Below are 56,209 nucleotides of genomic sequence, written 5' to 3'. Positions count from 1 at the left end.
TCAGGTCTCCTACCACCTCGACGACCAGGACCGCGTGCACAAGGTCACCGACACCAACCTGGCCACCGTCACCTACGACTACACACACGCAGGTCCTGGCCAAGGGAGCGGAGCAGATTCCCCGCCCTTCTGGGTCACCACCGTTGCTCTGACGTCATCGTCGGAGCGACATTTCTCATGTCAAGGGCGTGCAGCGGTAGAGGGTCACCAGCGCCGGCGCGTGCCCGTGCACCGCGCCGTAGGGATGGCCTCCCGCAGACGGGTCCCGGACGTACCCGGGCTGGCGAGCCCGCCTGAAGTCCTGGAGTCGACGGCGCACCGTAACCTTGGGACGAGGCCTCGCCCAACGGTGAGCGCAAGTCGATGGAGATGTACGACCCTCCGGTCCGGCTTCTGTCAGTGTGCGGGGTGACGCCCTGGCCCGAACGCACCTCACCCGAGTTTTGCCGGACCGCCCCCAACTGGGGATTTGACGTGTGCGTTGTCCGCGCTGGGCCCGACCGCGCTCATGCTTTGTCGGATCCCGCCGGCCAGCAGGCTTCGCTGGAAATCCTGCTGGTGTACTGGGCTCAGTGATCGTTATGCATGATCGATCCCACGAGGTTGCCGCAGGTGTGGATCGCGGCCGCCAGGGCGTCGGTCACCAGGTCCGCTCGCATGTGTTCGGCAATCGGCCAACCGGCCAGACGCCGCGATGAGAGGTCGATGACGGTAGAACTTTTCGCCCTCGACGGGCAGGTAGACACCTCAGACGCGTAACTCGTCAAGCTGCGGAGGCGGGCCTGCCAGGTAAGCGGTGTGTTCATCGAACAGACGGTGCTTTGCAGGCTGTGGTTAAGCTCGCCGATCATGCGGTTGAAGCGGTTGCCCTGGGCGGCTGCGTGCCAGTCTCCGTAGTCGTCGCGGCGCCGGTGGTAGTGGGCTTTGCGCCGGGGGCGCGGTGATGGCGGCGAAGGCCCGGATGTATCCGGCGTGGTCGAGGACGATCGTTCTTGACCATCGGCGGATGATGCTGGACTCTTCCCGGGGCTCCGGTAAACGGGCGAGGCGCCGGAGTGTGCCTTCACGGCGCCGGAAAACGCTTGCGGTCGTCTCCGATCTCGGCGAGCAGCCGCGCCGCATGGGATGCCGAGGCCGGGAGGCTGAGGGTGATCTCAGTGTCCGGGTGCTGAGGGAAGGTCTCTTCTGCAGCCTCGGCCAGGTGGTCGGCTGCGGTGCATGCGGCTTCCAGTTGGACCAGGAGGACGCAAGTGTCGCCGCTGGAGTCATCAAGGCACCAGGCGTTGCCCAGGCAGTCAATCGATCCTCATCCGCTCGGTCTTGAGCTCTGTGCTGTCGCAGCGGGCCCGGCAGAGCGTCGCGGGATACTGTCTCATTCGTCTGCGATGGGCATTCCGATGAGCGCCGGCAGAGAGGGATCTGGGTGATGGGGCGCATGGGATGTGTGAGATCGAGTTCGTCAGCAGCCAGGCGAGGCTGGCCGGCTCCCTGGCAGTGCCGCGGGAGCGGGTGCCGGCTGCGCGGGTGTGGTGCTGGTGGGAGGATCCGGGCCGTCCGACCGGACAACGACTCGTTCTTCCCGCCGCTGCGCCACCACCTGCTGGACGCCGGGTTCGCAGTGCTCTCCTACGACAAGCGGGCGTCGGCGGGTCCTCCGGTGACTGGCGCGATGGGACGCTGTCCGATCTGGCGACTGACGCGAAGAACGCGGTGCGCTTCCTTCAATCCCAGCCGGGAGTGCGGCCTGACGCGGTGGGGCTCTTGGGCCACAGCGAAGGCGGCTGGGTGGCGCTTCGTGCGGCGGCCGCTCTGGACGACATGGCCTGGGTCGTCACCACCAGTTGTCCGGGAGTCAGCCCGGCCGTGCAGGAACGCTACGCTCTGGCCAACCACCTGCGAGTGATGCATCTGGACAGCCAGGCCGACGCTGATCACACTCTGGACCTCTACGACCGCCTCATCGAGGCAGGACGAAGCGACGCGGACTTCGCGACGGCGATGCAGATCGTAGATGCGGCCGGCAGGCCGCCCGGACTGGCGTACTACTGGAGCGACCTCGATGAACGCATGTGGGGGTTCCTCAAACGCAAGCAGGACCACGATCCAACCGCCGACCTCCTCGGCCTGCGCTGCCCTCATCTGGTGTTCCTCGGCGGCGCCGATCCGCTCGTCCCGGTCGCCGAGACTCTCGACGTGCTCGGTGCGGTCGCTTGCCGTGCGGCGCGTTCGCCTGACGCGACGCTAACTGTGGAAGTGCTCCCAGGCGCAGACCACCGGTTGCGGCTGCCCGACGCCACTGCGCCGGAACCCACGTACTTCGAATCACTCACCAGTTGGCTCCAGCGACACTGAAACCTGCTCCTGCTTGGCATAGCGTGCGCCCAGTCGGACGAGGTCAGCGTGAACGCCGCCGGTCTTGCCGAGGTAACAGGCCTCCCCGACTTCACTGTGCACGCGCGCCATCAGCGCCTGCGCCCCTGTTCGGAGCGATCAGGGTGGAACTCTGCGGCCGCCTCGACGGCGCCTTCGCCCACGGCGCCTTCTTCTTCGAACACAGCAACGTCCTGCTCGCCGGCCTCAAAGGCTTCGGTCCCAGAGGCTGCCAGCCAAGACGATCCCACAGGGTGAGGTCTTCCCGGTGAGAGCATCGGGGTTCGTAGGCACGCCCTCAACTCTCCCGTTTCCTGGTGGAGGAACGATGCTCGCCGTTAATGGGGTCGCCAGCTCTCTGGTCTTGTCACCGTGCGCATCACCGGAGTGCCGGTGGCCGGTGTAGCACGGTGGCACCTCGTGGCGCGGCGTGTCACCGGGCGGGAAGCCACCTCCAAGCCGTGCGCGGCAGGCCCCCTGGCTGGCTCCGCATCCAGCCGTGCGAACCCGCCTCCAGCTGGGCGAACTGCTTCTGGCTCAACCCGGCAGCGACGGCGGCCCCTGGGACCGCAGTACCTGCGGACCGCCCTCGTCCCAGATCCGCAACCATCTCCGCACGGGGCGGACGCCGGCCCGCAGGTCCTTGGCGATCGATGAGCTGCCCCGCCCCGGGCGAACCACTCGCCCGCCGTGAGTCGCAACTTCGCGCGCAGATGATGCCGTTCGGCGGTCAGTCCGCCGCCTTGTGGATCCGCATGCCCCGGTGATACCCGGGCGAGCGACGAGCCGTCAGCCCCCCCCCGTTACCCTTTTCGTGGCTCCGCAATGGGGCCTCCGGCCTTCGGGTTCGGCCCCCCTTGTTGTTCATGATCCGGGGGGTGGTGTCACCGGGCCCGGAGGCATCGACGGACCGCTGATGAGGGGCTTGAGCACCGGCTTCACCCAGGCCGGAAGAGCTCTCCGTAACGTGGATGTGGCAGCTCGGTGCCCTGGCAAGGCCGGACGAAAGCGTGATGGAGGGGCCTGCACGTGATCGACATCAGCACTATCGACGTCTTCCTCGGCCTGGACGTCGGCAAGGGCGAACACCACGCCACCGCCGTCACCCCGGCCGGCAAGAAAGCGTTCGACAAGCGCCTGCCCAACACCGAGCCCAAGCTCCGCGAACTGTTCGCGAAACTTCAGGCCAAGCACGGAACGGTGCTGGTCGTGGTCGACCAGCCGGCCTCGATCGGGGCCCTGCCGCTGGCGGTCGCCCGGGACATGGGCTGCCCGGTCGCCTATCTGCCGGGCCTGACGATGCGGCGGATCGCCGACCTCTACCCCGGCGAGGCGAAGACCGACGCGCGGGACGCGTTCATCATCGCCGACGCTGCCCGGGCGATGCCGCACACGCTGCGGGCGATCGACGGCCAGGACGAGACGATCGCCGAGCTGGAGATGATCGTCGGCTTCGACGACGATCTGGCCGGCGAGGCCACCCGGGTCGCCAACCGGCTCCACGGCCTGCTGACCCAGATCCATCCGTCGCTGGAACGAGTCCTGGGACCGCGGTTGCAGCACCCGGCCGTCCTCACGCTGCTGGAACGGTTCGGGTCACCGGCCCAGATCCGCAAGGCCGGACGGCGCCGCCTGGTCACGCTGCTACGGCCGAAGGCCCCGAGGATGGCCGAGCGTCTGGTCGAGGACATCTTCACCGCTCTAGACGAGCAGACGGTGGTGGTGCCCGGCACCGAGGCGGCCGCACTGATCGTCCCAAGCCTGGCCGGCTCCCTGACCGGCGTCCTTGACCAGAGGAAACTGCTGGGAGGGCAGATCGAGGAACTCCTGGAGGCCCACCCTCTTTCCAAGGTCCTGAGGTCGATGCCGGGAGTCGGCGTCAGGACCGGAGCCCGCATCCTGATCGAGGTCGGCGACGGCAGCACCTTCCCGACCGCCGGCCACCTCGCCGCCTACGCCGGACTCGCCCCGGCGACCCACAGCTCGGGCTCCTCGATCCGCGGCGAACAGCCTTCCAGGAGAGGAAACAAGCAGCTCAAACGGGCCTTCTTCCTCTCCGCGTTCGCCGCCCTGAGCGACCCGCCATCCCGGATCTACTACGACAAGAAGATCGCTCAGGGAAAACATCACACCCAGGCCCTGCTCTGCCTCGCCAGACGCCGGGCCGACGTGCTGTTCGCGATGCTCCGCGACGGCACCTTCTACGAACCGCAGCCGTCGGCCGCAGTCACCTGACCTGCGGGTCTGCGAGAAGAACGACTCGATCGGCCTCAACATCGAAGCCGAGCACCGGATGGCCCTCGTCGCCTTCCGGGTCCATCAGCACCGGCTTGCCCAGCCGCCGCCCGATCTCACGGAGGAAGCTGCAGAACGCGTCAAGTCGATCCTGGCCCTGCAACTCCCGCAGGTCGACGTCGAAGTCGACTTCATCGTCGGCATGAAAACGGAAGATCGCCAACACCTCGGCAGAGGGCCAGACCCGCAGGTCGGGGCACTCTGCATCCGCCGGGCGGGACAGCACGGCCTCCGCCCGAGGCACCGGAAGCACCGTCTCCCCGTCGGAGTACTGGCACTTCCATCCATTCTCCGCGACAAGATCGAGGACCGCCTGCCAGTCCTCCACCGAGGCATCCGGGACACGCACGTCCGGCAACGACCCCATCAAGTCCGGGTCGAAGAAGGAACTCACGTCATCCCACAGCAGATCAGCCACCCGACCATGCTGCCCGGCTCGCCAACCCGACGCACCCCCGTTTCCCTTGACCAAAGAGATAGGGCCCCCGACACCACGAGTACAACCTCAGCAACCGACCGGAACCATGGCGTCGGTAAGGATGATTCCCAGCGTGCGCTCCATGCCGTGGGCGCCCGTGTCGGTCAGGTCCACCGCTCGGGGGCTGCGCCCCCACCGCACCCAGTCCAGCGCGAACAGGCGGGCTGTCAGCACGGCTCCGAGGCCGCCCGCGAGGTGGTGCTGGTGCTCGCTCCAGTCCACGCAGTAGCGGATCGCGGGCCGGCGTGGCGGCAGCCGCTCCGTGTGGATGCCGAGTTCGGCCAGTGCCGTGCGCCCGGTGCGGGTAAGGCGGTACTGGGCGTCGTGGCCGTAGGAGGCGGGCCGGTCGCGCACGGACTCGTCGGGCCGGTGGATGCCGTCGTGTCCGGTGAGGATGCCGCGTTCCAGCAGACCGCGCATGAGCGCCACGCCGAGACGGCCTGCGAGGTGGTCGTAGCAGCTGCGGCCACGACGGAGGGCAATGGCGCGGTTGCTCTGCTTGAGCGAGGTAATGGCCAGTGGCGGGGCGATCAGCGCAAGGCATTCCAGGGCCGCGCTCACGTCCGGGCCGGCGAGCCGGTAGAAGCGGTGCCTGCCCCGTTGCTCCACGGTGAGCAGTGCGCCCTCGACGAGCTTGGCCAGGTGTGCGCTGGCGGTGGCGGCACCGATGCCGGCCTCGGCGGCCAGGGCGTTCGCCGGAAGGGCGCGGCCGTCGGCCAGACACTTGAGAATTCGGGCGCGCGAGGGTCGGCGATGAGGGCGGCGGCCCGTGCGATGTCGGTTTGGTGCTTGAGCGGCTCTCCCGAGGACTCAAGCCCCGCGGTACCGGTCGTCGAGTGTGCGCGGTCGCGGTCGGTGTTCGGCATGGGAAGACCGTAGAACGACGACACTTCGTCGGGCAACGAAGTATTCGGAGCCGATGCTCTTGCCATGACTACCGCGGCGATGAACAACACAACCGTCGAAAGCCCTCCCGCCCGCCCCCTGTCACGTCCGGCCTGGGCCGGCGGGGCGGGCTCGACACGGCACACGACCACGCGCCTCTCGCTCTGGCGCCTCTCGTCGCTCTCAGTCTCGGATACTTTCTGGTGATGCTGGACGTCACGGTCGTGAACGTCGCGCTCCCCGACATCCGGGCCTCACTGGGCGCGGGGCCTTCCGCGCTCCAGTGGATCGTCGACGGGTACAGCACCGTTTTCGCGGCACTGCTGCTGTTCGGCGGAGGGGCCGCCGACCGGTTCGGACACCGTCGTGTGTTCCTCACCGGCCTCATCCTGTTCAGCGGGGCTTCGGTCTTCTGCGGACTCGCCGGATCGGCGGTCCTGCTGATCGTGGGAAGGCTCGGCCAGGGAGCCGGAGCGGCGCTGCTCGTTCCCGCTTCGCTCGCGCTGCTGCAGGCCACCTTCCCCGACCGTGCGACCAGGGCCCGAGCGATCGCTGTCTGGGGGGCTGTCGCGTCGGTCGCCTTCGGTGCCGGTCCCGCTGTCGGAGGCATCCTGGTCGCCGGCTCGGACTGGCGCGCCGTGTTCTGGCTGAACCTGCCACTTGGCGGCCTCGCCGTGCTGCTGACGCTGCGCCATCTGCCGTCTTCCGCGGTGCGTCCCAGAACACGGAAGGCGGATCCGGTGAGCCAGGTTCTCGCCGTCGTCGGTCTCGTCGCGGTGACTGGAGCCCTCAACGAGGCGGGCACACGGGGCTGGACGTCGCCGCTGGTCCTCTCCGCCTTGGCGGTCGGGGCGGTGGCCCTGGTGTCCTTCGTCCTGACGGCACGGGCTCTGGAAGCACGTATGGGGGGTAGGCGCGCCCCGCTGCTACGGCCGTCCATGTTCCGGTCCCGCTCCTTCACCTCGGCCACCGTGATCGGGATGCTGATCAGCCTCGGCTACTACGGCATGCTCTTCCTCGCCACGCTCTACTTCCAGCAGGAACGCCACCTCAACGTCCTGGAGACCGGCCTGGCCCTGCTGCCGTCCGTGTGCATGGGACTGATCGCCGCCCCCCTGTTCCACCGCGTCGCGCCCCGAACCGGCCCGTACGTCCCGATGGCCGCCGGCCTCGTTCTCGGCGCCGCGGGATTCGCCGGCTGGATGTTCACCGGGCCCGCGACTCCCTACCCGGTTCTGCTCTTCGCGCTCATCGCGACCGGGATGGGCCAGACCATGACCGCCCTCGCCGCCACCGCCGCCGTCGTCGAGACCGCGGCCGCCTCCGACGCCGGCGTCGCCACCGCCGTCTTCAACGTCGCCCGGCAGGTCGGCAGCACCATGGGCGTAGCACTCTTCGGAACGTTCACCGCCACGGCGCACCACTTCAACTCCGGTCTGCGCCTGTCGGCCGGTATTGCCGCAGCCGCGTTCACGCTCGGCGCGCTGCTTGCCCTGCGGGTCAGGTCGGCCGCTCCCGCACTTACGGGCCCGACCTCCTGACCACACATCCCTGACCCATGGGCCGCGCCGCCGTCCGTGAAGCCGCGCACCCCACCCCGGTCGCGGTCCATGGTCGCCGGCCCGTCATCACCCAAAGAGCCCGCCCGCTATCGGCTTCGGCCGTGAGGAGACACCATCATGACGACATCGAACCGACGCCCCGAGATCCTCCGCTACACCGCCTTCTCCGCCGACCCCGCAGGCGGAAACCCCGCCGGCGTCGTCCTGGACGCCACCGGCCTGACCGATGCCGAGCAGCTCGCGATCGCCGCGGAGCTGGGATACAGCGAGACGGCCTTCTTGACGGCCCCGCCGGCCGAACTCGCAGGCCGGGAAGGGGCCTACACCATCCGCTACTTCTCCCCGCGCGCCGAGGTCTCCTTCTGCGGGCACGCCACCATAGCCGCCGCCATCGCACACGCGGAACGTCACGGACCCGGCGACCTGCTGCTCGCCACTCCGGCCGGCACCGTCCCGGTGACGGTGACCGGCGCTCCGGACGGCACTGTGCACGCGACCCTGACCAGCGTCGAACCGGCGGTCCACGCGGTGGCGGAGGGCAATGTCGACGAAGCGCTCCAGGCGCTCGGCTGGTCCCGGACCGACCTGGATCCGGAGTTTCCGCCCCGGATCGGGTACGCGGGGGCTCGCCATCTGATCCTGGCCGTGCGCACCCGTACCCGGCTGGCCGACCTGGCCTACGACTTCGAGCGCCTCAAGGACTTCATGACCGGTCTGGACCTCACCACCGTGCAGCTCGTGTGGCGTGAGTCCGCAACGGTCTTCCACGTCCGCGACCCCTTCCCCGTGGGCGGGGTGGTCGAGGACCCGGCAACCGGCGCCGCAGCCGCCGCATTCGGTGCCTACGCCCGCGAGCTGGGGCTCGTACCCGAGGAGACGGTTCTCCACCTCCACCAGGGCACGGACATGGGCCGTCCCGGCGAGCTCCGAGTGGAGCTGTACGCCGGGGACCCGCGGGTACGCGTCAGCGGCACGGGAGCCCGTATTCCTGAGCCCGGCACGATGCGTGAGACGGCTCCACACGCCGGCAGTGCAGTGTGACACAGGGCGCTGCCCGGTACGTCTCCGGGGAGCTGTGAGGACTCAAACCGTCTGCCGGCAGCACGCGCTGCCGGCAGGCGGAGAGGCTCAGTGGTCGTTGATGAAGTTCACCGCGTAGGAGCCCCGGCCGCCCGCACCCTCGAAGGTGAGGCCTATGTTGCTGTACTCGTGCAGGTTGTACTTCCCGCCCTGGCTGGACCGGTGCGTGACACACGTTCCCTTATCGGTCGGAGACGGTGGCCTTGTAGTGACTGGTGTTCAGGTCCCAGTCGTCGACCTTGACGAAAGCCGCGTGGCCGTTCGCCGACGTGTCGCAGACGGAGATGATGTCCCCGTACGCCAGGCCGATCTCCACGGGCAGCTCGGTGGCCAGCACCAGCTGAGACGGGGCCGTGTCGGCCACGGCGGCCGGAGTCAGGACAGCCCCGTGACTTTTTGGGTGCCGCGTGTGCGGCGGATACGGTGCGCGGCATCTGCGCGAGCGGTTGCCGCATCTGCGGAATTGTCCGCCGCCACCCCTAGATGCTGCGCACCCGTGTCACGGCCGGTGACCTGAGGACCCAGCTGCGGTGAGGTAGGCAACTGCACTGGTTCGGAAGGCGTCGGCGCGCGGCGCGGCCCGCTCACCCAGTTGAGCTGCCTCGATCCACCGTGCTGGAGGAAGTGGAAGCCGCCTGCGATCCGCGATGACCACCAGCTGCTGGAATAGATCATTACCGCGCCCGGGACCTTGTCCCGGCGCTGAAACTACGATGGAGCGGTGGTGCGGCTTGCGCGTCGCTCAAGTGTGCCGGACTGGTCGGGGGCCTTGTGGAGCGGTACGAGATCGAGACCTTCCTGGCTCTGGCGGAGGAACTGCACTTCGCTCGGACCGCCGAACGGCTGCGTGTCTCGCCGGGGCGGGTCAGTCAGACGGTGAAGGCGCTGGAGCGACGGGTGGGTGGGCCTCTGTTCGAGCGCACCAGCCGTCGCGTCGCCCTGACCCCCGTCGGCCGGCAGCTACGGGATGATCTGTTGCCGGCCTACGAGCGGATGTTGCGGGCGGTCGCGGATGCGGCGGCGGCCTACACAGACATCAGTGACACCGTATGGGTGGGGTTTACCGCGCCGTGGAGCGGTGAACTCCTCATCCGGGCCGGTGACACCCTCTCTACCCGCTACCCCCACTGCACGGTCGAGTTGTTGGACGTCACGTACAACGCCGCGATCGCCGCGCTGCGGGAGAAGCGAGTCGATCTGCTGGTCGCCGAGCCGCCGGTCGAGGAGTCCGATGTCGTCGTGGGCCCGGTGCTGTTCTCCGAGCGCCGCGCGCTGGTGGTCCCCGCCGGACACCCGCTGGCACGGCGCCGGACGGTGTCGCTGGAGGACCTCACTGTGCTGCCCCTGGTGACGGCCTCCGGGGTGTCGAAGACGTTCCACGAAGCCCTCTTCCCCTCCCGTACGCCGGACGGGAAACCGATCGAGCGCGGGCCGACAGCGGGCGGCTGGCAGGGGGTGCTGTCCCTGGTCGGAGCCGGCAAAGGGGCCACTGTGGCCACCGTCGCCGCCGGTAGGTACTACGTGCGGCCGGACATCGCGTACGTACCGATCGACGGTGCCGCGCCCATCGAGTACGCGCTGATGTGGCGGGACGGAGACCTCGCACCAGGACTGCGGGTGCTCATAGAGATCGCTGCAGGGCTCGCGCCGAGAGCCGCTCGAACTTCATGTGATTGCCGAGGCGCCGGCGCGAACCGTTCGCGGCAGTGTCAGCGTTGCAGCGGCCCTGACCAGTAGGCCGGCCACCGCGGTCAGCATGCTCCATGCGTATCCCGTGAGACACGAGTGCGCCCCGCGCTTCGGCAGCCGAAGCAACGAACAGGGGCAGGGGTGCATACGGACCGCCCAACCACCCGACAGAACCACGACACACAAAAACTGAGACATAGAACCAGAAACGCAGGCCAGTGCTGCCGAGTGCCTGGCGGATGGGCGCCGCGAAGGCCGGCTGGTGGAGGGGCGGACCATCTCCTCCGAGCACTCTCTCACGGAGGCGACCCTTGCCAGTCTCCTCGCCTCCCGTTCAGGCAGGCGAGGGTGACGGTGGTGCCGGCCGGAAAGGGCACGGCGAAGGCGAGACGGCCGGTGAGGGAGCGGGCACCGGAGGAAGTTGTGGAGGGTATGGGGAGCACGGTCTCGGTGGCGGCCTTGCCGGGAGTGGTCAGCAACCACAGGACAACCGGTGTCCCTTGCCCGAGTCGGACCGTTGGGCACGACGTTCGCCGCCACGCAGGACAGGTGTGCTCACGCCACAACAGCCGCCGAAGCGCTGTGCAGGAGAAAGAGCGCAAGAAGGGCGAAGGTGGTCGCGGTGACCAGGTTGACAGCTGTCGCCGTCCGTCGTCCCTGCGCGAGCCCCCGACCCAGTCGGCCGGCGCACAGGCCGAGCAGGCTGTCCCAGACGAGCCCCGCGATGAGGAAGACCAGTCCCAGGACGAGGAGCTGAACCCACAATGGGCCGTTCGCAGCGGTCGTGAAGCGAGGCAGGAAGGCTGCGAAGAACAGCACGGTCTTCGGATTGAGCACATTGGTGAGCGCGGCTCGGCGCAGGACCCGGCCTGCGGAGAGTGTGCCACCGGCCGCGGCCGGTGGCGTCCGGGCCGACCGCACCGTGGTCAGCGCCAGCCAGCCGAGGTAGAGACCGCCGGCCAGTTCCACCCCGTGCTGAGCGGCGGGGATCGAGCGGAGGAGGACGGCGAGTCCGAGTGCGGCTGCCGTCACATGCGCGACCATGCCCAGGGCCATCCCCAGGGCCGAAAGCAGTCCGGCTCGCGGGCCGCGTTCCAGTGCCACGGCCACGATGTACGCGGAGTCGGGCCCAGGAGCGATGGTGATGATCGCGACCGCGGCGAGATAGGCCGGCAGAAGCGTGAGGTCGGGCATTTTTGCCTCCCTGCTCGGACACCCTGAACGCTCGTAACGTCCTTTACGCGCCTAGCACGTTACTGAAGGCTTGAGACCTTCGCAACGCCCAATGTCGTTTTAACGCGTTACACTTGGGGCATGGCAGTCACCTTCACCGAGCTTCCCGTGGAAGAGTTGACCAAGTTCGTCAACGCGTGGGGCACGCTGCCATGTGAAGCGGCGGGCCGGTGCGATCCTCCGCCGCGGTCCGAAGGTCTCGCCGCATACCTAGACCTGCTTCCGAACGCCGACGCGCAGCTGACGCCAGGGGCGCTCACCAGGGTTGCGAACCGCCTGCACGCCATTTTTTCTGCGGAGAGCAGCGAGGCGGCCGCGCAGCAGTTGACGGATCTGCTCCTCGGCACCGGAGTCTGCCCCGCCCTGGAAGTCGCGGCCGATGGCTCGCCGAAGGCCGTGTGGCGCGTCAACGACCCCGACGAGGTGCTCGTCGCGGCCTCGGGTCTCGCCCTGCGCGAGTACGCGGCCGCCCACGGCTTTCATCGCATCGGTATCTGCACGGGTGATCATTGCGTTGACGTCTACGTCGACCGGTCCCCCGGTGGCCGGCGCAGGTTCTGCTCAGTGACCTGCCAAAACCGCACACGTGTCGCAGCGTTCCGCAGACGCAGAGCAGCTGCCGCCGACTGAAAGCCGGGCCGGCGCCACGGGCCGAACACGAACGGGGCGCGCCACGCACGTTGTCGGTGTGTCGTGCGAACTGAACCCGCCGTCTTATCCAGACATCTCACGGCGGCAGGACGTCGAGTCAGGACAACGGGTGCGAGCTCACTGTTCGATTTCATGAGGGCCTACCGGTGGCCATCAGAGAGTGTCCTTGGTGCGGCCTCGGGCGAAGTCCCATGGGGCGGGTGCACTGGCGGCCGCGTATTCTCCTGCGATGCCGAAGACGCTCCCGCGTCCCGGGCATTCCGCCTGGTCGAACAGGTGCTTTAGCCCCCAGGCGAGCCGTTGCTGGCCATCCCGTACGGCCGTCTCGTGCAACATTTCGCAGATCGAGGAGTAGCAGCCGTAGTCGCCGATTGCGGTCGTCACCGGTGCGTCGCAGTGCGGACAAGCGACAGTGACGAAGAAATCGGTGAAGTCGTCCCGGGCCTCGAACCACAAAGGCTGGCCGCCAAACGCGAGTATGGTCCGCAACCGGCTCAGATACATGTCGCCGGTCAGGCCCGACTGCAGCCGGGCGGCGGCCAGGGCGCGAAGCTCGGCCAGGCCGCCGCACGGCGCGCGACTTCTCCCGCTACTCCTTCTCCACCACCTGGGGGCCTGCGACGGAGGCGGCTCTGACGGACAACGGCTCGGGTGCCGGCTTCTCCGTCTTCTTCACCCCGGCCCGTGTGCTCGTCCGCGGCTTCGACCACGAGTCGGAGATGAGCCCGTGCGGCACGGACGACGAACAGGTCCGGCCCGGTGACATCGACGAGGTGCCCGCCGCGCTGCGCCCACTCCTGGACGACCCGGCCTTCGTCGACGAGGGCCTCGGCGCCCCTCGGGTCACCGCCTGCCTGTGGTGGGAGACCGGCGGCAGCGCCTGGCGCACCGGCTCGGACATCGAGTTCCCCCGGGCAGCCCGGAACCGGACGGCTCCGGGCACCTCTTCCGCCTCCTCACCGACCGCTCCCCCGAGGCCGTCCATGCGCACTTCGAGGAGGACTACGGGCGGCCGCGCCTGCCCCTTCGCTCGTAGAGGCACCGGGGCGCGCGGCAGGGACAAGGGCATCTTCGCAAGGCAGAGACTGGGCCGCCGACGACAACGACCATCGCGGCGGCCATGGCGTAGCCGGCGGCCGCCCCTTCGAATACATGCCCGCGTGCCAGAATCATGCGTTCTCCTCGGTCGATCCGTCAGCCAACGCGCTGACAGCAATCGCTTGCAGTTCTACGGCGGACCGGCGGGCGATCCCCTGGCCCGAACTGACTGCGCAGCGATCCAGGCGCCCCGGCTCTGAGCAGCCCAAGGCGCCCGGGCCGGGTGGTCAGCGGATGTAGACCTCGATGCTGGTGCTGGACGGCAGGTGGAGGGCGTCACCGGCGAATGACGCGGTGTAGGTGATGTAGCCGTGGGCGGTGGCGCGGTCGGTGAGGGCGAAGGTCTCGTCCGCGGCAAGGGTGGTGGGCGGGAGCGTCACCGGCTTCGTGGCACCCGGGTCCAGGCGGGTGAGGGTGACGGTAGTACCGGCCGAGAAGGGCAGGTCGGAGGCGAGACGGCCGGTGAGGGAGCGAGTGCCGGAGGGGGTCGTGGAGGGTATGTGCAGTACGGTCTCGGTGGCGGCCTTGCCGGGAGTGGTCAGCACCCGCAGGACGACCGGTGCGCCCTGGCGTGTTTCCCGGGTGACGGCGAAGAGGCGGCGGTTGTCCGGCGCCCAGGCGAGACCGGCGGGCAGCAGCAGCGGAGAGGAGTCACCGGAGGCGAACTCGAAGACGCCGTGCGAGGCGCGGGCGCCCGGCTTGAACATGAAGACGTCCGAGCCGTGACTGCTGTCCACCCCTGCCGCGACCGTCCCGTCGGCGGCGACGGCTACGGCGTTGGGGTAGGCGGCGGCCGGGTAGCGGCCCGCGTCGGTGAGGTCGGAGGTGCGGAGCAGTTGGTGGTAGTAGGGGCTGCCGCTGGCCACGATGATGCTCTTGCCGTCGGCGGTGAAGGCCAGGTCCCGGGTGGCACCGGAGTCGGGCAGCCGTCGTTCGGCCGTGCGGCGGGCAGTGGCTGTGTGTACGTCGTAGACGGCGAAGGTGGCGGGGCTGACATCCCGCTCACCGGCGACCAGGACGCCGGGGGCGGCCGCGGAGGTGGCCAGTGCGGGTGCGGAGTACCAGGAGTCGCCGGTGGCCTGGCCCAGGGTGACGACGGGGTGTGCGGTGGTGAGGTCGACCGAGCCGATGTCGCCGGCGCCCTCGGCACCGTAGCCGAACCACAGGTGCTTACCGCTGACCGCGAGGGTGCGGGGGCGGTGCCGGCCCCCGTGGCATACCTCGCGAGGACCTTGTGGGTGGTGGTGCTGACGGCCGCGACGGTGTCCGCGCCGGGCAGGGCCGCGTAGAGGGTGGCGGCGTCCTGTGACAGGGCCAGCTGTGCCGCCCCGGACAGGCCGGTCACCTGCTTCAGCACCGTGCCGTCGAAATCGGTGACGACGACCGCGCCGCGGGTGGGGTCGCTGAAGAAGAGGCGGCTGTGGACGCCGTCGACGACCATGTCCGAGTAGTCGTCGAACGGCAGGACGCTGGAGGCGGCGTGGGGCTGAGCGGCAGTGGCTCGGTGGGCGGTCGCGGTGTGGGCACCGGATGGGGTGGCAGTGGCGGCAGCCACCGGCGTCAGCAAGGCGAGGGTGAGGCCGGCGGTGCCCCAGAGACGCGCGGCGGCGCGGGCACGCACCCGGGTGACCGTAGAGGTTTCAACCTTGGCGTCGTTGCTGGGGCCGAGTCTGTGCCGACGTGAGAGCACTGGTTCTCCTCCGATGAGTGCGCGGTGTCCGGCCCGTCGCGTACGGGCCGGGGGGAACGCCGTCCGCGGCACCTTGGCCCGCGGTGGCGACGCGCCGTCCTCCTACCCCCGTCGACTCCGTTGATGACAGCCACTTCAGAGCATCTATTACTCAAGTAGCAGTGTGCTCGCGGCAGTTCGCGACGCGGCTTCAGCCGGTCACTGAGTTCGCAGGCGTGGAGCCTTCGGGCGGGCAGTCCTGTTCCGGCGCTGAGGTGCCGGTCGGCTGTGCCGGGGCCGCCGTGGTTCGTGAAGCGTCCCGCCCGAACGGGGCGGGACGCTTCGTGCGTACCCGGCCGGGTACGCGGATGACTCAGGAGATCGCCCTGTAGATGTTCCAGTTGTCGCCGATCTGCACCCGCGGGCTGATCGAGCCCGTGCCGGTGGAGGTGTAGCGGTACAGGTCACCGTAGCCGTTGACGCCGATCAGGTCTGCCTTGCCGTCACCGTTGAGGTCGCCCGGCGCGGCGAACTTGTTGTAGATGTCGAACCCCGTGCCGATCACCTTGCGGGCCTTGAGCGGTACGGAGCCGTTGCCCGTGCCCTCGTACAGGTAGAGGGTGCCGTTTTTGGCGACGGCCACAACGTCGGCGATCCCGTCACCGCTGAGGTCTCCGCCGCCGACGATCTTGGTGTACGTGTCGTACCCGTACCCGACCTTGGCCTTGGGCGCGAACGCAGTGCCGAGACCGTTGCCCTCGTACAGATACAGGTCGCCCTTGGCGTCGCGTGCGAGCAGGTCGGCCTTGCCGTCTCCGCTCAGGTCGCCCGGAGCGGTCAGGTTGTCGTAGGCGTCCCAGCCGCGGCCGATGAAGTTGCCGCCGACCCACAACTGGCCCTGGTAGACATGGACCTGGGCGGGCTCGCCATCGTTGCTGAACGACCCGGCGTACAGGGTCGTTCCTATGTCCGCGCCGCTGGGCTCGCCGTCCGGTGAGTGGGTGGAGCGCTTGGCCAGCTCGCCGTTGTTCTTGAACTGGTACCACCAGAACAGGCCGGCATTGGTGATGGCCAGCAGTTCGTGCTTGCCGTAGTCCGGATTGCCGCCCGCGCCGGCGAACAGGACCGCCTCCTCCCACCCTGTCTTGTCGAAGACGCGTGGTGCGAACGTCCCGGCCCCCGTCGACCGGTAGGAGTACGTGTCGCCGTTCTCCTTGCGGGCCATGAAGTCGGCGTGACCGTCGCCGTCCGTGTCACCGACGGCGACGAGCTGGTTGTAGACGTCGTATCCGTAACCCACTTGTTCGCGGGCCTTGAACGGCTTCGCAAGGTCACCGGTGCCCGCGTAGAAGTACAGGTCGCCTCGGGGGTGCGGGCGACGACGTCGCCGAACCCGTCGCCGTTGGCGTCGTCCAGTCCCACGATCTGGTCGTAGACGTCCCAGCCGTAGCCGATCTTGACCCCGGGCTCGTACGGCGCGTCGACCGTACCCGTGGCCGTGTACGCGTAGACGTCACCGGAGGGCGTACGGGCGATCAGGTCGCCGCGGCGGCCGTCACCGTTCAGGTCGCCGGGTGCGGAGACTTTGTTGTACTTCTGCCAGCCGTTGCCGGACCACAGGACCTCCCCCGTGGTGTCGGTTCTCTCGCCCGCGCTCTCGTAGAGCGCCAGCGTGCCCGAAGCGGAGAGGGTCAGGATCTCGTCCTCGCCGTTCCCGTCGAGGTCCCCCGGTGTGAGCAGCTCCTTGGGCCTCTCGGACCGGTCCTGGCTGCGGATCGCGTACCCGCCCGAGGAGTTCCAACGGCTGTGGGTGGCGCGCAGCTCACCCTTGACGTCCCGGTACAGGAGGTCGCCGATGCCGTCGCCGTCGACATCCAGACGCGGCCTCATTCCGGTGGCCGCGTCTGAGGACTCGGCCGTGCCCCGGCCTCCGGACGGGCCGTCGGCCGAGGCCGGGCTCGCCATCAGCATGCCGGCGGAGAGAACGAGCGCTGTGCAGGCCGCGATCCGTGCCGCACGCTTCGAGCGCGCGGCTCTCAACTGGACAGGCCTTGATGAAATCAAAACTCCCCCACGGGTTTGTCATGTGTTTGCTCTGCATCCGTGAGACCTACGCCAAAGCTCCCCGGATGGGGTCGGTTCCAGCCGATCAAAGGAAACGTTTCAGCCATCACGCGATGCGAGCCCGCCTGGGCGTCCGGTCCGGCAACAACGGCTCGATCTGCCCCCATGCACGCCGCTTCAGGGCGCACTCAGAACCACCCGGCTCGGTGGGCCCGGCTTCGCCCAGCGGCCATCAACCGCACGCACGCGCCCGTCAACCACACGCTGCTGCGCGACGGGATGCACCAGACGACCGTGCAACGGGGCGTGGCCCCGTACCGGCCCAACTCGCTCGACGGCGGTAGCCCGTTCACCGCAGGTGCGGATACCGGTGCCTACATCGAGGTGCCCGTCGAGGTCCCGGCGGCCCGGAAGGTGCGGGACGCGGCGGCCTCGTTCGACGACCACCTCCGCCAGGCCCGGCTCTTCTGGCTGAGCATGACGCCCATCGAGCGGGAGCACATCACCGCCGCGTACGCCTTCGAGCTCCGGCCAGCGAGCCGGACAACCATGCCACCGGCAGATTCCGCGGTGGGCTGACCACGAAGATCCACCTCGCGGCCGACGGCACTGCCGGTCCTGGCCTTCCACCTCACCGCCGGATGGGCAGTGACGCGCCTTCGCCGACACAGGGCCGTACCCGTCCTTCACCACGCCTCAACATGAGGTTGGAAAAGGTTGGAGAAGCTCGGCGCCCGTCCACTTGCCCTCAACCGCGGTTGAAGTGATGGGGTGCTCGCGACCTTTCGACCGAGGGAAGCGAGTAGCCGATATGGATGCCGTCACAGAGGCGATGACCTCTTCTCCTTCGCCGCAGCGTCCATCGCCCTTGACGCTCCCGGCGGTACTGACAGGTGTCGTCCTGGTCGCCATGTCCATCTCCGGGACTGCGGTGGCGCTGCCCAGCATGGGCCGGGAACTGGATGCCTCCGGCTCGGCCCTGAACTGGGTCGTGGCCGGATACAACCTGGCCTTCGCGGCGATGACTCTCGTGGCTGGTTCGACTGCGGACCAGGTGGGGCGACGCCGAACATTCGTCGCCTCGGCGGTCGTCTTCTCCTGCGGGTTCCTGATTACCGCGGTGAGTCCCTCGGTCCTCTTCACCGACGTGTCGCGCATCGTCTCCGGGGCGGGCGGCGCCGGCATCATGGCCGCCGGAGGCGCGGTCCTCGCCGCCTCATACGAAGGAACCTCACGCAATCGCGCCTTCGCGCTCATGGGCACCATGGCGGGAGTCGGCATCGCAGTCGGCCCCACCCTGTCCGGCCTGCTGGTCTCCGCGACGGGCTGGCGTGGGAGTTTCGTGGTATTCGCTGCCCTGGGCATGCTGATCACAGTGGGTGCGACCCGGATGCACGAGTCCCGGGCCGCCACCGCACGAGCCGACTGGGCCGGCAGTTTCCTTTTCGTCGCCGCTCTCTGTCTCCTCATGTTCGCCCTGCTGGAGGCACCGTCCCTGGGCTGGACCGATGGCGCCGTTGTCGCTACGGCCATTGCAGGGGTCGCAGTGCTCGCCGTCTTCGGAGTTGTGCAGCGGCGCAGCAGCCACCCCGTCCTTGAGCCGGCGCTGCTCACCAACCGCGGCTTCATCGGATGGAGCCTGGCCACCTTGACGACTTCGGTCGGGTTTCTCGGCCTTCTGGTCTTCCTGCCGACTTATCTCCAGGTGGCCGCGCGTCTCACCCCGGCGGTGACAGGCGCCGCGATGCTGCTGCTTACTGCCCCCGTCCTGGTCACGCCATTGGCCGCGGTGGCACTGGTCAACAAGGGAGTCCCAGCACGTCGGCTGATCGTGCTCGCACTCGTGATGGTCACCCTCGGAAATCTCTGTCTCGTCACACTCAGCCCGGACAACACGATGCTGGGCGCTACCGGCCCGCTCCTGGCCATAGGGACCGGTATGGGCATTTCCTTCGGGATCGCCGACGGACAGGCGATGCGGCTCGTACCGGCCGAGTCCGTCGGTCTGGCTGCCGGCTTCCTCAATACGCTGCGCGGAACTGCTGAGACCATGGTCATCGCCGCGTTCGGGGCCGCGCTAGTCGGGTTCGTCGGCAACCGCCTGGGCAGCGACCAGCGAGCGGCATCGGTGAGCGCCGGGCAACTCTCCGACACCCACCGACACGTCGAACTCACCGCCCTCACCTGGTCGTGGTGCATGACGCAACTAGGCATCGGGCTGCTCTGCCTGCTCCTGACCGTGACGGTTGTGGTACTCATCCGCCACCATGGCCAGCGTCGCCAGGACGTCTGAATCCGGCACGCGAACGTCAGGAGACCGATGTGCTCGTCGACCCGAACGACCTTCTCACCATCGGTGACGTGGCCCGGCGCACCGGCGTATCCGCGTCCGCCCTGCACTTCTACGAACGCAAAGGGCTGATCTTCTCCGACCGGGACAGCACCAACCAACGTCGCTATCCCCGCCATATGCTCCGCCGCATCTCGCTGATCGTCGTGGCCAAGCGCCTCGGCATTCGGCTCAGCGACGTAGCAGCGGTCTTCAGCACACTCCCCAGCCACCACGCGCCCACGCGCAAGGACTGGCAACGCCTCTCCTTGGCGTGGAAGCAACAACTGGAAGAGAGACGTCGGGCGATCGAATCTCTCGAGGCCGAACTGACCGGATGCATCGGGTGCGGCTGTCTGTCCATGAAGGCGTGCCTCCTCCTCAACCCCGACGACGCACTCAGCCCGCAAGGACCTGGGCCCGTACGCCTCCACATCGCATTGCACCGGACTGATGAAAGCGACCAATTGCCGATCGTCGTCGTCAAGTGCAACCGGAGTAACGTGCGGCTGGGAAAGCAGCGGTCAGGGACGCGTGCCGGGGTGCTCCTCAACGCCAAAAGCGGCTCGGAAGTCCGTCGGACGGTCCCTGGACGAGCTGGACGCGATTCGGGTCGAGTGACATCGGCTGGGCAGGTCGGGTGCCGTTTCACTCCGTGGAGAACCGTGACAGACCACCGCGGCTTCTGGCACCACCGCTCGACGTACGCGAAACAGCAGGCGACCCGACCGCAGACCATCGGCTACTCGCTCGTCGACTCACCGGTCGGACTCCTCGCCTGGATCCTCGACAAGTTCGCCGAATGGACGGACACCGGCGACAGCCCGTTCGAAACGGTCTCCATCGACCGAATCCTTGACGACGTCACCCTGTACTGGCTGACGCGGACCGGCGCGTCGGCAGCCCGCATCTACTACGAGAGCCACGGCGGCGTCAACGCCCTCGACCCCGACCTCCGCGTCGACGTCCCGTCAGCCATCACCATCTACCCCAGCGACATCGAGAAGTGCCCACGGCCCTGGGCACAGCAGCGGTACCAGCAGATCGTCCGATGGACGACTCCCGAAGCCGGCGGCCATTTCCCGTCGCTGGAAGTGCCCGAATACTTCGTCAAAGACCTGCGAGCAGGCATGAGGGGCGGTACTGACCGCCAACGGCCGATGAGCATGCAAACGAACCCCTGAACGGGTCCACGGGCTTAGGACGCTGTTCGGATCACTGCCCGCCGTAGATTGGGTCGAGCACGCCCGGGCGGGGCCGAGGTCATCCCTGCACAGGAGCCGGGCCTCGCTGCATCCACCGATCTGGCGGAGCGGACCGCGTCTCGCCGTACCGGCAGCGGGACGGTACGGCGGGACACAATCCGTAGTGGTGCGGGATCAGGCGTGGTTGCGTCGGCGGCGCATGGCGGTGAAGCCCACGGGGCCGGCCCCCGCGGCGACGAGGCCGGCAGCAAGCGTCGCTGGTGCCGAGAGGTCGCTGCTTCCCGTCTCGGCGCGCTGTGCGGTCATGCCGGAGGCCGGCGAAGTGGTGGTGCCAGTACTCGTCGAGGTGGTGCCGGCGCCCGTCGAGGCGGAGGTGGACGGGGATACGTTGGTGGAGGTGGTTGCCGCCTTCTGCACGGTGACGGTGGTCTTAGGGCCGCAGGTGGTGGTGCCCCTGAACGGGATCGAGCCCACGTTGACGATCGCGCAGGGGGACAGCTCGGTCTTCCCGGCCGGGGCGTCCTTGCGGTAGGTGACGCGGACGTCGACGGTCGCGGTGCCGTGCGCGGCGAGGGAGGCGTCCTTGCCGATGACGTCGTAGCCGTAGATGTCGGGTTCGGCGGCGGCGGTGACCGGCTTCAGTGTCGTCCACGCGCCGGAGCGCCGTACCTGGACGGTGGTGGAGCGGTTGGTGAACAGGACGTCGGTGACGTCTTCGTACGCGGAGGAGGTCGGGGTGTCGACGGTGGCCTTGAAGGTGATCGGCGCCCCGCCCGCGGTGGCGGGCACGTTGATCAGGCGGGTGGTCAGCCCGTTCACCCCCACGAAGTCGAAGTCCGTGGCGTTGGCGGCGCCGGAGGCCCCGTAGGAGATCATCGTCGTCAGCTTCAGGTGGTCGGTGCCGCCATTGCTCGCCCCGTTGTGCGGGGTACCCATGGGAAGGCCGAGGCGCATCTGCACGGTCTGCGACTTTCCGGCGGCCAGGGCGAGCTGTTCGGGCAGTTCGCCGCCGTAGACAGTGCCGTCGATGATGCTCAACGGCACCTTCTTCCACGTCGATCCGTCCAGCTGGTACTCCAGGCTCAGCGCGTTGTCCGGCAGGACGGTGCCGCCGTCGATGCGGTAGATCAGGCGGGCCGAGGAGGCGTCGGACGTACCGGTGTTGGAGGCGGTGGTGGTGAAAGCGACCGGCAGACCGCCCAGCCCGATCTCTGCCGGAGCCTGGGTCGCCACGGCCAGCTCGGGCGGGGCCGTGTCGGCCAGGGCGGCGGGGGCCAGGGCGGCCCCGGTGACGGTCAGCAGCAGCCCGGCCGCCGAAGCGACCAGGGACGAACGCACAGTACGCACAACAGTGTTCAAGACATTTCCCCTGTGATGTGTGGGCGACGCGGCCGAGTACCGCGTAACGCCGGCGGCGGGTGGATCAGCCCGCCGTCTCACACAGTGAGAAAGCCCGCCCCGGCACCGGGTTGTGACCTCGCATGTCCTGGTTCTGTGACAGCGTTCAGGGCGTCGCGGAAATACCGACCTCGCAGCACAACGATGTCTGATCGCCGCCAGCAAGGTCCTGCTGCGGTACGCATGCTTGCGGCATGACGATGTCATCCACTACGGATTCAGTAGCAGTTCTCACCGGCATGTACGCGGCTGAGGCGGAGTACCTGGCGGCGGGAGGTCCTGGCGAAGCTTCGTTCGACCTGCTCGCCCCCTTCTTCGCGCCGGATATCGAGCTGCATCAAGCAGACGCTCTGCCCTACGGAGGCACTTGGCGCGGGCACAAGGGCATGACGCGGTTCTTCCTCAGGATGGGAGAGGTGTGGGAGTCGTTCGACATGGTGGAGCAGGAGTTCCTTGCCACCGGCGAGACTGTGGTCGTGCTCACACAGATCCGTGCCCGCGCTCGCGCGACCGGCCAGGAACTCAGCTTTCCGCTTCTGCAGGCCATCACGGTCAAGGACGGGCAGATTACTGAGGTCCGTCCGTTCTACTGGGACACCCGGGCTATCGCCGATGCCTGCGCCATGCCGACATCGACAGACTGAGGTCCATGGCGAGAGCCACTGCGCACGCCAGCAGGAGGCCGAGGGTGTCGACGCCGACATGGCGTTTGCGGGCCGCGATCTTCTTGCCCGCGTCGATGCCCTGGCTGACCGCGGGTACGTCGCGGACGTTTTGATGCTCTGCGCGTCCAGCACGCACGCGCTCGGCTCGCCGTCGCGGCCCTCCGCCTCCCTGACCGGGCGGTGAAGGAGCGGCCGCCCGAGCACGACCTGCGGCGACGGTGGCGTCCTCGCCGCTCTCGCCGCGGCCTTCCCGCGCTGCTACGACGGAGGCGTTCAGGGCCGCCATCAGGTCAATGACCTTGCCGGACTCCCGCCCCGCCGCCCTCGGCCCGCTCCTTACCCTCGGACTTCGCCTCGATCAGCTCCTCCAGGGCGTCGCGGTAGCGGTCCCGGAACTGGGCGATGTCGTCGGTGGTCATGGACTCGACAAGCTGGACGGCCTGCTCGATCTGCGACTCGTCCACCTCCACCGGCTTCGGCGCGAGGGACTCGGAGCCGCGGACCTCCTCGGGCCAATGCACGCGTGCAGCACAATGGCGCCTTACTTCACCTGCAGCAGTCCCAGCCGCTCACGTCCGAGCCACGCGAATTTCGCGATGGCGTTGTTCTGTGATGCCGCTGGTCGGGGTGGTCAGATGTGCCAGGTGCGGATGCGTGCGGCTACCTGGTAGACGTCGCATTTACCGTCGCGGATGTCGCGGACGGAGCGCAGCTGACCTGAGCGAGCGCGAGGAGCAGCTTGTCCGACAGTGACAGAAGCTCGGGACCGGTGGGTCGACGCGGCGGCCTTGGAGACCCAGTTCGCGGACATCGTCGGCAGCCATAGCCCCTCGCCCCAAAAGGAGTCCCTCGCGGACCTCATGCCGCCTCACCGGGTACTGAGTGCGGGTGGGGAGGGCAGCTAGCTAGGCGCGGTGTCGAAGCCCACGAGCCTCGCATGATTCGAACGAGAGGCCCTAACTGCCGCCGAGACGATTCACATTCACATGCGGAAGAAAGCGTTCATACATGTGAAGGCACCCGTCGGGCAGACGTCTGCAATAGGGACCGGCCAGTACCGGTCCATCGTGCAGTGCGCCCAGGGGGGATGATGACCGAAGACCTGCGAAGTGCGGTGGACGGAAGGCCGGATGAGCCGGTCGACTGGGAGTCCGAGCGCCGCTGGAACGACCGGGCTTGGGTGCAGGTGGGGCTCATCGTGCTCATCACTTCCGGGGTGGCCATCGCCCTGAACGTCGCACTGAGCGTCACACTCGGGCATCCGAACAACGGGGGAATCGGTGGCGGCCTCGGTGCGGTGATCGCCTCGTGGTGGAACGGCAGGCGTGTGCGTCGACAGATTGCCGAAGAGACCGGACTGAGCCCGTGGCAGGTGCCGATCGTCGGTCGGTGGCTGCGCCAGGGTCACATTCCCCGCGATCCGCAGGCCCGAAAGGCCATGGCCGCGCTCGTGCGGAAACAGCAGCGTGCACTGACGAAGGGCAGGCGCTGGGTGCTGCCCGCCATGATGGCCGCCTTCGCCGCCGGCGGCGTCGTGTCCTTGGTGCTCGAGGAACTCGCCCTCGGGATCGTGCTGTTGCTGGCCTCCGCGCTGCTGATACCCGCACTCCTCACCCAGCGGCGCAACATCGAGCGACTCCCCCGCATCGAAAAGGAACTCGCAGCACCGACAGGAGTATCGGCACCGCCCGTCGGCTCCTGAACACGGCGTGCGGACCCGGCAAGCGGGCTTGGTGGACGTAGACCGTCGCGGTCTTCTCGTAGCCGGTCGCGAGCCCCCGCCACTGTTTCAAGCGGTTGATGCAGCGTTCCACCGTGTTCCGCTGTTTATATGCCTCTGGTCGAATACCAGTGGCCTGCCGCCACGGCTCCCACGACGAAGCCGGTCCATGTTGATCAGCTGGAACTGGGATCACTGCGTCAACCTCGATCTGGCTGAAGGCACGCACATCGGCCTGAGGCGTGTCTGGGCGAGTGGTCCGGGACGGCCACGGGCGGACTCATGGGCGGCATGTGCACCAGCGCGTGGAAGGAAACAACCGCCTGAGCCAGGCCGCGAACGGCGGCACACGGCAGCGCCCGTCGGAAGATGCTGCCGTCTCCTGCGGCAGGTGCTGGCCCAGCGCTTTCAGAAACGCGCGGGCCGGCGCCTTTCTGCGCTGCTGCCGCACCTGTCTTCGCCGACGACTTCACCGCCGGACCGCCGTGTGCGGCCCGGCGGTGACTCTGGCATGCCCGCGTCCGGAGCACGCCTTCTCCCGCACACGTCCGTGGAGACTCGATTGATATACAGAAGACCTTCCCGATGGCGGGCCGCGACCATCGTGGCGTGTACCGCCTTGGCGGGGGATTCCTGCCCTCGCTGCCCGCCGCCGCGACCACGCCGACGGCTGCGGCCAAGCCCGCCCCGAGCACCCCCGGCGGCGGGGTGCACAGTCCCGACACGAAGTTCGGCGAGGGATGGAAGTCGTCGCAGGACCGCGCTGTCACCTCCGCCGCTGACACAGGCGGCTTCAAGCTGCTCGTCTCCGACGGCTCCCATGCCTACGCCTGGAAGACGGCTGCGGTCCTGAGCGAGCCGGGTCTGCCGGCCGATTCGTTTCTTTCCGGTGCGTTTTCCGAGATCGTCTGGAAATGGCTGGCGACGGTGAGGTTCGTGGCGATGGTTCTGGCTGTGCGCGAGGTACTGCTCCAGCTGGAAGAGCTGATCTTCCTGTCGACTTCGGAGATTAGGGTGGTGTCGGTGCAGGAGGACGGCAACGTGATCTGAGTCAGTGTCAGGTTCCGGACGGTCAAGGCTCGCTGCCGGGGCTGCGGGAGCTGGTCGGGGCGAGTGCACGACTCCTACCTGCGGTTTCCCGCTGATCTTCCCGTGGCTGGACGGCGGGTGGTGCTGCGGCTGCGGGTCCGACGGTTCATGTGTGATGACGCCTCATGCGAGCGGCGTACGTTCGTCGAGCAGGTCAGGTTCGAGCTGGCTTCGCATTGCTGCGGAAACGAGTTCTGCTGGCAGCCTGACGGGGCAGTTACGAACTCTGTTGGAGTCGCTCTGCAGCCTGAGCAGGCGTGTCGTAGTAGCCAGGCTCTGCCAGCAGGACCGAGCTGAAGTAGTAGCCCTGCTCTTCCTCTGGCTGGTCGTCGGCTGCGAACGGTCGCCAGAAGCTCAGGAGCAGATCGGAGGCGACGAAGGACGCCGGGTCGTCTGGGCCTTCCTCGATCGAGGTGTACTCGCCCATGCCTTGCACCAGCTTGCGGGCCGGGATCGCGAACACATCCAGGTCCCGGAAGATGACTCGGTCTGTCGGAGCCGACGGCCTCTCGAGCTCAATGGCTTCGAGCATGTCTCGCGAGCAGTGGATGCTGATCATCAGTCCACTGGGACGAAAGACGTGCTGACCCGGCCGGTCGGACTCCGAGACCACGGAGGGATCGCGGAGCGAGTCCAGCGCCGCGTTGGCCGATTGCCGATCCATACCGATCCGCAACGGGCCCACGCCGTTCGGTGGGGCGAGGTCGAAGTCCATGCGGGCATGATCCCAAACAGGTCCGTCAACGAGTCACGAAGGCCATCAGCCCGGAGGCGTAACAGAGCGTAACCACTCCACATAAGTTGGGCCAGGGCCTGAGAACGGCAGGCACCCTGCGCGAGCCACTGTGGAGGTAGTCGTCGACTGGGCCCGCGTGCCGACATCAGCACGCCCCGTAGGGTGGTCTGATGTTCGATCATTTGGAGATAAGGGTGCTGCCGCCGGGCCCCCGGTTCGCTGCGCAGGTGCGGCTCTGGGTCAACGGCGAAGACCTCGTCGAAGCAAGAGTCGACGAGGGCGGCCGCGGTCCGTATGCCGCCGATGTCCTGCCGGCGGGGCGGCCCAGCTGCGGCCGGCCATCAGTCGGGGTCCGCTTGAGGCTGTTGAGCTTGGCCATCACGAAGTCGAAACTGACCTGGAGTCCTTCGGCCTCGCCGAGCCAGCCGTTCCCGCGGGCTTCGGTGATGCGCTCGCGGAGGTTCTGGATGATCTCGATGCGGCGGGGCCGCTGGCGGGGATCCAACTGGAGAACGGGGCAGCAAATGCAGGCTTCTTTGAACCAGTAACTACGGTCCGTTGAGGCAGTCGGCAAACCTGTGGCACATGAGTACCGTCCCGGGCCAGGATGCGGCTATGCGTGATGTCCAGAGCGATCCCGAGTTGCAGGATCTGGTTCGGCGGTTCGTCATGCCTGATCGGCGATACCTTCGGTTGGGCGGGAGCGTTTTCCGGTTGAGCCCGGTCGAGCGCTCCGCATTTGTGCGGGATCTGGCTCAGGCTGCGTACGAAATCACTCCGGCGGAGCTCGGCGTCCTCTTCGAGGGTGGATGGCGCGAGCGCAAGACTGCCGCCTGGCTGGTTGCTGTGGCCCACAGGTCCGAGTTCCGCGAGCTCATAGGCCGGCTCCTGCTGGCCAGCGAGGGGCCGTATGCGGGCGCGGCATACTGCGTCGCCCTTGCGAAGTTCGGTACTGCAGCGGATGCCGAACTGCTCAGCGCATACCTTGATCACTACTTGTCGCGTCCCGACCTCGACTACGACCAGGCAATCGTCCTCGGGACGCTCCTGTACCTCGATGAGAGTCTCGGCTCCGAGTACACGACACGGTTCCTTGCCCCGGCCGGTCCCTGGGACCGATGGCTCGAAGTCCGGGCCGTGGCGGCTCTCGACCCGTATGACTGTCGGCAGGCCGTGCAGCAACTGTGCGCTTTCGTCGACGAGACCGCTGAGGTCTTCGCCTCGCTGGCCTGCGAGAGCTGATCATGACCGAGCGGGACCTCATCCTCAACGAACTCGCCCAAGGACTGCGCCCGATGTCACAGGGCATCGAGTGGTTCGATACCCACAGCCCGGAGGAGCAGGCCGAGATACTCCTGTTCCTGCGCCACCACTGTGTGCAGGCGCGCGCCGTCACCGAAGACGGACCGGAGAGCATCCGACGTGCAGTGCCGCACCTCAGCATCGGTAACGACCTCCCCGGCATCAGCCAGTCTGCCGGCCGGCTGCCCCGACAGCGCCGCGCCGCTGCACCAGCTCGTCAACGTCCTGCTGCCCGCCCCTGCCCGCTGCCCCGGGGAGAGCACGAGCTGATAGCCGCCTACGTCTCCCAACTCAACCGGACGCGGTTCTCCTCCGACTCGCACGGCGCGTTCGCCGCCGCGCAGTTCGACGCCGGCAAGGAGGTGGTGACGGACGTCCTGAACGACGAGCAGACCGCGCCGGTCACCGAGCAGCTGCGAGCCCTGCTGCGGGCTGCCGCCGACGTCCAGCGTTCGCCCGCCCGGTCCCGGAGAAGGCCGTGGCCGCCGCCTGCGCGGAGGGTACGGTTGAGCATGTACAACCGCTACGTCAGCTGCCTGGACACCGAGCTGCCGGCCGACCGCCGCTACTACACCAAAGGCGTCGAGCGGATCGTGGCGCACGGGTACGGCAGCCAGCCCTGACGACGCCCCTGGGCCCCGGTCGGTGGACCGGGGCCCAGGGGGCGCGGCGGCGGGGAGAGAGCAATCGAGAAGTAGGCAGCGGACGCGAGGCCCGGAACCATGAGCCCTCACATCGTCCGCGTCGGGAGTAGCTCACCCATGCCACACACCGAGACCAGCCCGCTCCGCACGCTGCCCGCCTCTTCGGCCGACGCCGTGCGGTCACGTCGTCGCGCCGTCACCGCGACCGTGGTCGGGAACTTCGTGGAGTCCTTCGACTGGCTGGCGTACGGTCTGTTCGCCCCGCTCTTCGCGGAGCGGTTCTTTCCCTCCGCCGATCCGACCACCTCGCTGCTGGGTGCCTTCGCGGTGCTCGGGGTGGGTGTGCTGGCCAGGCCGCTCGGCGGCGTGCTGCTGGGCCGACTGGCGGACCGCCGGGGTCGCAAGCCGGCGCTGCTGCTGGCGATTCTCCTGATGACGGCCGGTTCGGTCCTGGTCGGGAGCGCCCCGACGTACCAGCAGGTCGGGATCCTCGCCCCGGTACTGCTGCTTTGCGCCCGGCTCGCCCAGGGCATCTCCTCCGGCGGTGAGTGGCCCGCCGCGGCGGCGTACCTGATGGAACTGGCCCCGCCTCGCCGCAGGGGTCTCTACGGCAGCCTGTTCTCGCTCACCACCGCCGCGGGCGCGTTCACCGCCGCGATGCTCGGCGGCATGCTGACCGGCCTGGTGGGTCCCGGGGCGATGGAGACCTGGGGCTGGCGGGTGCCGTTCCTGATCGGCGGCGTGCTCGGTCTGGTCCTGCTGGCGCTGCGGAGCCGGATCACCGAGAGCGAGGTCTTCCGGCGCGAGGTGAGCTCCCGTCAGGACCGCAGCCCGCTGCGCGAGGTCCTGCGCACCCACCGGCAACAGGTCCTGCGCTCCGTCCTACTGGTGGCCGGGATGGCGACCGTCGGCAGCACCTGGACCTCGGTGATACCGGCGATGGGGCAGCGGCTGGCTCCGGAGGGGACGATGTTCTGGGCCGTGGTCTGCGCCACCGCTGTGATGATCCTGCTCCAGGTGCCGATCGGCCTGCTCGCCGACCGGGTCGGGCCACGGCGGCTGCTGGTCGTGGCGAGCCTGCTCTTCGCCACCGGGGGCTCGTGGGCCTACCTCGCCATGACCGGCCGGTTCACCAGTCTGCTACTCGCCTACGGCAGCGGCGTGGTCTACCTGGTCTGCGTCACCACGGTCCTGCCCGCCCTGCTCGCCGAGATCTTCCCGCCCCGCGTACGCGCCCTGGGCATCGGCCTCCCCTACGCACTGACCAGCGCCGTCCTGGGCGGCACCACCCCACTCCTGGCCACCCGCCTCGGCAAGGACGGCCCGTCCGGCTGGTTCATCGCCGGCGTGGTGGCCGCCGTCCTCCTCGGCATCGCAGCCACGGCGACCTCCGGCGCTTCCGAAACCGAACGATCCCGACCGACGCACCCGGAGCCGGTGCCGATGGGTTAGGGCCTGTCCGGCTGGATCCGCCGGACAGGCCCTGGATCGCGGCCCGACCGGCGGGTGCGTGAGCTGCTTTCGTCGCGCCCGGCGGCGGGAGGTGGTTCAGCTCCGTGGCGGCGTGGTCCTGCACTTCGGGCACCCGTGTCCCTGGATGACGGATGCAAGCCGGAACCGTCCGATTCCATGACCGGCGCCGCACCGCACGGTCCACGGCGCCGTGTATACCGACTCCGAAGCTGTCCAGTCGCGAGCAGTTGCACCCAGACCGTTCCGCGTTCAGGGATTGGTGTCAGGGTCGCCTCGAAGGGCGAGGTGACCGCCGGCCAGGTCGCCGACGCCCGCCCGGCCGTACGCACCGGCGTGCAGCGCCCGCCGACGCCGCGCAGAGCGTGGGCTCCCTTCAGTGGCAGCAGAACTTCCTGCCCTGACCGATTCCGCACGAGCGCACCGGTATTGAGCAGCCTGAACCAAAGCCGGGCCCCGGACGGCATGGCTTCCCCCGGGGCCGGCTTCGCCCCGCGCGTCGACGGCGCCCCGGAAACACCGGGGTCGGCGTCGGCCTTCGACATCGCAGCGGCTCTCACCGCGCCCCGTACGCGGGACTCCCTGGACATGCCCATCCTGGTTGAGTGCCCAGCCGGACCGGCGGTGCTGGGTGACCCGCTCGTTGCGGTCGGTGGTGCCCGCGACCGCGGCCTTCATCGCGTTGTGCTGGTGGTGGTGCTTCTCCCTGCGAGTCCAAGTGTTCGGACCTGGGCGGTTAGCTAGGTCGGGGCAGGGTGTCCAGGTCGGACATGTCGAGGACGAAGCGGTAGCGGACGTCGTTGTGGCGGAGGCGGTCCAGGGCCTCGTTGGCGCGTGCGGAGGGCAGGAGTTCGATGTCCGCGACCGACCACCTCGTGGCCCGCGTCCTGGACCAGCTCGGCCTGGTCACCGACCACCCCGTCGACCCGTACGGCGAACTGGCCGACGTCTACAAACGCGTCGGCGCCGGCGGCACCGTCCAGCGGCCGACCAGGGTGGGCCCGGCGATGCTGTTCGAGAAGGTCAAGGGCTACGACGGCGCCCGCATCCTGGTCGGACTGCCGGGCCCCCGGCCGGAAAGGCCGAGGGCCCGCTCCGTCGTCAGGTGTGAGTGCCAGTGAGAGGGAGTTGCCCGGCGCGTCATGTCACGGGGAGGCTGCCTCCGTTCGTCGCCGGTCGGCGAGAAGCGCAAGACAGCGCCGCCTCTGCTCCGTGTCCGTCGCCAGCTCCACGCCGACGTGGGCGAGGGCGGTTGCGGCGTCGAGTACGGCGCGGTCGGCACCCGGGGAGTTGCCGGCACGGGCGAAGGGGGCGGCGTGGTGATGGGCGCCCCCGGTGTCGTAGCCGATGGTGGGGTGGAGGGCGGGGAGCACATGAGAGACGTTTCCCATGTCGGTGGAGGCCATGACCTCGCCCCGGCGGTCCACTGGGTCGCGGCCGAGGGAGCGGGCCGCACGGGTGTAGGCCGCGGTGAGGAACTCGTCCTGGCGCAGGTCGGCGAAGTCCGCTCCGTGCGCCGTGAGTTCGAGTTCCGCGCCGGTGGCGAGCGCGGCCGCCTCCAGACAGGCCCGCACCTTGCGGCGGGCGTGGTCGAGGTCCTCGGTGGTGCGGGCGCGCAGCTCGTAGCGGGCGCGGGCCGTATCGGGGATGACGTTGACCGCGCGGCCGGCCTCGAAGACGACGTCGTGGACCAGGGTGCCTGGAGGCAGTTGCTGACGCAGCAGGCCCACAGCGGTGTGGGCGAGGGTGATCGCGTCCAGGGCGTTGACGCCTTCCCAGGGGGCGAGCGCGGCGTGAGCGGGTCTGCCCCGGTAGACGACGTCCCAGGCGCCGATGGCCAGCGAGGAGGCGCCCACGGAATCCTCCGGTGCGGCGTGCGCCATGAGGGCGGCGGCCACGTCGTCGAAGACACCGCCCTCCAGCAGCAGCGCCTTGCCGCCGATGTCCTCCTCGGCGGGCGTGCCGACGAGCTTCACGGTGATCCCGAGGAGGTCGGCGACCGCGGCGAGGCCGAGGGCCGCGCCGACCGAGGCGGCGCCGTTGACGTTGTGCCCGCAGGCATGTCCGATGTCGGGCAGCGCGTCGTACTCGGCGCACAGGGCCACCACCAGGTCGCCGTTCCCGTGGGTGGCGACGAAGGCGGTCGGCAGGCCGGCGACTCCGCGGGTGACCTCGAACCCGGCGTCCTCGACGATGGACGCGGTCTTGGCTGCCGAGCGGTGTTCCTGCATGGCGGTCTCGGGTTCGGCGTGCAGGCTGTGGCTCAGCGCGACGAGGCTCTGCTCGTGGGTCCGCACGGCGTCGGCGACCTCGGCCAGGGCGCGGTCGCGCACCGTTGTGGTGTCGCTGTTCACGCGGTCCTCCCGGCGGTAACGGCGTCCGCCTCGGGGACGAGGGGCCACGGCGGAGTGCGGAAGAGCAGGGCGACGGCGGCTCCGGCGAGCGCGACCACCGAGCAGGCACCCCAGGCCCACTGGTAACCGGCGCCGGTGACGGCGCCTCCGGTCGTGGTGTGGCAGGCCCACAGGGCGCCGATCACGGCCGCGCCGATCGCCGCGCCGAGGGAGAGCGCCATCTCGTTGACGCCGACGGACAGCGCGGTCTCGGTCTCGTCGACCACCTCGACCGACAGGGAGCGGGTGGCGGCCTCGAACATGCCGGTGGCCAGGCCCACGGTCAGCGCGCCGACCAGGTACTGCGGCACGGAAGAGTGGAAGAGGACCAGGCTCAGGAAACCGACCGCGCCCACGAAGCCGCCCACCCCGAGGACGGTGCGGTCGCCGATGGCCCGGGCCAGCCGGGGCGTCAGGGTGGAGCCGACGAAGCCGACGGCGACCATGGCGAGGGAGATCAGGGAGATCTTTTGGGCGCCGAGGCCGAGCCCGAACCCGTGGCCGTCCGGTGCGGTGCCGAGGTAGACGGAGTTGGCGCCGAGGAAGCCGATCGCTCCGAAGGCGATGCAGAAGGTGTGGGCGCTGACCGCGGCGAGGCGGGGGTTGCGCAGCAGGCGGAGGTCGACCAGTGGGTGCGCGGAGCGCTGTTCGACGCGGATCCAGGCGGCAAGGAGGAGCAGCGCCGCGAGGATCGCCAGCAGGGAGTACGCCGATGCCCAGCCCCAGGAGGCGCCTTCGGTGAGGACGAGCATCAGGACGCCGAGACCGAGCGTGAGCAGGAGCGCGGCGACGGAGTTGAAGCGGCCGGCACGGACGGCGGTGCTCGTCGGCAGGGCCGCGGTGGCGACGATCGCGAGGGCGCAGAAGGGGACCGCGGTCCACAGCCCGGCGAGTGCGTGCTCGTCGCTGAGGGTTCCGGCCACGTAGCCGCCGACGCCGATGGACAGCAGCAGCGCGCCGACCAGCACCGACATGCCGATCCGGCCGTGCTCGGGTGAGCGGGAGCGCAGAATGCCCGCGAGCAGCGGGAAGAAGCCGACCACGGAGCTCTGGAGCACCATGCCCAGGGCGAGGGTGGTGGTGGTCGGCCGGACGGCGATCAGCAGTGACCCGGCGGCGACCATGGCGACGGCGATCAGCAGCAGCCGGTTGTGGCCCCACATGTCGCCCCACCGCGACAGCAGCGGGGTGAGGACGGCGAAGGCGATCTGCGACAGCAGGTAGAGGTTGTTCTGGCCCACGCCGCCGATGCCGACGTGCGCGCCCACGACGGGCAGCAGCGGGGTCAGATAGCCCTGGACGACGCCACTGCAGACCACGATCACACACATCGTCGCGATCAGTCCCCGTCCCCGGCTGATGGCATTCCTCACGGTCTCACCCTCTTTCTCTTGGCTGGAATACGACGTGGTGGCTAGGGTGCGACCAGGGAGCGGGCAGAGCGGAAAATTGATGAGAACCGTCGGTTGGTGAGGTTTTCTTGTTGGATTCGGTCATGGTGAGCGAGCTGGACCTTGCTCTCGTGCACTCTTTGCAGGTTCGGCCGCGGGCGGCCTGGACGGATCTGGCACCGCTGCTCGGTACCACGGCGGTGACCGTGGCCCGCCGCTGGGAACGGCTCACCGGAGAGGGCCTGGCCTGGGTGTCGGCCGTGCCCGGCCCCGCCTTCTCGCGCAGCGGCTGCTCCGCCTTCGTCTTCGTCCGCTGCGCCCCGGGGGCCCGCCGGCGCCTCGCGGAGCGGCTGGCGGGGATGCCCGAGGCGGTGACGGTCGAACTCACCGCTCCGGGGAAGGCCGACCTCATGCTGGACGTGCTGGCGCCCGATCTGGCGGGCCTCCACCGGTTCGTGGACGAGGAACTGGCCCTCCTGCCCGACGTCCTCGAGCTGGAGTGCGCTTTCGCCACCTCGCTCTACACGGAGGGCTCGCGCTGGCGGCTGGGTTCTCTCGACGCCGCCCAGCTCTCCGTACTGGGCCGGGGCGGAGCCGTGGACGGGGCGGCTGGTGCGGCCGATCTGACCGCCACGGACCACGTCATGCTCGACGCGTTGGTGAGGGACGGGCGGACACGGCTCAGCGAGCTGGCCGAGCTCACCGGCGGCAGCGCCGCCACCGTCCGGCGACGCCTGAACCGGCTGGTGGCCGGTGGCATCGTGGCGTTTCGCTGCGACATGGCCCCCGCGGTGTCGGGGCTGCCGGTCTCGGTCACTTTCCGCGGCCGGGCCGCGGTGCAGGACGTCAACCGCCTGCACCGCACCCTCGCCTCGCTGCCCGAGTGCCGATTGCTGGCCGCAGTGACCGGGTCCGCGAACGTGCTCGCCACGTACTGGTTGCACGACATCGGCCAGGTGCAGCAGCGCGAGACGGCGGCCTGTGGCCGGCTCCCGAGCCTGGAGGTCACCGAGCGCGTGCTCGGCGTCCGCACCGTGAAGCGGATGGGTCATGTGCTGGACGGCCGAGGACGGCGGGTGGGGGTCTGTCCGATCCGGCCGTGGTGAACGGCACCTCTGGTCCCGGGGGACGGGCCGACGGCCCGCCCGCGCGCCCGCTCGTCCTGCGGATACGCCGCCCACCCGGCGGGACAGCCCGCCCAGCTCGCCCGGCCGCGCGTGGCGGATCGGCCGACGGGGAAGGCGTGCCACCATGAGGCACATCCACGCACTCCTGGACGGCGGTTCCCCGATGCGCAGGTCGTGGGCGCCTTACGCCCTCACCGCGGCGGCGGTCACCGCGTGCGCGGTGGCCGGTGCGAAGGCGGTCGACGCGGACAGCGCCTGGTACCGCGGGCTGGACAAGCCGCCGTGGCAGCCTCCGCCTTGGACCTTCGGGGCCGTGTGGACACCCTTGTACGCGTCGATCGCGTGGAGTGGCGGGCGGGCTCTCGGGCGGGCCCGGGCGGGCGAACGTCGCGTCCTGGCCGGAAGCCTAGGGGTGAACCTGGCTCTGAACGCGGCGTGGAACTGGGCGTTCTTCGCTCGCCGCAGCCCGTGGGGCGGAGTCCTGGGAACCTTGGTGCTCGACATGAGCAATGCCGAGCTGATCCGCCGCACGCGGCGTATCGACACCACCGCTGCCAAGGGTCTGCTCCCCTATGCCGGCTGGTGCCTGTTCGCCACCGCTCTGAACGTTTCGATTGCCCGCCGCAACCGCTGATCAGGAGGCGGAGCTGGGATGATCCCTCGGAGAAAGAAGTTACGACTCACTGATAGCAAAGCGTAAGTAAAGCACCCGGGGGTACGGCGAGCGGTATGAACGAGGCAGAAGAGCGAGCGCGGCTGCTGCGCGGTCTGAGCGTGGACGAAAGCCGACCCGAGCGCCCCATGCTGTTGGACGATTCCGGCGAGGTCATCCAGACGTGGCGCGACAACCACCCCTACGACTACAGACTGCGGCGCAAGGAGTATGAGCGCACCAAGCGTGTTCTGCAGATCGAACTGCTGAAGCTTCAACGGTGGGCTCAGGAGTCCGGGGCCAGAATCGTCGCCCTTTTCGAGGGACGCGACGCGGCTGGCAAGGGGGAACGATTCAGCGCTTCAGCGAACGGCTCAACCCCCGTGGCGCACGGATCGTGGCCCTGGACAAACCGTCCGAGCGCGAGGCGGGGCAGTGGTACTTCCAGCGGTACGTGCCGCACCTGCCCGCACGCGGAGAGATCGTGTTCTTCGACCGTTCCTGGTACAACCGTGCCGGCGTGGAAAAGGTGATGGGATTCTGCACCGATGAGGAGTACAACCGGTTTCTTCGCCAGTGCCCCGTCTTCGAGGAAATGCTCGTGGACGAGGGGATCATCCTGATCAAGTTCTGGTTCTCGGTCTCGCAGGCAGAGCAACGCACCCGCTTCGCGATCCGGCAGGTGGACCCCCTGCGGCGGTGGAAGCTGTCACCGACCGATGTCGCCTCACTGGACCTGTGGGACGCCTACACGAAAGCCAAGGTTGCCATGTTCCGCGCGACCGACACCGAATACGCTCCTTGGACCGTTGTCAAAAACAACGACAAACGGCGTGGGCGCCTGGAGGCAATGCGCAGTCTGCTGTGGCGCATCCCTTACGACAACAAGGACCTGGAGGCCATCGGTGAACCCGACCCACTGATCGTCGGGGGAGCCGAAACTCTCTTGGAGCGGGGCGAGGAACCTGCCGACCTCTCCCCCACCCCGCTCACCAAGACGCACGACGGCCCGGGAAATCACCCCCCTGCCTGACTGAGCCCCGCGGTTGCCTGTGGTTTCACCCGCTTGAACGACTCGTCATCGGCGCGTTCGGTCGCCGGGGCGGGGTGCTTGTCCCACCGCTCAGAGGGCGACAACCGCGCCCTCGCGCATCCACCCCCGCCCATCCGCGGCCGCGTCGGTGGTGACCAGCACATAGCCGTACTCGTTGTAGGAGGCGCCCTCACATGTGGACGCGCCGACGATGTCGCCGGCGTACTTCGTCTTGACGACGGCACTGTTCGGGTTCGGGTCCTCATAGACGCCAGCGGTCGGCCACACGACCTTGTACTGGCATCCTGCTGAGGCCGACGCAGCCGCGACCGGGCTGACGACGAGTGAGCCGCCGAAGGCGGACGCGGTGATCAGGACGCTGGTGACGAGACGCCTAGTGAGCATGACGGTTGCGGCTCCAGAACGGTAGGGACGTGTCGCGTACATGATGGCAGCACCCTGCGGGAGCGCGACACGCATGGCCCTGCCACCAGCGCCCTTTGTCCATCTGTGCGCATGGTGGGAGGGTGCGAAAAACGGTGCGCGCTGTGGGCGCGGCAAGTGTGGAATCGGTCTGGCTGCGGTACGTGCGAACGGCCGCGTGGAGCACATGGGCTCCACAGATCCGGGCCGTAGAGGCGGAAGCGGAGTTGCGGGCGGGGATGCGCGGTCGGGCGATGCCCGTGATGGGCCCCGGCATCGACTTCGTCGTCGAGGCCGTCGACCATCGGGCCCGTACCTGGCAGTGGCGCGTGCGGTTGGGTCCGGTGGGGATGCGTCTGTGGCACAGCGTTCGGGCCGGCACGCCGAGCGGTACGGAAGCCGAGGTGTGCATCGACGGGCCCGCGCCGGTCGTGATCGCGTACGCACCGCTGGCTCGCCGCGCGTTGCGCCGCCTGGTCGACGGCTGAGCCGTTACGGACGTGAGCACCGCCTCCGCCCTCGCCCTCGGATCAGCCGCTTGCGTCGACTGCCCTGCCCAGTAGGCGAGTTCATCTTTCGTTTGCCGTGCAACCTTCTCCCCGTCATGGAGGTCTCCGATGCGAGCCCTCATACCTCGTATGCCAGTGGCTCCGCGTACGCGAGCAAGGAGAGACTTGTGGCCATGCGCTCCACATTGGCCCTAGAGGTTGTCCACCAACCTCACCCTGCGTCAGCTCGCCCCGCTGTTCGGCGTCTCGAAGTCGGCGGCCGACCGGATTGTCGCCCACCTGGGGCCGGCTCTCGCCCTCCAGCCCCGGCGGCGGTTCCGTAAGGAGGCCGTGCTCATCGTGGACGGCACGCTGGCCCCCGCCCGCGACCGGACCGTGGCCGCCTCCAGCAAGAACTGCCGCTACTCCGCCAACCACCAGGTCGTCATCGACGCCGACACCCGCCTCGTGGTGGCCGCCGTCGGCACAAGGACGAGGAACTGCCGGCCTGGAAGGAGGAGCACAACGCCTCCCACCGCAAGGTGCAAGCCCGCGTCGAGCACGCCTTCGCCCGCATGAAGAGCTGGAAGATCCTCCGCGACTGCCGCCTCAAGGACGACGGCGTCCACCACGCCATGCTCGGCGTCGCCCGCCCGCGCAACCTCACCCTCACCAGATGACAGGCAAACGAGCAGGTCAGCCTGCATACCTCAGATCATTTACGGGACACCCTCCAGGAGCTGTCCGGCCGCTCATGCCGATGAATATGGTGCTGCTACTGATGAAGGGGGCAGCTGCGTATGACCCGCGAGACGGCGATCACGCTGGTACAGAAGGTCATGGATGTTGAATACGAGGAGGACGAGATGGAAAAGGTCCTTGATCAGCTCGACCGTGCTCTCGCCTGCCCGACTGGCTACGTGTCCGATCTGATCTTCTGGTCCAAGGACCGGCAGGAGTCGACCGCCGCGGAGGTGGTTGACCGGGCCCTGGCGTACCAACCGTTCGCACAGTGACGCTGAACACACTGTCCGGACGGGGCCACGAGTGGATCAACACGCTGGGTGTGATTGTCGCGGTGGCGCTCTCCCTCTTCTCTCTACTGGACTGGGACTGGGGACGTGCCTACCGGAGTAATGGTGGAGAACCAGCAGTCGATCCGCATTTTGCATGTGGTGGTTCGGCTTGAGGTGGGCGATGCAGTCGATGAAACCGGGCCCGGTCCTGGACCGGATGGGCTCCGACGAGGCCCGCCAGTCAGGCGGGGACGACTTGGTCACGGCATGGGACCTCAAGCGGGAGACCGGCCCATCCAGCGGTTGTGATTGACCCGAGTCGAAGATTCGTCGCTGGCCGGTACGTCCTGATCGACAACGCACTCCTGGCCGCATTGCGCAACACCTCCGCTCTGGAAGCGGCGATCGGCGAGGCCAGCGAGGTCGCCGCGCGCACAACCACAGACTCTCCCGCAGGAGCAGTCCGACGCGGAGGAGACCCGCCGCGCGGTGACGCAACAGGGCCGCAGGTGCCGGTTGCTCTCCGGCAGCCTGGCCGAGGAGGGTGGTTGGGGCGAGTAGCCGTATTCGGGGGCGCACATGTTGCGGAACGGGTGTCGCACGGTTCCACGAGGGTCGGACAGGAGAGTCAGTCACCAACGGGCGCAGCGGGCAGCAGTCGGGCGAGGTCGAAGATTCCGGGGCGGAGGTCAGCGGCGAGCAGCAGGAGGCGTGCCGGCTGGGGGCACAGTCGGACGACGGTGATGTGCTGTATCGGGTCGGCCAGTTGCTGAGGAAGGAGGAGGTGGAGGCCGGAGACGTCCATAAAGAGGGTGTGGTGCAGGTCCCACTGAAGGTCGCTCACATGCGGCGAGAGGGCTCCGACCGCGGTGTGGAGCGGGGCAAGGCTGTCGGCATCGATGTCGCCGGATGGGGTGATGCGTGCGAACGTGCCGTTGATGACAGTGGTGATGTTCATTCCGGGCGCCCCCTTCCGGGGGTTGGTGAGCCCAAGGCGCAGCGCCCCCGGTGGGGGCCACGACGATGGCAAAGGGCCGGATGCCCGGGAGGGGGGCAACGTCCGGCTCCCTGAAAGGCCGCCACCACTGGATCGGTCGGGTGGCGGTCGGTCTCGTTGTCCACCCACGGTCGCACACCTGCACCCCTGTACGCGAGAGCTCGGCTGCGCTCGAAGGTTCAGGGGTGGGGGCGGACGACCCGGACACCTGCGGGGTTCGACGGTCGCGACCTTGATACCCGCAGTGGGCCGCTGGTCACTGTGAACGGAAGCATCATCGCCCTACGGCATTCCCGACAGAGCATGGGGCAGGGTTCGGTCAGGTGCCAGGTCGGGCACCCGCCGAACTTGCTCCCCCGCGACACATGTGATGATGTCGCCCCCTCATCGTCGCTGCCGGTCTTCTCGACGAGCTGCCACGCCTCGTCCCGAAGGCCCCGGCCGAAGTTCCTGCGGATAGGGGGAACCCGGCTGGGAGGACTTGGAGCGGCAGGCTCGTTTCTTTGGCCGGTCAGAAGGTCGACCGCCTTTGCGGCTCTGCCGGTGCTTGTTGTGCGCGGAGGTGCCGGCGCAAGACGATGGTGCTTGCACATCCGGCGAGGGCACCGAACACGAGTGCCGCAGATGCACCGGAGCCTGTGGAAATGTAGTACAGAAGTGGGCCGCCCGTGACGGCCTGATAGGTGAGGAGCGAGTGCCACATGTCGTTTACCTCCGCCCCCAGCGTGGTGGCGGCTACGGCCGCGAGTACGTAGGAGGGAAGGGTGACGTGGTCGAACAGCGCTGGGAGGAGTCGCAGTGCCCACCAGACGGTTGCGACAAGGACTACCTCACCGAGCCGGTAGAGCAGCCAGCGTCCGAGCGTGGGTCCGGTGGGTGTGGTCCAGGCGCTGAGTTGGAGCCATTGCCGCAACAGGTCGCCGGGCTCGGACAGCCGGCCGTTACCGGTGAAACCGGTCTGGATGTAGGCGGCCACTTTCTGGTTCGAGGGCACGGTGAGGGCGAAGAGGATCACTGCGGTACCCAGCGTTGCTGCGAGCCGTGCTGTTGATGTCGGGATTGACGTGGGCGGATGAGGTGTTGAGACGGGCTCACGGCTCAGCAGAGCCGTGACGCCTGTAGTCGCGACTGCTGCCGCCAGAGCGGCGACGAGGGGAAGGTCGCGGCCTTGAGACATCGTGCTCGCGAGGGTGGGCAGGAGCTGGTGAGTTGCCGATCCGCCGGATGCCGCGGCCCAGGGGGCGGAGACGGTGACGGCGAGCATGGCTGCGGTGATTCCCCAGCCCCATAGGGCCGTCGTGCGGGCGATGGTGTGTCTGGCAGTGTGGCCGGGGAGCCGGCGCAGCAGCAGGGCCGCGCCGCCGGAGAAGATGAGGATGAGTGCGGCGTAGCGTACGCGTATTGCGGTCTCCCGCAGTGCCGTGTAGTCGGCGCCATGGCCGCTGGCACCCGTCGGGTAGGTGAACTGGGGTGAGGACGGCACCTCCGTCGACCATGGCATCATCCACGCCTTGAGTCGGTGCGGGTCAGCGCGGCAACAGGTGAGTGCGTACCCGGCGGCCAGCAGCAACTCGTTGCGCTCCCGCAGTGCCCGCTCGCAGCGCGAGATCGAGCTGGCTGACATGACGGCGGGTACGACGTACACGAAGCGTACGAGGGAAGTCCACAGCCTTGTTGTAACGGCGGCAGAGGGTTCCAGGCCATTCCCCGCAAGGAATTGTCGCCTCTCGTACTGGTGGTGAACATGGCCGGCATGGACATTGGTGTACTGCTTCCGACCGGAACCGCCCAGTGGGGCCCTGCCGACAGCGCTCGCGAGCTGGTCGCCTTCGGCCGCTACGCCGAACGCTTGGGCTTCGCCTCCCTGTTCGCCAACGATTCTCTGCTCGGCCCACGCGTCGAGGCGCTCACGATGCTGGCCGCACTCGCTCCGGTGACCGAGACGGTGACGCTGGGCACCGCTGCACTGATGCCGTTCCTGCGCCGGCCGATCCAGGCTGCGCAGGCACTCGCCTCGATCGACCTGCTGTCCGCCGGCCGCCTCACCGTGACCGTCGGCGCCGGCTTCCCCGGCCGCTTCGGGCGGCCCCTCTACTCACTGTCCGAGCTGCCGTGGGAAAGGCGCTTCGCCCGGCTGGACGAGACTGTCGCACTGTGGCGGGCCCTGTGGGACGGCGCCGCAGCCTTCCACGGCGAGATCCTGCGGTTCGAGGACATCCCGCCCGCGACCAGGCCGCACCGAGCCGGCGGACCGCCTATCTGGCTCGGCGGTGCGACCCCAGCAGCGCTGGTCCGCACGGGCCGGGTGTACGACGGGTGGCTGCCCTACCCTCCCGACCCCGCCGACTACGCGTCCGGTCTCCGTGACGTCCACAAAGCGGCGATCGATGCGGGACGCGAGATGGAGGACGTCACCCCCGCACTATTCGTCTCCGTACGGATCGACGACGACATCGAGAGCGGCCGTCAAGCACTGGAGGACTACGCGCGGGCCACGTACGGCATGCCCCTCGAGGAGCTGGAAAAGATCCAGGCAGTGGTCACCGGCTCCGCGGACCAGGTACGCGAGCATCTGGAAAGGTACGTCGCCGCCGGTGCCCGGCACATCGTCGCCCGCCTCGGTGCCCTGGACCTGCACTCCCAGCGCGACCAGCTCGAACAGATCGCAGAGCTGATCCCCGCCGTCCAGGCGGCAACAGACCACACCTCCACCTCGGAAAGCTTTTGCCCCCGGCCCAACTGACACGCAGCGCCGATGGTGGAGCAGGTCTCGCGACGCCAGGATGGTATCCGTACGCGGCCCGCGTTCCGAGGCGTCCTCCGGACCGAGTCCGAAGCACGCCCGACAGGAGATGACAGGCCCGCCTGGGGTGGGCGCTTGCTCCTGGCCTATGGCCTGAAGACGCCCAGCCGTGCCGGCAGGAACTTGGTGGAGCCCTTCTCCCGCGTGCGAAGGCGAGGTGTTGGAGGGTGCCCGCTGTACGGATCGATGAAGCTCCTGGTAGACGGTTCTCGACCAGGAGCACCCGTATCCGCCAGGAGCTTCGCGTGCTTGTCCACCCATCGTCGATCGATCTGTCCAGCGGCGCCCTGCGCTACTTCAACACGCTGTTCCGTGTCCGGCAGCGAGAGGTCGGGACCCGGTGGCGACGGCTGTCTGTCAGCCGTCAGGCCCTGCTTGTACTCGCCCACCTGCGGTGTGGGGACACACCTACGCGCGGCTCGCTGCTGGGTTCGGTATCGGCGTCGCCACCGTGTAGCGGTACATGCGCGAGGTGATCGACGTCCTGGCCATCGCCGCGCCGACCCCGGCCGTGGCGATGAAGATCGCACGAGCTAAAGCCTTCGCGATTCTGGACGGCACCCTCCTGCCGATCGACCGGGTCACCGCGGCCCACGCACGCCAGGATCCGCTGTCTCGGCGAGCATGTCACGGCCACTCTGAAGGGCTGGCGCCTTCTGCGGAAGCTCCGCTGCGGCGCCAACCGCATCACCGCGATCGTTCAGTCGGGGCGGAACCCGGACGGCAGACGGATACCGGGAGCAGCTGTCATACGTCGGCCGGTGCGGGGCTCGTCGTGGCCGCAGCGGCCTCGCTGTCTCCGAACACTTCCTGAACGAGTGCTTGGGTCGCCTGCTGGAAGGCCTGGGCCATGGACATCGAGGCATCGTCCACATAGTTGAGCGCCGCGGTCAGGGTCCTGGTGCCGTCCGGGGTGCTGTACATCAACGCCGCGTGGCCCGCCATTCCTCCATTGTGGGTGATGACCTTGCCACCGTCCGGGCCTATGTCCTGTACGAAGACGCCGAGGCCGTACCCGGCTTTGGGGTGCGGCCGGAACATCTCGGCCAGCAGCGGGGCCGAAAGGAGCTTGCCGCCCGTCAGCGCGGAGATGAAGGTGTGAAGGTCGTGGGTGGTCGAGATCATGTCGCCGCCGGTGGAGATCCACGAGGGGTTCTGACGGGTGACGTCCACCGTCGTCTCCTGACCTCCCTCTTCCTCGTAGCGGTAGTAGCCGTGCGCGTGCGGCTCCGCAAGGCCGGTTTCGGTCTCCGGCAGCGAGGTGCCGGTCAGTCCCAGAGGCTGCAGAATCAGCCGCTCCATCTCGTCGGCGAGCGAGTTGCCTGTGACCCCTTCGATCAGCAACCTGATCAGCACGTAGTTGGTGTTGGAGTAACTCCAGTCCGTGCCCGGCTCGAACCGTGCCGGCTTGGACAGGGACAGCCGTACGAGTTCTTCCGGCCGGTAGGTGTGGAAGCGGTTGTCCACCCATTCCCGGCCTGCCGTCGTCGCGGCGATTCCCGGTGCGAACGTTCCGTCCTCGTAGTACTCGCCGGTGAAGTTGAAGATGCCGCTGGTGTGCTGCAGAAGCATGCGTACGGTGATCCTGCGGTCCAATGGCAGGTCGGGGAGGTAGTCCGCGGCGGGAGTATCCAGATCGATCGTCCCTTCGGCGACCAACAGGAGCGCTGTGGTGGCGGCGAACGTCTTGGTGTTGCTGCCGATCCGGATGTGCCCGTCCGTAGGAGGCTTTGCCGTCTCGTCCAGCTTGCACAGGCCGGCACTGCCCGACCATGGGTCTCTCTCGTCGTGCACACGTATGGCCACGCCGGTGAATCCGGAATCGATCATCCCGTCGATGATCTTCTGCAGCTCGGGTCGGTCCTTTTCGGGCGGTGTGAGGGACATGTCTGTGGGCTCCTGTCAGGGTATGGGGAAGGCTGTAGCGGGCGGGGTCGTGATGGGCACGGTCATCGGCGCAGGGGTAGGTTCTGCTGTGGTGGGGGGCTCCGCACCGCGACGGCGGGCCCGTGGCGCCCCGGGGACAGGAGAGCCCTCTGCTTCGCTCTCCGGTTCTCCCCTTCTGTCCCGACGGATGGCCGTTGCGCGGCCTGCGCGGGTGAAGGCATGCGTAGGGAAGGCATGGCTGGTGCCCTTCGATCGAGGAGTGACGCGTGGCGGGGGGCCGCTGGGGAAGCGGCAGACGTGGAGTCCCCGACCGTGCAGCGGACATCGGCACACGGGCGGGGCGTGGGGATAGTGGTCAGGCTCCGGCCGGAGGGATCCACTCCACGAGCTGGATCACCACGCCGTTAGGGTCGGTGAGTTGCAGACCCCACTCCCCCCAGGGCTCCATGCGCGGCGGAAGTGTGATCCGTGCTCCTTCGCGTCGCAGACGCTCGTACTCGGCATGGATTCCGGTAACCGTGAAGGAAACGACGGCGCGCACCTGTGTGGGCGGGTGCCGCTGCGAGCTGCCCGGGCCGACGCTGCTACGTAGGACGATGTCGGTGGCCGCGTCGTCGCGGGCGAGGTGGGTGATTCCCTGGGCCACCAGTACCTCGCGAAAGCCGAGGTGGCTCACGAAGAACCGGGTCGACAGAGCCGGGTCGTCGACGGTCAGTACCACGGCCGACCCGATGATGTTCATGGCCTGAGCTCCCTCCGCGAATCTGTTGCTCACGGGGTCCAGCTTCACGGCCGGGGAGAGGGGCATCAAGGTCGTATCCTGCAACGATCGTTAAGCCGGCGGTACACGAAACGGGGTGGGCGGCGTGGAACTGCGGGAGATAGAGATCTTCCTGATGCTGGCGGAGGAGCTGCACTTCGGCCGTACGGCCGAGCGGATGCGCGTCACGCCGGCGCGGGTCAGCCAGGTCATCAAGAAGCAGGAGCGTGCCATCGGTGCTGAGTTGTTCAAGCGGACCAGCCGCAGTGTCCAGCTCACGCCCGCCGGAATCGTGCTGCGGGACGGCCTTGCCGCCGGTTACCAGCAGATCAAGGAGGCCTTGGCCTCCGCGGTGGCCGTGGGCCGGGGCATCACCGGCGAACTCAACGTCGCGTACTCCGCGGCGTGGTGCGGCATTCTTGTCGTGGCCGCGACCGATATATTCCGTGCGCGCCAACCAAACTGCCTCGTCCGTATCCACGAGTCGCCTCTCCTGGACCCGATCGGTCCCCTGCGCGACGGCACGTATGACATTCAGTTGGTCGAACTGCCCATCGACGAGCCGGACATCGTCAACGGCCCGGTCCTCTTCTCCGAGCCGCGTGCGCTCGTCGTTCCCGTCGGCCACCCGTTCGCCCGGCGGGGCACCGTCTCACTGGAGGATCTCTCGGAAGCTCCCCTGATCACCGTCACGGGCCAGCCCCAGTACTTCCTCGACCACCACTACCCGCACCGCACGCCCGAGGGGCGCCTGATTCCGCGCGGTCCGTCCACGACGGCTTGGCAGGAGGTGCTCGCCCTGGTCGGCGCGGGCAAGGGCGTCTCCCCTACGTGCGCCCGCGCCGCCCAGTACTACTCGCGCCCAGATGTGGTCTACGTGCCGTTCAGCGACGCACCACTGGTCGAATACGGCCTCCTGTGGACGGCCGCGAACAGCACCCCGAAAGTGCAGGCCTTCATCGAGACCCTGCTGGAGACGGCCCGGTCCTCGGACCTGGCCGGGCTGTAGCAGGCGGCAGCGAGTTGAGTCGTTCGTGAGGACGATTGCACGGGGTTGCGAACAGGCAGCGGACTTGCCCTCCGGCCCGTTCCTCCGGGTCATGCCGGGTTCTCGGGCTCCCCGCCGGCCGGAAGCTTGACGTCGGTGAGCACGACTCCGAGCGTTCGCTCCAGGCCGCGGGCGCCCGTATCGGTCAGGTCCACCACGCGAGGGCTGCGCCCCCACCGCACCCAGTCCAGCGCGAACAGACGGGCTGTCAGTACGGCTCCGAGGCCGCCCGCGAGGTGGTGCTGATGTTCACTCCAGTCGACGCAGTAGCGGATCGCGGGCCGGCGTGGCGGCAACCGGTCCGTGTCGATGCCGAGTCCGGCCAGTTCCGTGCGTCCGGAGCGGGTGAGCCGGTACCGGACGTCGTGGCCGTAGGAGGCGGGCCGGTCGCGCACGGACTCGTCGGCCCGGTGGATGCCGTCGTGTCCGGTGAGAATGCCGCGTTCCAGCAGGCCACACATGAGCGCCACGCCGAGCCGCCCGGCGAGATGGTCGTAGCAGCTACGGCCACGGTGGAGGGCGATGGCACGGTTGCTCTGCTTGAGCGAGTTGATGGCCAGTGGCGGCGCGATCAGCGCAAGGCATTCCAGGGCCGCGCTCACGTCCGGGCCGGCGAGCCGGTAGAAGCGGTGCCTGCCCCGTTGCTCCACGGTGAGCAGTGCGCCCTCGACGAGCTTGGCCAGGTGTGCGCTGGCGGTGGCGGCACCGATGCCGGCCTCGGCGGCCAGGGCGTTCGCCGGAAGGGCGCGGCCGTCGGCCAGACACTTGAGAATTCGGGCGCGCGAGGGGTCGGCGATGAGGGCGGCGGCCCGTGCGATGTCGGTTTGGTGCTTGAGCGGCTCTCCCGAGGACTCAAGCCCCGCGGTACCGGTCGTCGAGTGAGCGCGGTCGCGGACGGTGTTCGGCATGAAAGGACCGTAGAGCAACGATACTTCGCCGGACAACGAAGTATCCGGGGCAGATGCTCTTGCCATGACTACCGCGGCGATGAACAACACAACCGTCAAAAGCTCCCCCGCCCGCCCCCTGAAGTGCCTGGCCGGGACCGGCGGGGCGGGGTGGACACGACGCACGACAAGGCGCCCCTCGCCCTGGCACCCCTCGTCGCCCTCAGCCTCGGATACTTCCTGGTGATGCTGGACGTCACGGTCGTGAACGTCGCGCTCCCCGACATCCGGGCCTCACTGGGCGCGGGGCCCTCCGCCCTCCAGTGGGTCGTCGACGGGTACAGCACCGTTTTCGCGGCACTGCTGCTGTTCGGCGGAGGGGCCGCCGACCGGTTCGGACACCGTCGTGTGTTCCTCACCGGCCTCGGCCTGTTCAGCGGGGCTTCGGTCTTCTGCGGACTCGCCGGTTCGGCGGCGCTGCTGATCGTGGGAAGGCTCGGCCAGGGAGCCGGAGCGGCGCTGCTCGTTCCCGCTTCGCTCGCGCTGCTGCAGGCCACCTTCCCCGACCGTGCGACCAGGGCCCGAGCGATCGCTGTCTGGGGGCTGTCGCGTCGGTCGCCTTCGGTGCCGGTCCCGCTGTCGGAGGCATCCTGGTCGCCGGCTCGGACTGGCGCGCCGTGTTCTGGCTGAACCTGCCGCTCGGCGGCCTTGCCGTGCTGCTGACGCTGCGCCACCTGCCGGCTCCGGTGGTGCGTGGCAGGGCCCGGAAGACGGATCCGGTGGGCCAGGTGCTCGCCGTCGTCGGACTCGTGGCGGTGACCGGCGGTCTCAACGAAGCGGGCACACGGGGCTGGACGTCGCCCCTGGTCCTCTCCGCCTTCGCAGTCGGGGCGGCGGCTCTCGTATCCCTCGTCCTGACGACACGGACTCTCGAAGCACGCGTGGGGGGCAGGCGCGCCCCGCTGCTACGGCCGTCCATGTTCCGGTCCCGCTCCTTCACCTCGGCCACCGTGATCGGGATGCTGATCAGCCTCGGCTACTACGGCATGCTCTTCCTCGCCACGCTCTACTTCCAGCAGGAACGCCACCTCAGCGCCCTGGAGACCGGCCTGGCCCTGCTGCCGTCCGTGTGCATGGGACTGATCGCCGCCCCCCTGTTCCACCGCGTCGCGCCCCGAACCGGCCCGTACGCGCTGATGGCCGTCGGCCTCGTTCTCGGCGCCGCGGGATTCGCCGGCTGGATGTTCACCGGGCCCGGCACCCCCTACCCGGTTCTGCTTTTCGCCCTGGTCGCGACCGGTCTGGGCCAGACCATGACCGCCCTCGCCGCCACCGCCGTCGTCGTTGACACCGCGAACGTCTCCGACGCCGGCGTCGCCACCGCCGTCTTCAACGTCGCCCGGCAGGTCGGCAGCACCGTGGGCGTCGCCCTCTTCGGGACGTTCGCCGCCACGGCACACCACTTCACCTCCGGTCTGCGCCTGTCCGCCGGCATCGCGGCCGCCGCGTTCGCCCTCGGCGCACTCCTCGCCCTGCGGACCAGGCCGGCCAGTCCGAAGCTTGCGGGTCCGACCTCCTGACCGCACTCCCCGCATCCATGGCCGGCGCCGCCGTCCGCGAAGCCGCTCGAACACCCCGGGGCACGGCGCCCTGCCATCACCCAGAGACCCCGCCCGCAATCGGCCACGGCCGTGAGGAGAAAACGCCATGACGACAACGACCCGACACCCCGAAATCCTCCGCTACACCGCCTTCTCGGACGCCCCGGAAGGAGGAAACCCCGCAGGCGTCGTCCTGGACGCCACCGGACTGACCGACGCCGAGCAGCTCGCGATCGCCGCAGAGCTGGGATACAGCGAGACGGCCTTCTTCACGGCTCCGCCGGCCGAACTCGTCGGCCGGGACCGGGCCTACACCGTCCGCTTCTTCTCCCCGCGCGCCGAAGTCTCCTTTTGCGGACACGCCACCATCGCCGCCTCCATCGCCTACGCGGAACGACACGGACCCGGCGACCTGCTGCTGGCGACTCCGGCCGGCACCGTCCCGGTAGAGGTGTCCGGTGCCACGGACGGGACGCTGCGCGCGACCCTGACCAGCGTCGAACCCGCGGTCCACATGGTGGCGGAGGACGACGTCGACGAAGCACTGCAGGCGCTCGACTGGACCCGGGCCGACCTGGACCCGCAATTCCCGCCCCGGATCGGCTACGCGGGGGCCCGCCACCTGATCCTGGCCGCGCGCACCCGCGCCCGGCTGGCCGACCTCGCCTACGACTTCGAGCGCCTTGAGCACTTCATGACCGCTCTGGACCTCACTACAGTCCAGCTCGTGTGGCGTGAGTCCACGACGGTCTTCCATGTGCGCGACCCCTTCCCCGTGGGCGGCGTGGTCGAGGACCCGGCAACCGGCGCCGCAGCCGCCGCATTCGGTGCCTACGCCCGCGAGCTGGGGCTCGTACCCGAGGAGACGGTTCTCCACCTCCACCAGGGGGCGGACATGGGCCGTCCCGGCGAGCTCCGAGTGGAGCTGTACGCCGGGGACCCGCGGGTACGCGTCAGCGGCACAGGAACCCGTATCCCCGAGACCGGCGCGGGGAGTGAAGCGGCTCCACACCCCGACCATGCCCGGTAAGCACGGGCGCCGCCCGGTGCGCCGCCAGGAAACTGTCAGCTGACAACCCGTCTGCCGACAGCGTGCGCTGCCGGCAGACGGAAGGGCTCAGTGGTCGTTGATGAAGTTGACCGCGTAGGAACCCTGGCCGCCCTGGCCCTCGAAGGTCAGGCCTATGTTGCTGTACTCGTGCAGGTTGTACTTGCCGCCCTGGCTGGCCCGGTGTGTGACACACGTTCCCTTGCCGGTCGAGACGGTTGCCTTGTAGTGGCTGATGTTCAGGTCCCAGTCGTCGACCGTGACGAACGCGGAATGGCCGTTGGCCGACGTGTCGCAGACGGAGATGATGTCCCCGTACTCCTCGACGTACACCCGGACGCCGGTGCCGTTCCAGACGTGGTCCCAGTTGATCCCCGTCGGCGCCCCGGCCGCGCTGGCCGGTGTGGTGGTGACGGCGCTCAGTCCGGCCGCGGCCACCGCACCGACAAGAGCCGCGATGCTGCGGCTGCGCAGTCGGGAACGCATGCCGGCAGAGACCGTTGAAGTTGTGCGCTGCATGAACCCTCTTCGTGATCGTGATGCGGAACAAGCCGGAACCCCGAGGACGAGGACTTCCTTCCCCAGGGCTGATCCGACAACGCCCCAGACGGCCGCACGGCGTGTCATGGTTCCCCGAGGAACGAACTGGCATCCGTCCTGCTCGCGAACGTCCGCCGGTGACTCGCCGAGCATCACGCTGCGGGGCGGTTTCTGGGCGGCCCCCATTGCGGGCGTGACTTCCCGGCACGGCCGAAGCCGTCCCGTACCGCGTCGTCGACGATCCGGTTCAGACACCTGCCACGGCCTGCGCCACCGAATCGTGAGGGCGCCCGTGTCGTGTGGTGGCGAGCGTCGGCTGCCTCCCGACGAAAGTGAAACGGGGTTGCTGGGTAGGCGTACACGCAGTACTCGGACCACGGCCGCAGGCAGCCGCTACAGAGGGGTAGGGAAGGACATGTCGTACACGCAGCTCCTGGCCAAGGGAGCGGGGCAGGGTACTCCGCCCTTCTGGATCATCGCCATTGCTCTGATCGTCATCGTCGGCGCGGCGTTTCTCGTGTCAAGGGCGCGCAGGCGGTAGGGCGCCTACGGTTCCGGCGCGGAACCGTCTTCCACGGACGGGATCCGGACGTGCCCCGGGCCCTGCCGAAAGCCTGGAGCCGATGGTGCGCCGTGACCTGGTGGGAAGGCCTCGACGTCGCGGGCGGTGAAGACGGCATCGACGCCACGTCGAGCCTCCCCTCCTTGAGCTCGTGCACCGACGCCACACTCGCTCGCGCCACCTCCCCTGGCCCCTTCTCAATGTGGTGGTCAGCTCCTTCGCGCCGGTCGACGGGATCGGGAGGTCCGAGCCGGCCCCGGGCACCATGGCTTCCCCTGGGGACTGGCCGCGCCCGTGTGCGGCGTCTCGGCTGTCGAGGACGTCCGTCAGCCGATCAGGTCCAGGACCTCGTTCGTGGGCCGGACGTCGCCGAACGACCGGTAGATCGTGTGCAGGGTGGCGTTGTGGTCCCTGTCGCGCCGGGCCGCATTCGCGTCGGCCACCATCAGCACGCGGAGGCCAGCGGTGGCGGCATCCCGGGCCGAGGACTCGCAGCAGACGTTCGTGAGCGCACCGGTGATGACGACGGTGTCGATCGCGCGCTCCGCCAGCAGCTCCGGCAGCACGCAGCGACCGGGGAAGAAGGCGCTGTACGCAGTCTTTTCCACCACCAAGTCGTCCGGGCGTACGTCGAAGGCGTGCCACACACGCGAACGTGGCGGCCCTTCGCCGCCGGTCGCCGCGAACGTCTGGCTGACGACCGGGCCGTAGAACTCGCCGCTCACCCTCCCGAGCGGCGCCTCGTTCGCCGGCAGCACCCATGCGACCAGGCCGCCGGCGGTGCGCAGCGCTTCAGCGATGCGGCCGATGTTCGGCACGATGCCGCGCACGTACGGGTTCGCCTCGACGAAGAACGGCACCATGTCGATCACGATCAGCGCGGTGCGCGCCGGGTCGAGGCTCGCGTAGGCGTGCCTCCTACCGCGCCTGGCCTCCTGCCGGACATACTCCCGAGGCTCGATCCGCCACTCGTGCATCTCCGGGTCGGTCTGCATAGGCCCTCATCCCTCATTCCCCCGAACGGCTCTGCGACTGCCGGAGCGGCATGACGAGCTTCCCGCGGTGAATTCACGGAATGTAGACGCCGTTCCCCGACGAATTCCCGCCTACCCGGGAACGCGGGGCGGGACGCCGCCGGCGGCCGCACCGCAGACCCCTTCCAGCCCCGCCACCCGGAACAGCGCTCTCGCCGGGCTGTTCTCGTATTCGGAAGGCTGGTGGGGGCGGCCATCAGTGCCTGGTGCGCGAGTACTAATGTCAGGGTCAGCGAATTGCCCATCTTCGTCCGTTGTGCTCATGAGAGCGCTTCACCCCTCATGAGCACACCATCGTCGATGCAGCCTCAGTTCGTTTCTGGCGGATCCACGAGGAAGGCAAGGTCAGCATGGTTCGGGACGGTCACTCGGTGACGGTCTCTTCTCTCGGCAGGTTGGTACGCCGACTGCGGCTCGCGCGGGCGCTCACGATCGAGCAGCTCGCGGAGGCTTCCGGGGTATCCGTCCGCGCGATCGGTGACATGGAGCGCGGTCGCAGCACGAAGCCCAGGCACGGCACCGTCGCGGCGCTGATGCAGGGCCTCCGGCTCGGAGAGGCGGAGGCCGAGGAATTGTTCCTGGCCGCGCGTGCCGACCGCAGCGACAAGGCGGCGGACGTGCCCGCGCCCACCGCGCATTTTGCTCCGCTGCCTCGGGGGATCCGTGACTTCGTCGGGCGCGAGGACGAGTTGAGAGTGTTGGGTAACCTCATTGAGGAGGGCACTCGCTCCGGCGCGGGGCGGGCCGGGGCCGCGCCGCCGTTGCCGCCGGTGGCTGTGGTGTCCGGGGTGCCCGGTAGCGGTAAGACGACCCTGGCACTCCGCCTTGCCGAGGAGCGGCGCTCGGACTTTCCCGACGGCGCCTTCTTCATCGACCTGCGTGGCCTGGAGGACCGGCCGCCGACTCCGGACGAGACGGTCGTCCGGCTGCTGAATGCCTGGGGGGTCGACGACGCGCAGGTCGGCCGGCTCACCAGTGAGGAACGGCTCGCGCTCTACCAGTCCACCGCCGCCGGGCTGCGTGCCGTTCTGGTTCTGGACAATGCCGGCCATGAGGCACAGGTCAGGGCGCTCCTCCCGGCGGAGGGGCGCATGCTCGTCGTGGTGACCAGCCGCCGGCCGCTGGCCGGGCTGAGCGGTGTGCACCGCCTGGCGCTGGGAACGCTCGCCAGATCTGAGTCCACCGCTCTGCTGCGGGCGGTGGTGGCCGACGGGCGGGTCGATGCCGACCCGGACGCGGCGGCCCGGGTGGCCGTACTGTGCGGCCACCTCCCACTGGCCCTCAGGGTCGCGGCGAACTGGGCGGCGACTCGCTCCGGTTGGACCCTGGGACGGCTCGCGGATCGGCTCGCCGACGAGGACCGCCGGATGGATGCCCTCAGCGCGGGCGATCTGGGAGTCGCCTCGGCGTTTCACCTGTCGTACTCCCGCCTCGCCCCCGAAACGGCGCGTGTGTTCCGCCTGCTGTCGCTGATTCCCGGCGGGGACTTCGGTATCCCGTACGCAGCCGTGCTCGCGGAGACGAGTGCCGTGGAGGCGGAGAACAGGCTGGAGGAATTGCTCGAGGCCGGGCTCCTGATGACGTCGGTTGGGGACCGCTACCGCTTTCACGACCTGTTGCGCCTGTACGGGCGCGCACGAAGTCGCGACACGGACGACGAGGCGACTTCGGTGGCTGCTGCCGCCCGGTTGCGGGGGTGGCTCCTGGATACGGTGGCCGCTGCCGCGCAGGTCGCCACTGGAGGGGTGGAGGCCCCGGAACGCGGTGACTCGACGGCGTCGCCAGAACACTTCCGCACTCGTGAGCAGGCCCTGGAGTGGCTGCGTGCCGAGAGCGACAACTGGCTCTCAGCCCTGCGGCGGGAGGCCGAGCAGCAGAATCCCGGACGGGTGGTCGTGATCGCGTTCGCCGTCGAGGCCGTGTGCAACTCCTGGATCTCCTGGGGAAACTGGTCGGAGGTGTTTGCTCTCGGCGCTCGTTCAGCCGAGGCGACGGGCGATCTCGATGCCCAGGCCGGATGCCTGAGCATGCTTGCCTGGGTGCACTGGCAGTGCCACCGGCGACACGAGGAAGCGCTCGAGGCCGCGACCTCCGCGCTGGCCATCGCGTCCGCGTGCGGTTCCCTCGGCCGGCAGGCAGAGGCATACATGTATCTGGGCTGGCTGCGCGATGTCGTGAACGATGTGGTGTCCGCCGTCGAGGACATTGCGCAGGCCATGGATCTTTTCTTGCGTGCGGGCGACACTCGCCGGTATCTCCAGGCGGCGAATATGAACATCACAGTGCTGCGCAAGGCCGGCCGCGGACAGGAGGCGATCGAGACGCACCACGCGGTGATGGGCTCACTGGCGCAATTGCCGGGCGGGGTACATGACCCGCGCTACGCCGTCACTGTCCGCATCTCCCGTTACCACGTCGCTTTCGTGTATCTGAATGAGGGCCGGTGGGAGGAGGCGGCCGAAGTACTGGCCGGGCTGGAACAATCGTACGCGGACAGTGGATTCCACCTCGCGACGACCAAGATCTACTTGTACCGGGGCCACTGCCTGGCCCATCTCGGCCTGGCAGCGGAGGCGGAAGGGGACTACCGGGCCGTGCTGGGGCTGGGTGATTCCGCCCCGGTTGATCTGCGGGAGGAGGCGCGGGCGGGTTTGGCCGGACTCAGTGCGGGCGCTCTGCCCTCCCGTACTGCTTTCGAGTAGGGCACCCGAGCGAAGGAGCACCGGGAACCGGTGCTCCTTCGCTGCGGACAGGCAGTTCCAAACCGCCTGGTGTCTGCCTGGTTACCGCGGTGGCGGCTTGGTTGGCTGGGATTCGGCGGAAGGAGCCGGGCGCAGGACGATCTGCGTCCGGCTCCTTCCGCACTTCCCGCCCGACTTCCCCACTCCGTTCCCAGGAGACAAGGAGCACGCACTTGAGCCTTTTGCTGCCTGCCGGCCCCGTCCACGACGAGGAAGGCCTCGCCCGCTGGGGCTCGCGGTGGGGCGACGCCGCGATGCCGGTCTCCGTCACGACCGCCGACGGCAGGGCCCCGGACGGGGACGTCGTCATACACCGGCTGGGGGCCGTGACCGTCTCCGCCGTTGTGTCGGGCGCGCAGCGCGTGACCCGAGTCCCGGTGCGGAGGTCGGGCGCGGACGAGCCGGACCTCGTGCTCCTGTTGCACCCGCACGGCTCGGCCACGTACCGGTGGCGCGACGGCGATGTCCTGGCCGGGCCGAGCGTGCTGCTGATGCACGACAGCGCGCAGCGGTGCTCGCTGTCGTACGAAGGTCCCTTCACCGCTGTTGTGCTGCGGGTGCCCGCGCGGGCGGTCGGTCTTTCCGCGGAGCAGTTGGGCTCGGTGGCCGGCACGGCCCTGCCCACGACGAACGGGACGGCTGCGCTGCTCGCGTCGTTTCTCCCTGCCGTTACCTCCCCGCGGGCTGGGCGCCCCGCGTCGGCGAACGGCTGGGAGCCGCGCTCGTGGACCTGGTGACGCTCCTCGTATTGGAGCACAGCGCGCCGGATCCGGAGACGGTGCAGGACGGTCCGCGCGGAGAGCTGGTGCGCAGGGTCAGGGCGTACATCGACGGGCACTACCGGGACCCTTCGCTCTCGCCGGAGTCCATAGCCAGGGCCCATCACATCTCGCTGCGGTACCTCCACCGGGTCTTCGAGGCGGAAGAGTCGACTGTGGGGCGTCTCATCCAGCGGCGTCGGCTCGAGGAGAGCGCACGCGAACTGGCCAGGCCCGGGCGTCGGGCCGTGACCGTGACCGCCGTCGCCCAGCTGTGCGGCTTCACCAACGCGGCCCACTTCAGCCGCGCCTTCCGCCAGCTGCACGGGTGTTCACCGCTCGAGTGGCGGTCGCGCGCCTTCGCTGCGAGCGGCGTGCCGAACGAGGCGGGGCGTTTCGCCGTACGACGGCCGACGGCCGGGCGCTGAGCGGCAAGGCCCCGTACACCGAGCGGCTCCCCGGCCCGCTCCCCCGCTCCTAGCCTCGCACCGGCGCGGTACACGCCGCCGCCCCAGGCTTCGAGTGAGGAACACCATGCAGTTCGGCATCTTCAGTGTCGGCGACATCACCGCCGACCCCGTCACGGGACGGCCGCCCACCGAGAGGGAAAGACTCAAGGCGATTCTGGCCATCGCGCTCAAGGCGGAGGAGGTGGGTCTCGACGTCTTCGCTCTCGGGGAGCACCACAACCCGCCGTTCGTCCCGTCGTCACCCACCACTGTGCTCGGCTGGATCGCTGCCCGCACCGAGCGCATCGTTCTGTCCACGGCGACGACGCTCATCACGACGAATGACCCGGTGAAGATCGCCGAGGACTACGCGATGCTCCAGCACCTGGCGGAGGGGCGGACCGACCTCGTGCTGGGCCGGGGCAACACCGGCCCGGTGTACCCGTGGTTCGGGAAGGACATCCGGGACGGGATTCCGCTCGCCGTGGAGAACTACGCGCTGTTGCGGCGGCTCTGGGACGAGGAGAGCGTCGACTGGGAGGGCCGCTTCCGGACACCGCTGCAGGGATTCACGTCCACTCCGCGCCCGCTCGACGGCGTGCCGCCCTTCGTGTGGCACGGCTCCATCCGCAGTCCCGAGATCGCCGAGCAGGCCGCCTTCTACGGGGACGGCTTCTTCGCCAACAACATCTTCTGGCCGGCGCGCCACTACCAGCGGCTCATCCGCCTCTACCGCCGACGGTTCGCCCACCACGGCCACGGTACGGAGGAGCAGGCGATCGTGGGGCTCGGCGGGCAAGTCTTCATGCGCAAGAACTCCCAGGACGCCGTGCGGGAGTTCCGGCCCTACTTCGACAACGCGCCTGTCTATGGGCACGGGCCTTCGTTGGAAGAGTTCACCGAGCAGACCCCGCTCACCGTCGGGTCGCCGCAGCAGGT

The 56,209-nt window shown here is 68.8% G+C and carries 50 protein-coding genes and 11 pseudogenes (2 of these 61 cut by a window edge); 34 read left to right on the top strand and 27 right to left on the bottom strand.

Annotated elements, in window-relative coordinates:
- Positions 1 to 412: the end of a DUF6531 domain-containing protein gene (locus NEH16_RS31375; protein ID WP_265546498.1), read on the top strand. It extends 917 nt beyond the left edge of the window; the window shows 412 of its 1,329 coding nt (coding positions 918-1,329); the start codon falls outside the window, past its left edge; its stop codon occupies positions 410 to 412.
- 157 nt (positions 413 to 569) lie between these two features.
- On the opposite strand, the gene NEH16_RS34015 is transcribed toward NEH16_RS31375, so the two are convergent.
- Positions 570 to 851, bottom strand: a complete 282-nt coding sequence (locus NEH16_RS34015) for a hypothetical protein (protein ID WP_430523774.1) — start codon at positions 849 to 851, stop codon at positions 570 to 572.
- Between the two features lie 589 nt (positions 852 to 1,440).
- Between NEH16_RS34015 and NEH16_RS31365 the strand changes: the two genes are divergently transcribed.
- A complete protein-coding gene (locus NEH16_RS31365) occupies positions 1,441 to 2,352 on the top strand; it encodes an alpha/beta hydrolase family protein (RefSeq protein WP_265546497.1) in 912 nt (303 codons plus the stop codon).
- A gap of 511 nt (positions 2,353 to 2,863) precedes the next feature.
- Here the strand turns inward: NEH16_RS31365 and NEH16_RS34010 are convergent.
- Positions 2,864 to 3,104: pseudogene (locus NEH16_RS34010) on the bottom strand (IS630 family transposase); the annotation flags it as partial.
- A gap of 295 nt (positions 3,105 to 3,399) precedes the next feature.
- Between NEH16_RS34010 and NEH16_RS31360 the strand changes: the two are divergent.
- Positions 3,400 to 4,605: an IS110 family transposase gene (locus NEH16_RS31360; RefSeq protein WP_265538364.1), complete on the top strand. Its 1,206-nt coding sequence runs from the start codon at positions 3,400 to 3,402 to the stop codon at positions 4,603 to 4,605.
- Here the strand turns inward: NEH16_RS31360 and NEH16_RS31355 are convergent.
- Together NEH16_RS31355 and NEH16_RS31350 are read right to left on the bottom strand one after the other, a co-directional pair.
- Positions 4,598 to 5,083, bottom strand: a complete 486-nt coding sequence (locus NEH16_RS31355) for a hypothetical protein (RefSeq protein ID WP_265538365.1) — start codon at positions 5,081 to 5,083, stop codon at positions 4,598 to 4,600. The genes NEH16_RS31360 and NEH16_RS31355 overlap by 8 nt on opposite strands.
- 87 nt (positions 5,084 to 5,170) lie before the next feature.
- Positions 5,171 to 5,752 (bottom strand): transcriptional regulator, encoded by a 582-nt coding sequence (locus NEH16_RS31350; RefSeq protein ID WP_265546495.1) that lies wholly within the window; start codon positions 5,750 to 5,752, stop codon positions 5,171 to 5,173.
- Between the two features lie 482 nt (positions 5,753 to 6,234).
- Here NEH16_RS31350 and NEH16_RS31345 point away from each other — a divergent pair, with 482 nt between their 5' ends.
- Together NEH16_RS31345 and NEH16_RS31340 are read left to right on the top strand one after the other, a co-directional pair.
- Entirely contained in the window at positions 6,235 to 7,569 is a 1,335-nt protein-coding gene (locus NEH16_RS31345; protein WP_374215583.1) for an MFS transporter, read from the top strand.
- 138 nt (positions 7,570 to 7,707) lie between these two features.
- Positions 7,708 to 8,631, top strand: coding sequence for a PhzF family phenazine biosynthesis protein (locus NEH16_RS31340; protein WP_265538367.1), 924 nt, complete (start codon positions 7,708 to 7,710; stop codon positions 8,629 to 8,631).
- Positions 8,632 to 8,851: 220 nt separating this feature from the next.
- On the opposite strand, the gene NEH16_RS31335 is transcribed toward NEH16_RS31340, so the two are convergent.
- Positions 8,852 to 9,034 (bottom strand): hypothetical protein, encoded by a 183-nt coding sequence (locus tag NEH16_RS31335; RefSeq protein ID WP_265538368.1) that lies wholly within the window; start codon positions 9,032 to 9,034, stop codon positions 8,852 to 8,854.
- 407 nt (positions 9,035 to 9,441) lie between these two features.
- On the opposite strand from NEH16_RS31335, the gene NEH16_RS31330 reads away from it, so the two are divergent.
- On the top strand, positions 9,442 to 10,407 hold the full coding sequence (locus NEH16_RS31330; RefSeq protein WP_265538369.1) for a LysR family transcriptional regulator: 966 nt from the start codon (positions 9,442 to 9,444) through the stop codon (positions 10,405 to 10,407).
- A 507-nt stretch (positions 10,408 to 10,914) separates the two neighbouring features.
- On the opposite strand, the gene NEH16_RS31325 is transcribed toward NEH16_RS31330, so the two are convergent.
- A complete protein-coding gene (locus tag NEH16_RS31325) occupies positions 10,915 to 11,553 on the bottom strand; it encodes a LysE family translocator (protein ID WP_265538370.1) in 639 nt (212 codons plus the stop codon).
- A gap of 120 nt (positions 11,554 to 11,673) precedes the next feature.
- Between NEH16_RS31325 and NEH16_RS31320 the strand changes: the two genes are divergently transcribed.
- The gene (locus tag NEH16_RS31320; protein WP_265538371.1) at positions 11,674 to 12,222 is read left to right on the top strand and encodes a CGNR zinc finger domain-containing protein; all 549 of its coding nucleotides are present in this window, start codon (positions 11,674 to 11,676) and stop codon (positions 12,220 to 12,222) included.
- Between the two features lie 174 nt (positions 12,223 to 12,396).
- On the opposite strand, the gene NEH16_RS31315 is transcribed toward NEH16_RS31320, so the two are convergent.
- From NEH16_RS31315 to NEH16_RS31300, 4 genes are all read right to left on the bottom strand, one after another.
- Positions 12,397 to 12,747, bottom strand: a complete 351-nt coding sequence (locus NEH16_RS31315; protein WP_265538372.1) for a hypothetical protein — start codon at positions 12,745 to 12,747, stop codon at positions 12,397 to 12,399.
- A gap of 85 nt (positions 12,748 to 12,832) precedes the next feature.
- Positions 12,833 to 13,312, bottom strand: a complete 480-nt coding sequence (locus tag NEH16_RS31310; RefSeq protein WP_265538373.1) for a hypothetical protein — start codon at positions 13,310 to 13,312, stop codon at positions 12,833 to 12,835.
- Positions 13,313 to 13,568: 256 nt separating this feature from the next.
- Positions 13,569 to 14,207, bottom strand: a complete 639-nt coding sequence (locus NEH16_RS31305) for a hypothetical protein (protein WP_265546493.1) — start codon at positions 14,205 to 14,207, stop codon at positions 13,569 to 13,571.
- Positions 14,208 to 15,383: 1,176 nt separating this feature from the next.
- Positions 15,384 to 16,310, bottom strand: coding sequence for an FG-GAP repeat domain-containing protein (locus tag NEH16_RS31300; RefSeq protein ID WP_265546491.1), 927 nt, complete (start codon positions 16,308 to 16,310; stop codon positions 15,384 to 15,386).
- A gap of 960 nt (positions 16,311 to 17,270) precedes the next feature.
- Between NEH16_RS31300 and NEH16_RS31295 the strand changes: the two are divergent.
- The 4 genes and pseudogenes from NEH16_RS31295 to soxR all read left to right on the top strand — a co-directional run.
- A pseudogene (locus NEH16_RS31295) lies at positions 17,271 to 17,602 on the top strand (catalase-related domain-containing protein); the annotation flags it as partial.
- A 2-nt stretch (positions 17,603 to 17,604) separates the two neighbouring features.
- Positions 17,605 to 17,709 (top strand): annotated as a pseudogene (locus NEH16_RS34005) (IS5/IS1182 family transposase); the annotation flags it as partial.
- Positions 17,710 to 17,885: 176 nt separating this feature from the next.
- Positions 17,886 to 19,367, top strand: a complete 1,482-nt coding sequence (locus tag NEH16_RS31290) for an MFS transporter (RefSeq protein WP_265538377.1) — start codon at positions 17,886 to 17,888, stop codon at positions 19,365 to 19,367.
- Positions 19,368 to 19,396: 29 nt separating this feature from the next.
- Positions 19,397 to 20,587: a redox-sensitive transcriptional activator SoxR gene (gene soxR / locus NEH16_RS31285; RefSeq protein ID WP_265538378.1), complete on the top strand. Its 1,191-nt coding sequence runs from the start codon at positions 19,397 to 19,399 to the stop codon at positions 20,585 to 20,587.
- Positions 20,588 to 20,782: 195 nt separating this feature from the next.
- Here the strand turns inward: soxR and NEH16_RS31280 are convergent, their stop codons facing one another.
- A complete protein-coding gene (locus NEH16_RS31280; protein ID WP_265538379.1) occupies positions 20,783 to 21,955 on the bottom strand; it encodes a hypothetical protein in 1,173 nt (390 codons plus the stop codon).
- A gap of 245 nt (positions 21,956 to 22,200) precedes the next feature.
- Here NEH16_RS31280 and NEH16_RS31275 point away from each other — a divergent pair, with 245 nt between their 5' ends.
- A complete protein-coding gene (locus tag NEH16_RS31275; protein WP_265538380.1) occupies positions 22,201 to 22,650 on the top strand; it encodes a nuclear transport factor 2 family protein in 450 nt (149 codons plus the stop codon).
- Between the two features lie 7 nt (positions 22,651 to 22,657).
- Here NEH16_RS31275 and NEH16_RS31270 read toward each other — a convergent pair.
- Positions 22,658 to 22,860 (bottom strand): annotated as a pseudogene (locus NEH16_RS31270) (transposase); the annotation flags it as partial.
- A 101-nt stretch (positions 22,861 to 22,961) separates the two neighbouring features.
- Complete coding sequence (locus NEH16_RS34000) at positions 22,962 to 23,192, bottom strand: hypothetical protein (RefSeq protein WP_374215584.1); 231 nt, start codon at positions 23,190 to 23,192, stop codon at positions 22,962 to 22,964.
- A 566-nt stretch (positions 23,193 to 23,758) separates the two neighbouring features.
- Here NEH16_RS34000 and NEH16_RS31260 point away from each other — a divergent pair.
- Positions 23,759 to 24,373 (top strand): hypothetical protein, encoded by a 615-nt coding sequence (locus NEH16_RS31260; protein ID WP_265546489.1) that lies wholly within the window; start codon positions 23,759 to 23,761, stop codon positions 24,371 to 24,373.
- 37 nt (positions 24,374 to 24,410) lie between these two features.
- Here the strand turns inward: NEH16_RS31260 and NEH16_RS33995 are convergent.
- Positions 24,411 to 24,647, bottom strand: a pseudogene (locus NEH16_RS33995) (IS5/IS1182 family transposase); the annotation flags it as partial.
- Between the two features lie 329 nt (positions 24,648 to 24,976).
- On the opposite strand from NEH16_RS33995, the gene NEH16_RS31250 reads away from it, so the two are divergent.
- Entirely contained in the window at positions 24,977 to 25,441 is a 465-nt protein-coding gene (locus NEH16_RS31250) for a hypothetical protein (RefSeq protein ID WP_265546488.1), read from the top strand.
- 39 nt (positions 25,442 to 25,480) lie between these two features.
- A pseudogene (locus tag NEH16_RS33990) lies at positions 25,481 to 25,777 on the top strand (transposase family protein); the annotation flags it as partial.
- On the opposite strand, the gene NEH16_RS31245 reads toward NEH16_RS33990, so the two are convergent.
- The gene (locus NEH16_RS31245; protein WP_265546486.1) at positions 25,698 to 26,195 is read right to left on the bottom strand and encodes a hypothetical protein; all 498 of its coding nucleotides are present in this window, start codon (positions 26,193 to 26,195) and stop codon (positions 25,698 to 25,700) included. The pseudogene NEH16_RS33990 and the gene NEH16_RS31245 overlap by 80 nt on opposite strands.
- A gap of 199 nt (positions 26,196 to 26,394) precedes the next feature.
- Positions 26,395 to 26,721 (bottom strand): hypothetical protein, encoded by a 327-nt coding sequence (locus NEH16_RS31240; protein WP_265546484.1) that lies wholly within the window; start codon positions 26,719 to 26,721, stop codon positions 26,395 to 26,397.
- A 110-nt stretch (positions 26,722 to 26,831) separates the two neighbouring features.
- Between NEH16_RS31240 and NEH16_RS31235 the strand changes: the two genes are divergently transcribed.
- The 3 genes from NEH16_RS31235 to NEH16_RS31225 all read left to right on the top strand — a co-directional run bounded on the left by NEH16_RS31235 (position 26,832) and on the right by NEH16_RS31225 (position 29,614).
- Entirely contained in the window at positions 26,832 to 27,458 is a 627-nt protein-coding gene (locus NEH16_RS31235; RefSeq protein ID WP_265546483.1) for a DUF6000 family protein, read from the top strand.
- Positions 27,459 to 27,460: 2 nt separating this feature from the next.
- A complete protein-coding gene (locus NEH16_RS31230) occupies positions 27,461 to 28,141 on the top strand; it encodes a DUF5958 family protein (RefSeq protein WP_265546482.1) in 681 nt (226 codons plus the stop codon).
- A gap of 138 nt (positions 28,142 to 28,279) precedes the next feature.
- The gene (locus NEH16_RS31225) at positions 28,280 to 29,614 is read left to right on the top strand and encodes an MFS transporter (protein WP_265546479.1); all 1,335 of its coding nucleotides are present in this window, start codon (positions 28,280 to 28,282) and stop codon (positions 29,612 to 29,614) included.
- A gap of 754 nt (positions 29,615 to 30,368) precedes the next feature.
- Here the strand turns inward: NEH16_RS31225 and NEH16_RS31220 are convergent.
- Positions 30,369 to 30,494: pseudogene (locus NEH16_RS31220) on the bottom strand (NAD(P)-dependent alcohol dehydrogenase); the annotation flags it as partial.
- Between NEH16_RS31220 and NEH16_RS31215 the strand changes: the two are divergent.
- Positions 30,487 to 30,753 carry a UbiD family decarboxylase domain-containing protein gene (locus NEH16_RS31215; protein WP_265546478.1) on the top strand — a complete coding sequence of 89 codons (267 nt, stop codon included), beginning with the start codon at positions 30,487 to 30,489 and terminating at the stop codon, positions 30,751 to 30,753. The pseudogene NEH16_RS31220 and the gene NEH16_RS31215 sit on opposite strands and share 8 nt — an antisense overlap.
- A 24-nt stretch (positions 30,754 to 30,777) precedes the next feature.
- Here the strand turns inward: NEH16_RS31215 and NEH16_RS31210 are convergent, their stop codons facing one another.
- Positions 30,778 to 31,986, bottom strand: coding sequence for an amidohydrolase (locus NEH16_RS31210; RefSeq protein WP_265546477.1), 1,209 nt, complete (start codon positions 31,984 to 31,986; stop codon positions 30,778 to 30,780).
- Positions 31,983 to 33,398 (bottom strand): MFS transporter, encoded by a 1,416-nt coding sequence (locus NEH16_RS31205; RefSeq protein ID WP_265546476.1) that lies wholly within the window; start codon positions 33,396 to 33,398, stop codon positions 31,983 to 31,985. Before NEH16_RS31205 ends, NEH16_RS31210 begins: the two co-directional genes overlap by 4 nt.
- A gap of 122 nt (positions 33,399 to 33,520) precedes the next feature.
- Between NEH16_RS31205 and NEH16_RS31200 the strand changes: the two genes are divergently transcribed.
- The 3 genes and pseudogenes from NEH16_RS31200 (at position 33,521) to ppk2 (ending at position 36,228) form a co-directional block, all read left to right on the top strand.
- Positions 33,521 to 34,522 carry an Lrp/AsnC family transcriptional regulator gene (locus NEH16_RS31200; protein ID WP_265546475.1) on the top strand — a complete coding sequence of 334 codons (1,002 nt, stop codon included), beginning with the start codon at positions 33,521 to 33,523 and terminating at the stop codon, positions 34,520 to 34,522.
- Positions 34,523 to 34,667: 145 nt separating this feature from the next.
- Positions 34,668 to 35,177 carry a TspO/MBR family protein gene (locus NEH16_RS31195; RefSeq protein WP_265546473.1) on the top strand — a complete coding sequence of 170 codons (510 nt, stop codon included), beginning with the start codon at positions 34,668 to 34,670 and terminating at the stop codon, positions 35,175 to 35,177.
- A gap of 95 nt (positions 35,178 to 35,272) precedes the next feature.
- Positions 35,273 to 36,228: pseudogene (gene ppk2, locus NEH16_RS31190) on the top strand (polyphosphate kinase 2).
- A 90-nt stretch (positions 36,229 to 36,318) separates the two neighbouring features.
- Here the strand turns inward: ppk2 and NEH16_RS31185 are convergent.
- Positions 36,319 to 36,633: a glycosyltransferase gene (locus tag NEH16_RS31185; protein WP_073969339.1), complete on the bottom strand. Its 315-nt coding sequence runs from the start codon at positions 36,631 to 36,633 to the stop codon at positions 36,319 to 36,321.
- Between the two features lie 122 nt (positions 36,634 to 36,755).
- Between NEH16_RS31185 and NEH16_RS31180 the strand changes: the two genes are divergently transcribed.
- From NEH16_RS31180 to NEH16_RS31170, 3 genes and pseudogenes are all read left to right on the top strand, one after another.
- Positions 36,756 to 37,139: an SRPBCC family protein gene (locus tag NEH16_RS31180; RefSeq protein WP_265546471.1), complete on the top strand. Its 384-nt coding sequence runs from the start codon at positions 36,756 to 36,758 to the stop codon at positions 37,137 to 37,139.
- 225 nt (positions 37,140 to 37,364) lie between these two features.
- Positions 37,365 to 37,819: pseudogene (locus NEH16_RS31175) on the top strand (IS5/IS1182 family transposase); the annotation flags it as partial.
- Positions 37,820 to 37,939: 120 nt separating this feature from the next.
- On the top strand, positions 37,940 to 38,155 hold the full coding sequence (locus tag NEH16_RS31170; RefSeq protein ID WP_265546469.1) for an e9imm peptide: 216 nt from the start codon (positions 37,940 to 37,942) through the stop codon (positions 38,153 to 38,155).
- A gap of 628 nt (positions 38,156 to 38,783) precedes the next feature.
- Here NEH16_RS31170 and NEH16_RS31165 read toward each other — a convergent pair.
- Both NEH16_RS31165 and NEH16_RS31160 read right to left on the bottom strand, forming a co-directional pair.
- Entirely contained in the window at positions 38,784 to 39,113 is a 330-nt protein-coding gene (locus NEH16_RS31165; protein ID WP_265546467.1) for a hypothetical protein, read from the bottom strand.
- A gap of 550 nt (positions 39,114 to 39,663) precedes the next feature.
- Positions 39,664 to 40,797, bottom strand: coding sequence for a hypothetical protein (locus NEH16_RS31160; RefSeq protein ID WP_265546465.1), 1,134 nt, complete (start codon positions 40,795 to 40,797; stop codon positions 39,664 to 39,666).
- 108 nt (positions 40,798 to 40,905) lie between these two features.
- Here NEH16_RS31160 and NEH16_RS31155 point away from each other — a divergent pair, with 108 nt between their 5' ends.
- Positions 40,906 to 41,895, top strand: coding sequence for an LLM class flavin-dependent oxidoreductase (locus NEH16_RS31155; protein WP_265546463.1), 990 nt, complete (start codon positions 40,906 to 40,908; stop codon positions 41,893 to 41,895).
- 305 nt (positions 41,896 to 42,200) lie between these two features.
- A pseudogene (locus NEH16_RS31150) lies at positions 42,201 to 42,544 on the top strand (helix-turn-helix domain-containing protein); the annotation flags it as partial.
- Positions 42,545 to 42,702: 158 nt separating this feature from the next.
- Here the strand turns inward: NEH16_RS31150 and NEH16_RS31145 are convergent.
- Both NEH16_RS31145 and NEH16_RS31140 read right to left on the bottom strand, forming a co-directional pair.
- Entirely contained in the window at positions 42,703 to 43,842 is a 1,140-nt protein-coding gene (locus NEH16_RS31145) for a serine hydrolase domain-containing protein (protein WP_265546461.1), read from the bottom strand.
- A gap of 355 nt (positions 43,843 to 44,197) precedes the next feature.
- Positions 44,198 to 44,584 carry a VOC family protein gene (locus NEH16_RS31140; protein ID WP_265546460.1) on the bottom strand — a complete coding sequence of 129 codons (387 nt, stop codon included), beginning with the start codon at positions 44,582 to 44,584 and terminating at the stop codon, positions 44,198 to 44,200.
- Between the two features lie 124 nt (positions 44,585 to 44,708).
- Here NEH16_RS31140 and NEH16_RS31135 point away from each other — a divergent pair, with 124 nt between their 5' ends.
- Positions 44,709 to 45,611, top strand: coding sequence for a LysR family transcriptional regulator (locus NEH16_RS31135; RefSeq protein ID WP_265546459.1), 903 nt, complete (start codon positions 44,709 to 44,711; stop codon positions 45,609 to 45,611).
- Between the two features lie 89 nt (positions 45,612 to 45,700).
- Here NEH16_RS31135 and NEH16_RS31130 read toward each other — a convergent pair whose 3' ends face one another.
- Positions 45,701 to 46,558 (bottom strand): ArsR/SmtB family transcription factor, encoded by an 858-nt coding sequence (locus NEH16_RS31130; RefSeq protein WP_265546457.1) that lies wholly within the window; start codon positions 46,556 to 46,558, stop codon positions 45,701 to 45,703.
- Positions 46,559 to 46,783: 225 nt separating this feature from the next.
- Here NEH16_RS31130 and NEH16_RS31120 point away from each other — a divergent pair.
- Together NEH16_RS31120 and NEH16_RS31115 are read left to right on the top strand one after the other, a co-directional pair.
- Positions 46,784 to 48,117: pseudogene (locus NEH16_RS31120) on the top strand (MFS transporter).
- A 127-nt stretch (positions 48,118 to 48,244) separates the two neighbouring features.
- Entirely contained in the window at positions 48,245 to 49,168 is a 924-nt protein-coding gene (locus tag NEH16_RS31115; protein ID WP_265546455.1) for a PhzF family phenazine biosynthesis protein, read from the top strand.
- 87 nt (positions 49,169 to 49,255) lie between these two features.
- Here the strand turns inward: NEH16_RS31115 and NEH16_RS31110 are convergent, their stop codons facing one another.
- Both NEH16_RS31110 and NEH16_RS31105 read right to left on the bottom strand, forming a co-directional pair.
- A complete protein-coding gene (locus tag NEH16_RS31110; RefSeq protein WP_073969776.1) occupies positions 49,256 to 49,672 on the bottom strand; it encodes a hypothetical protein in 417 nt (138 codons plus the stop codon).
- Positions 49,673 to 50,614: 942 nt separating this feature from the next.
- Positions 50,615 to 51,283 (bottom strand): isochorismatase family cysteine hydrolase, encoded by a 669-nt coding sequence (locus tag NEH16_RS31105; RefSeq protein ID WP_265546454.1) that lies wholly within the window; start codon positions 51,281 to 51,283, stop codon positions 50,615 to 50,617.
- Positions 51,284 to 51,693: 410 nt separating this feature from the next.
- On the opposite strand from NEH16_RS31105, the gene NEH16_RS31100 reads away from it, so the two are divergent.
- From NEH16_RS31100 to NEH16_RS31085, 4 genes are all read left to right on the top strand, one after another.
- On the top strand, positions 51,694 to 54,024 hold the full coding sequence (locus NEH16_RS31100; RefSeq protein WP_265546453.1) for a helix-turn-helix domain-containing protein: 2,331 nt from the start codon (positions 51,694 to 51,696) through the stop codon (positions 54,022 to 54,024).
- 212 nt (positions 54,025 to 54,236) lie between these two features.
- Entirely contained in the window at positions 54,237 to 54,800 is a 564-nt protein-coding gene (locus NEH16_RS31095) for a hypothetical protein (protein ID WP_265546451.1), read from the top strand.
- On the top strand, positions 54,788 to 55,249 hold the full coding sequence (locus tag NEH16_RS31090; protein WP_265546449.1) for a helix-turn-helix domain-containing protein: 462 nt from the start codon (positions 54,788 to 54,790) through the stop codon (positions 55,247 to 55,249). Before NEH16_RS31095 ends, NEH16_RS31090 begins: the two co-directional genes overlap by 13 nt.
- A gap of 106 nt (positions 55,250 to 55,355) precedes the next feature.
- Positions 55,356 to 56,209 carry the 5' portion of an LLM class flavin-dependent oxidoreductase gene (locus NEH16_RS31085; RefSeq protein ID WP_265546447.1) on the top strand. The gene runs 232 nt beyond the window's last position, so only the first 854 of its 1,086 coding nucleotides appear in the window; the start codon lies at positions 55,356 to 55,358; its stop codon lies beyond the right edge, outside the window.

Source organism: Streptomyces drozdowiczii, from assembly GCF_026167665.1.
In the GTDB taxonomy this organism is placed as follows: domain Bacteria; phylum Actinomycetota; class Actinomycetes; order Streptomycetales; family Streptomycetaceae; genus Streptomyces; species Streptomyces drozdowiczii_A.
Note: the sequence above shows the minus strand (reverse complement) of the source record. Positions and strands in the feature narration are given on the sequence as shown.

Coding starts and splice junctions, on each gene's coding strand:
- NEH16_RS34015 (WP_430523774.1), bottom strand. CDS start 851: ATGATCGGCGAGCTTAACCACAGCCTGCAAAGCACCGTCTGTTCGATG.
- NEH16_RS31365 (WP_265546497.1), top strand. CDS start 1,441: ATGTGTGAGATCGAGTTCGTCAGCAGCCAGGCGAGGCTGGCCGGCTCC.
- NEH16_RS31345 (WP_374215583.1), top strand. CDS start 6,235: ATGCTGGACGTCACGGTCGTGAACGTCGCGCTCCCCGACATCCGGGCC.
- NEH16_RS31340 (WP_265538367.1), top strand. CDS start 7,708: ATGACGACATCGAACCGACGCCCCGAGATCCTCCGCTACACCGCCTTC.
- NEH16_RS31325 (WP_265538370.1), bottom strand. CDS start 11,553: ATGCCCGACCTCACGCTTCTGCCGGCCTATCTCGCCGCGGTCGCGATC.
- NEH16_RS31320 (WP_265538371.1), top strand. CDS start 11,674: ATGGCAGTCACCTTCACCGAGCTTCCCGTGGAAGAGTTGACCAAGTTC.
- NEH16_RS31315 (WP_265538372.1), bottom strand. CDS start 12,747: ATGTATCTGAGCCGGTTGCGGACCATACTCGCGTTTGGCGGCCAGCCT.
- NEH16_RS31310 (WP_265538373.1), bottom strand. CDS start 13,312: ATGCCCTTGTCCCTGCCGCGCGCCCCGGTGCCTCTACGAGCGAAGGGG.
- NEH16_RS31290 (WP_265538377.1), top strand. CDS start 17,886: ATGGATGCCGTCACAGAGGCGATGACCTCTTCTCCTTCGCCGCAGCGT.
- NEH16_RS31275 (WP_265538380.1), top strand. CDS start 22,201: ATGACGATGTCATCCACTACGGATTCAGTAGCAGTTCTCACCGGCATG.
- NEH16_RS31260 (WP_265546489.1), top strand. CDS start 23,759: ATGATGACCGAAGACCTGCGAAGTGCGGTGGACGGAAGGCCGGATGAG.
- NEH16_RS31250 (WP_265546488.1), top strand. CDS start 24,977: ATGGCGGGCCGCGACCATCGTGGCGTGTACCGCCTTGGCGGGGGATTC.
- NEH16_RS31245 (WP_265546486.1), bottom strand. CDS start 26,195: ATGGACTTCGACCTCGCCCCACCGAACGGCGTGGGCCCGTTGCGGATC.
- NEH16_RS31235 (WP_265546483.1), top strand. CDS start 26,832: ATGCGTGATGTCCAGAGCGATCCCGAGTTGCAGGATCTGGTTCGGCGG.
- NEH16_RS31230 (WP_265546482.1), top strand. CDS start 27,461: ATGACCGAGCGGGACCTCATCCTCAACGAACTCGCCCAAGGACTGCGC.
- NEH16_RS31225 (WP_265546479.1), top strand. CDS start 28,280: ATGCCACACACCGAGACCAGCCCGCTCCGCACGCTGCCCGCCTCTTCG.
- NEH16_RS31215 (WP_265546478.1), top strand. CDS start 30,487: ATGTCCGCGACCGACCACCTCGTGGCCCGCGTCCTGGACCAGCTCGGC.
- NEH16_RS31200 (WP_265546475.1), top strand. CDS start 33,521: ATGGTGAGCGAGCTGGACCTTGCTCTCGTGCACTCTTTGCAGGTTCGG.
- NEH16_RS31195 (WP_265546473.1), top strand. CDS start 34,668: ATGAGGCACATCCACGCACTCCTGGACGGCGGTTCCCCGATGCGCAGG.
- NEH16_RS31185 (WP_073969339.1), bottom strand. CDS start 36,633: ATGCTCACTAGGCGTCTCGTCACCAGCGTCCTGATCACCGCGTCCGCC.
- NEH16_RS31170 (WP_265546469.1), top strand. CDS start 37,940: ATGACCCGCGAGACGGCGATCACGCTGGTACAGAAGGTCATGGATGTT.
- NEH16_RS31165 (WP_265546467.1), bottom strand. CDS start 39,113: ATGAACATCACCACTGTCATCAACGGCACGTTCGCACGCATCACCCCA.
- NEH16_RS31155 (WP_265546463.1), top strand. CDS start 40,906: ATGGACATTGGTGTACTGCTTCCGACCGGAACCGCCCAGTGGGGCCCT.
- NEH16_RS31145 (WP_265546461.1), bottom strand. CDS start 43,842: ATGTCCCTCACACCGCCCGAAAAGGACCGACCCGAGCTGCAGAAGATC.
- NEH16_RS31140 (WP_265546460.1), bottom strand. CDS start 44,584: ATGAACATCATCGGGTCGGCCGTGGTACTGACCGTCGACGACCCGGCT.
- NEH16_RS31130 (WP_265546457.1), bottom strand. CDS start 46,558: ATGCCGAACACCGTCCGCGACCGCGCTCACTCGACGACCGGTACCGCG.
- NEH16_RS31115 (WP_265546455.1), top strand. CDS start 48,245: ATGACGACAACGACCCGACACCCCGAAATCCTCCGCTACACCGCCTTC.
- NEH16_RS31110 (WP_073969776.1), bottom strand. CDS start 49,672: ATGCGTTCCCGACTGCGCAGCCGCAGCATCGCGGCTCTTGTCGGTGCG.
- NEH16_RS31105 (WP_265546454.1), bottom strand. CDS start 51,283: ATGCAGACCGACCCGGAGATGCACGAGTGGCGGATCGAGCCTCGGGAG.